The organism is Cupriavidus sp. H39, from assembly GCF_050271075.1.
Taxonomy (GTDB): domain Bacteria; phylum Pseudomonadota; class Gammaproteobacteria; order Burkholderiales; family Burkholderiaceae; genus Cupriavidus; species Cupriavidus necator_B.
On the sequence record NZ_CP189846.1, the window covers coordinates 2,421,611 to 2,478,850 of the forward strand.

The following is a 57,240-nucleotide window of genomic DNA, read 5'->3' on the forward strand; positions in this document are numbered from 1 at the left end:
TACGCGCAGAATGGAGGCGATGCGGCAATGCCCGCCCACCTCTCCCTGCGGAAAACCAACGTGACCACAGCCATCCTGCTCGAGAACATCCACCAGAGCGCCAACGCCCGGCTGGCCGAAGCCGGCCTGCAGGTCGAGCGCCGCACCGGCGCGCTGGCCGGTGCCGAACTGCGCCAGGTGCTGGCCAGCCATGACGTGATCGGCATCCGCTCCGCCACCCACCTGCGTGCCGACGATATCCGCAGCGCACCGGCCCTGCTTTCGATCGGCTGCTTCTGCATCGGCACCTCGCAGGTCGACCTGGATGCCGCCACCGCCGCCGGCATCCCGGTCTTCAACGCGCCCTTTTCCAACACCCGTTCGGTGGCCGAGCTGGTGGTCGCCGAAGCGGTGATGCTGCTGCGCCGGATTCCCGAGAAGAACACGCTGGCGCATGCCGGCAAATGGGCCAAGGGCGCCAGCGGCGCGTTCGAGGCGCGCGGCAAGACCATTGCCATCGTCGGCTACGGCAACATCGGCTCGCAGGTCGGCGTGCTGGCCGAATCCATGGGCATGCGTGTGGTCTACTACGATGTGCTGGCGCGGCTCTCGCACGGTTCGGCGCGCGCCGCCGGCTCGCTCGAAGAAGCGGTGTCGCAGGCCGAGGTGGTGACCCTGCACGTGCCAGCCACGCCGCGCACGCGCAACATGATCGATGCCAGTATCCTGGCCGCGTGCAAGCCGGGCGCGATCCTGATCAATGCCTCGCGCGGCAGCGTGGTCGACATCGCCGCGCTGGCCGCGGCGCTGCGCGAGAAGCGGCTGGGCGGCGCCGCCATCGACGTGTTCCCGGAAGAGCCGAAGACCAACCAGGACCCCTTCACCAGCGCACTGCAGAACCTGCCCAACGTGCTGCTGACCCCGCACGTCGGTGGCAGCACCGAAGAAGCGCAGGAAAACATCGGCACCGAGGTGGCGGCCAAGCTGGCGCATTTCCTGGCCACCGGCGGCACCATCGGCGCGGTCAACTTCCCCGAGGTCGATCCCGGTCCGCTGCATGCGCCGGCGCGCCTGCTCAACGTGCACGGCAACGCGCCGGGCGCGCTCGCCGCGCTGAACACGCTGCTGGCGCAGGAGGGGGTGAACATCACCGGCCAGCACCTGCAGACGCGCGGCCACACCGGCTACGTGGTCACCGACCTGGACCGCGTGCCGTCCGCGCAACTGATGCAGGCGTTGCAGACCCATGCCGGCTTTTCCCGCTCGCGGCTGATCCTGCGCGGCGCGGCGTAGGCACGGGCAAGCGCCGGGCGGATCCCCGCAACTTCCACCGAACTGTCTTAAGCGCTGAAAGCCGTCTGAACGCGAGGCTATGCTGAAGTCAGCCCACACGCGAATTTGGTGGGCCTGCACGGTACGCGATGAGCATGGCGGCCCGGTCGGCGCCGCACTAACTATCGTGAGGTCAGACATGTCGCTTGAACGGAGCAGGACGGCCGCCGCCTTGGCTGGCCGGCTGGCCGCAGCCACGCTGCTGTCGATCGCGGGAATCGGCGGCGCTGCCGCGCAAACCGGCACCATCACATTCCTGGGGGCAATCACGTACCCCTCATGCGACTTCCGGCAGTCTGCCGGCCAGCTGCAGGCCAGTTGCCAGCAGCCAACGGGGCAGGTCGTGTCGGCGCCCCTTGCCGTGACACCCGGCCTGCTGCCGGGACTGACCCGAATCGGCGTGGCCAGCCTGGAAGTCCAGCCTGCGCGCGCCACCACGCGCAGCGCGGCACCTGCCTACGTGGTCTTGGTGACGTATCACTAGCAGACCTATCACCAGGTGATATATCCGCCCGCGGGTGGCCTGGCGCCCGCTACCGCAATCGGGGGATTGCGTTGCCGGCATTGCGGCCCCTGCCGCATCTTTCGCCGTCACGGCTTGACCGCCGAGAGTGCAGTCTTGACACCTTGGCTTGCGCTTCCTTTAATGGTGTAACGCATCGCGTGCTGCGCCCGATCCCTTCTTGCCGACAACGTCAACCCACAATGGAAACCGGAGAAGCCCACGACCCGCAGCGCAAGCAAGAAGAACTGCGCAGTTTCCTTTTCCTGACCGCTGTCATGGTGCCGGTACTGTCCGTCATCATCGTTGCGGGCTATGGGTTCATCGTCTGGATGACCCAGCTGATCAGCGGTCCGCCGTCACACTAGGCGACCGGCAGGCCGGTGCGGCTGGCTCGCCGCCATCGGGGCATTTGACAGATAAAAACAAGCTGCAGCCCAGACTGAAACGGCATCGAACCGGAGCTTGCGCATGCCCGCAGCAAGACGCGCCATCCCCATCCAGCCGCTGCCCGCCGGCGCAGAGTGGCATATCGCCGGTATCGTCGTCCATGCGCTGCCGGGCCAGTTGGCCCGGGTCCGGGCCGCGATCGACGGCATCACCGGCGCCGAAATCCACGCCGCCAGCGACGCCGGCAAACTCGTCGTCACCATCGAAGCGCCCACCTCGCGCGCCATTGCCGCGCACCTGACCTACCTGCACCAGCTCGACGGCGTGCTGTCCGCGGCCCTCGTTTACCAGCACAACGAAGACGCCGAGGCAATGAACGAGGAGATCGCCCGATGAATATCTCTCGTCGTGACTTCATCAAGCAGACCGCGGTGGCCGCCACGGCGTCCGTTGCCGGCGTGACGCTGCCCGCGGGGGCCGCCAACATGGTGACCGACAGCGAAGTGACCAAGCTGAAGTGGTCCAAGGCGCCATGCCGCTTCTGCGGCACCGGCTGCGGCGTCACGGTGGCGGTGCGAGACAACAAGGTGGTGGCGACCAACGGCGATCCGCAAGCCGAGGTCAACAAGGGCCTGAACTGCGTCAAGGGCTACTTCCTGTCGAAGATCATGTACGGGCAGGACCGGCTGACCAAGCCTCTGCTGCGCATGAAGAACGGCAAATTCGACAAGAACGGCGAATTCGCCCCGGTCACGTGGGAGCGCGCCTTCGACGAGATGGAGCAGCAGTTCAAGCGCGTGCTGAAAGAGAAAGGCCCGACCGCGGTGGGCATGTTCGGCTCGGGCCAGTGGACCGTCTGGGAAGGCTATGCCGCGTCCAAGCTGATGAAGGCGGGCTTCCGCTCCAACAACCTCGATCCCAATGCGCGCCACTGCATGGCGTCGGCCGTACAGGGCTTCATGCGCACCTTCGGCATGGACGAGCCGATGGGCTGCTACGACGACTTTGAAGCCGCCGACGCCTTCGTGCTGTGGGGCTCGAACATGGCCGAGATGCACCCGATCCTGTGGACGCGCATCACCGACCGGCGCCTGAGCCATCCAAAGACACGCGTGGCGGTGCTGTCGACATTTACGCACCGCTCGTTCGACCTGGCCGACATCCCGGTCATCTTCAAGCCGCAGACCGACCTGGCGATGATGAACTACATCGCCCACTACATCATCAAGAACAACAAGGTCAACAAGGACTTCGTCAACAAGCACACCGTGTTCAAGGAAGGCGTGACCGATATCGGCTATGGCCTGCGGCCTGAACATCCGCTGCAGAAAGCCGCCAAGAACGCGGCCGATCCGGGCGCGTCGCGCCCCATTACCTTCGACGACTTCGCGCGCTTCGTCGCCAAATACGACGCCGATACCGTCAGCAAGCTGTCGGGCGTGCCCAAGGCCAAGCTCGACCAGCTGGCCGAGCTCTATGCCGACCCCAACATCAAGGTGATGTCGCTGTGGACCATGGGCTTCAACCAGCATACGCGCGGCAGCTGGGCCAACAACATGGTCTATAACCTGCACCTGCTGACCGGCAAGATCGCCACGCCAGGCAACAGCCCGTTCTCGCTGACCGGGCAGCCGTCGGCGTGCGGCACCGCGCGCGAGGTGGGCACCTTCTCGCACCGGCTGCCCGCCGACATGGTGGTGACCAACCCCAAGCACCGCGAGGAAGCCGAGCGCATCTGGAAGCTGCCCGCCGGCACCATCCCCGACAAGCCGGGCTACCACGCCGTGCTGCAGAACCGCATGCTCAAGGACGGCAAGCTCAACGCCTACTGGGTGCAGGTCAACAACAACATGCAGGCCGCGGCCAACCTGATGGAAGAAGGCCTGCCGGGCTACCGCAACCCGCAGAACTTCGTGGTGGTGTCCGACGCCTATCCCACCGTGACCGCGCTCGCCGCCGACCTGATCCTGCCCAGCGCGATGTGGGTGGAAAAAGAAGGCGCCTACGGCAATGCCGAGCGCCGCACGCAGTTCTGGCACCAGCTGGTCGATGCGCCCGGCGACGCGCGCTCCGACCTGTGGCAGCTGATGGAGTTCTCCAAGCGCTTCAAGGTCGAGGACGTCTGGCCCGCCGACCTGATCGCGAAAAAGCCCGAGTACCGCGGCAAGACCCTGTACGACGTGCTCTTCCGCAACGGCCAGGTCGACAAGTTCCCGCTCAAGGAGATCGACGCCGACTACCAGAACGCGGAGGCCAAGGCCTTTGGCTTCTACGTGCAGAAGGGGTTGTTCGAAGAGTACGCCAGCTTCGGCCGCGGCCACGGCCACGACCTGGCCCCGTTCGATGCCTATCACGAGGCGCGCGGGCTGCGCTGGCCGGTGGTCAACGGCAAGGAAACGCGCTGGCGCTACCGCGAGGGCAGCGACCCGTACGTCAAAGCCGGCACCGGCTACCAGTTCTATGGCAACCCCGACGGCAAGGCGGTGATCTTCGCCCTGCCCTACGAACCACCGCCCGAAGCGCCCGACCAGGAATACCCGTTCTGGCTGGCCACCGGCCGCGTGCTGGAGCACTGGCACTCCGGCTCGATGACGCGGCGCGTGCCCGAGCTGTACCGCGCCTTTCCCAACGCGGTGGTGTTCATGCATCCGGAAGACGCCAAGGCCATGGGATTGCGCCGCGGTGTTGAAGTCGAGGTTGTATCCCGGCGCGGCCGCATGCGTTCGCGCGTGGAGACGCGCGGGCGCGACGCCCCGCCGCGCGGGCTGGTGTTCGTGCCGTGGTTCGATGCCAGCCAGTTGATCAACAAGGTGACGCTGGACGCCACCTGCCCGATCTCGCTGCAGACCGACTTCAAGAAGTGCGCGGTCAAGATCGTCAAGGTCTAGCCCGCAACCGAACAGGGAGACGCCATGAAGCCAAGCCGATCCTGGATGCCGCTGCTGGCCCTGTGCGCACTGCTGCTGGCCGTGCTCGCGCCGCAGGCCGCCGGCCCCGCGCACGCACAGGGGGTCGTCGACGCGATGCGCGGGCCCACGCCCATCGCCAATGAAGCCAAGGCGCCGCTGCTCTACCCCACCGAGAACAAGGACATCCGCCGCACCCGCAACTACACCATGCAGCCGCCCACGATCCCGCACAAGATCGACGGCTACCAGCTCGACAAGGACTTCAACCGCTGCATGTTCTGCCACGCCCGCACCCGCACCGAAGAGACCCAGGCGATCCCGGTCAGCATCACCCACTACATGGATCGCAACAACAACGTGCTGGCCGAGGTCTCGCCGCGCCGCTACTTCTGCACCCAGTGCCACGTGCCGCAGGCCGACGCCAAGCCGCTGGTGGGCAACAGCTTCGTCGACGTTGAGCAGCTGCTCAAGCGCAAGCCCGGTACCAAGGGCTCGTCCAACTAGCGAGTGCGCGCCATGCTCGACCTGATCAAGCGTTACTGGCGGACCATCAACCAGCCCAGCGCGTACTTCAGCCTGGCCTTCCTGACGCTCGGCGGCTTTATCGCCGGGGTGGTGTTCTGGGGCGCGTTCAACACCGCGCTGGAACTGACCAACACCGAGCAGTTCTGCACCGGCTGCCACGAAATGCGCGACAACGTCTACCAGGAGCTGCAGGGCACCATCCATTTCACTAACCGCAGCGGCGTGCGCGCCAAGTGCTCGGACTGCCATGTGCCGCACAACTGGACCAGCAAGATGGCGCGCAAGATGCAGGCGTCCAAGGAGGTCTGGGCCAAGATCTTCGGCACCGTCGACACCCGCGAGAAATTCCAGGCGCACCGGCTCACGCTGGCCCAGCATGAGTGGGCCCGCTTCAAGGCCAACGATTCGCTGGAATGCCGCAACTGCCACGACTACCAGTCGATGGACTTCACGCGGCAGAGCCCGCGCGCGCAGGCCATGCATTCGACCTACCTGGCCAACAAGGAGAAGACCTGCATCGACTGCCACAAGGGCATCGCCCACCATCTTCCCGACATCTCCAAAGCCGAGGAGCAATGACGGATGCCGCCGCGCCCGTGCTGAGCGCCAGCGGCCTGGCCATCTCGCGGGCCGGCCGCCCGGTCTTGCTCGGCATCGACCTGGGCCTGGCGCCGGGCGGCCTGCTGCAGGTGCTGGGCGCCAACGGCAGTGGCAAGACCACGCTGCTGCGCGTGCTGTGCGGGCTGGCCAGCGCGGATGCCGGCACGCTGCACTGGCACGGCCGCCCGCTGCGCGCCGCCGACCCGGATTTTCAGCAGGCGCTGGCCTACCTCGGCCATGCGAACGGCATTGACGTCGACCTGACCCCGGCCGAGAACCTGCGCTTTGCCGCCCGCCTCGCCGGTCGCCATGCCGATGCCGGCCAGCGCGCCGACAGCGTCGCGCGCGCCCTCGCCGCCCAAGGGCTGGAGCGGGTCGCGCAGGTGCCGGTGCGCACGCTGTCGCAAGGCCAGCGCCGGCGCGTCGCGCTGGCGCGGCTGGCGCTGGCGCCGCGCGCCTTGTGGCTGCTGGACGAACCGGTCACCGCGCTGGATGCCGAGGGTTGCGCGCGCTTCCAGCGCCAGCTCGACGCGCACCTGGCCGCGGGCGGCATGGCCGTGATCGCCACGCACCAGTTGCTGCCGGCCGGCGGCGCGGTGCTGCGCCTGGGCCGATCGGCATGACCGGCATGATGTGCACGCTCGCCGCCATCGTCGCGCACGATGTCTCGCTATCGTGGCGACGGCGCGGCAGCCTGCTTGGCGGGGTGGTGTTCTTTGTCATGGCCGCCAGCCTTTTCCCGCTGGCGATCGGCCCCGAACCCCAGCAGCTGCGCGCGCTGGCACCGGGCATCCTGTGGGTGACGGCGCTGCTGGCCTCGATGCTGTCGCTGTCGCGGCTGTTTGCGCAGGAGCATGCCGACGGCAGCCTGGACCAGCTGCTGCTGTCGCCGCATCCGCTGGCCTTGCTGGTGCTGGCCAAGATCGCCGCGCACTGGCTGACCAGCGGACTGCCGCTGCTGTTGCTGACGCCGCTGCTGGCCCAGCAGTACGGGCTGCCGTTCGGCGCCGCGCTGCTGCTGGCGGCATCGCTGCTGGTCGGCACGCCGGCGCTGAGCCTGATCGGCGCGGTCGGCGCGGCCCTGACCCTGGGCGTGCGTGGCGGCGCGGTGCTGCTGTGCATCCTGGTGCTGCCGCTGTGCGTGCCGGTGCTGGTGTTCGGCGCCGGCGCCGCAGCCGCGGCCGATGCCGGGCTGGACGTGACGGCGCAGTTCTCGCTGCTGGGCGCGTGCCTGGCGCTGTCGCTGTTCCTGTGCCCGCTGGCCGCCGCCGCGGGGCTGCGCATTGCCATGGAGACGCCGGCATGAGCCAGCCGCTGCCATCGGTGCCACACCGCATCCCGCCACACGCCCGCGCCCGCCGCGCCTGGCTGGCCTACGCCGCGCCGGTGCGTTTCTATCCGCTGGCCGGGCGCATGGCCCCATGGTGCTTCGCCGCGGCGGCGCTGTTCGCGCTGGCGGGCTTGTGGACCGGCTTTGCCGTGGCGCCCACCGACGCGCAGCAGGGCGAGGTCTACCGCATCATCTTCATCCATGTGCCGGCGGCATGGATGTCGATGTTCATCTACGTGATCATGGCCGGCTATTGCGCGCTGGGGCTGGTGCTGCGCACGCGGTTGTCGTCGATGATGGCGTCGGCGCTGGCGCCTACCGGCGCGCTCTTCACCGTGCTGGCGCTGTGGACCGGCGCGCTGTGGGGCCAGCCCACCTGGGGCACGTGGTGGGTGTGGGACGCGCGGCTCACCTCAGAGCTGCTGCTGCTGTTCCTGTACCTGGGCTTTATCGCGCTGGAAGCCGCCATCGATGAGCCGCGCCGCGCCGAACGCGCCTGCGCGGTGCTGGCGCTGGTGGGGGTGGTCAACATTCCGGTGATCTATTTCTCGGTGCAGTGGTGGAACACGCTGCACCAGGGCGCCTCGGTCAGCCTGACCGCGGCGCCGTCGATGGCAGCCACCATGCTGGCCGGCATGCTGCTGATGACGCTGGCGTGCTGGATGTACACGGTGGCGGTGGCGCTGGTGCGCGTGCGCTGCATCCTGCGCGAGCGCGGCGAGGCGCCGCATGGCCCCGCCATGGTTTCCGGAGAGACGTCATGACGCTGTCCACGCTGCTGCCCTACGGGCACCACGGCATCTTCATCGCCGGCGCCTTCGGCGTGAGCGCGCTGCTGCTGGCACTGGAGCTGGTGCTGCTGGCCCGCCGCTGCCGTGCCGCGCGCCCGGAAGCCGGCCAATGACACCACGCCAGCGCCGCTTCGGGCTGCTGGCCGCGGCACTGGCCTGCTGCGGCATCGCGGCGGCGCTCGTGCTCAATGCCTTCCGCTCCAACCTGGTGTTCTTCTTCAGCCCGAGCCAGGTCGCCGCGCATGAGGCGCCGGTGGCGCGCAGCTTCCGGCTGGGCGGGCTGGTCGCGCCCGGCTCGATCCGGCGCGAGGGTGACGGCATGACGGTGCGCTTCGTCGTGACCGACACCGCGCGCCAGGTGCCGGTGCAATATCGCGGCCTGCTGCCCGACCTGTTCCGCGAAGGCAAGGGCGTGGTCGCGCGCGGCCAGCTGCAGGCGGACGGCACCTTCATCGCCAGCGAGGTGCTGGCCAAGCACGATGAAAACTACATGCCGCCCGAAGCCGCCGACGCGCTCAAGCAGGCCGAACAGGTGAACCGCCGCATGGCCGAAGCCGCGCCGGCACAGGGGGTGCGCCGGTGATCGCGGAACTCGGCCATTTCGCCCTGATCGTGGCCCTGCTCGTCGCGCTGGTGCAGGCCGTGGTGCCACTGGCCGGGGCGGCGCGCGGCCAGCTGGCGTGGATGGCGCTGGCGCGCCCCGCCGCGCGCGTGCAGTGCCTGCTGGTGGCGCTGTCCTTCGCCGCGCTGACCTGGTCCTTCGTCAGTAACGACTTCAGCGTGCGCTATGTCGCCGCCAACGCCAACAGCGCGCTGCCGTTGGCTTACCGCATCGCCGCGGTGTGGGGCGGGCACGAAGGCTCGATGCTGCTGTGGACGCTGATGCTCGGGCTGTGGTCGCTGGCGGTGTCGGTGTACAGCCGGCAGCTGCCGCTGGCCGCCGTGGCCCGCGTGCTGGCCGTGATGGGCGCGATCAGCGCCGGCTTCCTGGCATTCCTGCTGTTTGCCTCCACCCCCTTCGTGCGGCTGCTGCCGCCGGCGATGGAAGGCCGCGACCTCAACCCGCTGCTGCAGGACCCGGGCATGGTGTTCCACCCGCCGCTGCTGTACATGGGCTACGTCGGCTTCTCGGTGACCTTTGCCTTTGCCGTGGCCGCGCTGCTGGCCGGACGCGTCGATGCCGCCTGGGCGCGCTGGTCGCGGCCCTGGACCACCGTGGCGTGGGCCTTCCTGACGCTGGGCATCATGCTGGGCAGCGCCTGGGCCTACTACGAGCTGGGCTGGGGCGGCTGGTGGTTCTGGGACCCGGTCGAGAACGCCTCGTTCATGCCGTGGCTGGCCGGCACCGCGCTGATGCATTCGCTGGCGGTGACCGAGAAGCGCGGCGCTTTCCGCGCCTGGACCGTGCTGCTGGCGATCTTCACGTTCTCGCTGAGCCTGCTGGGCACTTTCCTGGTCCGTTCCGGCGTGCTGACCTCCGTCCACGCCTTTGCCGTGGACCCGAAGCGCGGCATCTTCATCCTGGCGCTGCTGGGGCTGGTGACCGGGCTGGCACTGGCGCTGTATGCGTGGCGCGCGCCGCGGCTGGCACGGCGCGTGGCGTTTGCGGCCGTGTCGCGTGAGTCGATGCTGCTGGCCAACAACGTGCTGCTGGCGGTGGCGGCCGCCACGGTGCTGCTGGGCACGCTGTACCCGCTGCTGGTCGATGTACTGGGGCTGGGCAAGATCTCGGTCGGCCCGGCCTATTTCGAGCAAGTCTTCGTGCCCTTGATGGCCCCCGCGGTGCTGTTGATGGGCGCCGCGCCGCTGGCGCGCTGGCGCCATGGCAGCCTGCCCGACATGGCGCGCCGCCTGCGCTGGGCCGCCATGGCCAGCACGGCCATCGGGCTGGGGCTGCTGCTGGGGCTGCGCAACGCATCGGCGCTGAGCGGGCTGGGGCTGCTGCTGGCGGCGTGGTGCGTGCTGAGCGCCGTGGCCAGCCTGGCGGCGCGTTTGCGCCAACCGCAAGGGCGCCGCCTGGCCGCGTTGCGCCAGTTCACGCCAAGCTACTGGGGCATGCTGCTCGCCCACGCCGGCGTGGGCATCTTCATCGCCGGCGTGACGCTGGTATCCGGCCAGGAAAGCCTGCGCGAGCTGCCCATGCGCGCCGGCGACAGTGTCAGCGTGGGCGGCTATGACTTCCGCTTTGCCGGCGTGAGCCAGGCCGGCGGGCCCAACTACGACGCGCTGCGCGGCACGCTGGTGGCCTCGCGCGACGGCAAGCGGGTAGCACTGCTCCACCCCGAGCGCCGCATCTACCGCAGCCAGGACATGCCCACCACCGAGGCCGCGATCGACAGCGGCCTGACGCGCGACCTCTACGTGGCGCTGGGCGAGAATGTCGATGGCAGCGCCTGGGCCGTGCGCATCCACGTCAAGCCCTTTGTCGACTGGATCTGGGGCGGCTGCGTGCTGATGGCGCTGGGCGGGCTGCTGGCCGTCTGCGACAAGCGTTACCGGCTGCGCCGCCGTGCCGCCAATCCAGCCACCGCGCCAGCCGCGCCGGATGCGCCCGCAGTGCCGGCATTGGCCAGCGTCCATGAGGAGACGCCCGCATGACGCGTTTCCTGCTGCCGCTGGCCGCCTTCCTCGCCCTTGCCGTCGCGCTGGCCGCCGGGCTGCGCCACGACCCGCGCGAACTGCCTTCGCCGCTGGTCGGCAAGGCCGCGCCGGCGTTCCGCCTGCCGCTGCTCGATCCCGAAGGCAGCACGCTGGCCAGTGCCGACCTGCGCGGCAAGGTCTGGCTGCTGAATGTGTGGGCGTCGTGGTGCGCGGCCTGCCGCACCGAGCATCCGCTGCTGGTGGATTTTGCCGCGCACGCGCCGGTGCCGCTGTATGGCCTCAACTACAAGGACGAGACCGGCGCCGCGCGCGACTGGCTGCAGCGGCTGGGCAACCCCTATGCCGCTTCGCTGGTCGATGCCGATGGCCGCGTCGGCATCGATTACGGCGTCTATGGCGTGCCCGAGACCTTTGTCATTGACCAGCATGGCGTGGTGCGCTACCGCCAGGTGGGCCCGGTCACGCGCGAGGTGCTGGAGCGCAAGCTGATCCCGCTGATCGAGCAGCTGGAACAGGGAGGTGGCCATGCGTAGCCGCATCCGCGCCCTGCTTGCCTTGCTCGCCGTGGCGCTGTGCGGCGTGGCGCTGCAGGCCGCGGCGCTGACCGAAGCCGAACTCGATGCCCGCGTGCACGCGCTGTCCAACCAGTTGCGCTGCCTGGTCTGCCAGAACCAGACCCTGGCCGACTCCAACGCCGAGCTGGCGGTCGACCTGCGGCGCCAGATCCGCGCGCAGTTGCGCGGCGGCGCCAGCGACGATGCCGTGAAGGACTACTTGGTACAGCGCTATGGCGACTTCGTGCTGTACCAGCCGCCGCTGCGGCCGCTGACGTGGCTGCTGTGGTTTGGACCGCTGCTGCTGCTGGCCGGCGTGGCCGTCGCGATCATGCGTGCGCGCTCGCGCAATCGCCAGGCCGATGCGACGCTAGACGCCAGCACGCAGCGTCAGCTTGCAGACTTGCTGGACGAATCAGCCACGCCAATGGAGCACCGTCAGCCATGACCACCTTCTGGCTGCTCGCCGCCGTCCTGATCGCCGCCACCACAGCCTGCATGCTGTGGCCCCTGCTGCGCCGCCGGGCAGCGCCAGACCCCGGCACGCCCGAACGCAGCTTGCTGGTTGACCTGTACCACGACCAGCTGCGCGAGCTGGACACGGACCTGCGCGGCGGCACCCTCACCGCGGCGCGCCACGCCGAAGCCCGCGACGAACTCGGCCGCCGGCTGCTCGATGATGCCGCCGGTGCCGCCGCCGGCACGGGACGGGCCGGCACCTCGCCCCTGCTCGCCGCGCTGCTGCTCGCATTGCTTCCCAGCGCCGCCATCCTGCTCTACCTGCACCTTGGCAACCCGGTCGCGCTATGGCGCGCCGACGACCTGCCCGAAAGCACCGGCAGCCAGCACCAGCTGAGCGGTGCGCAGGTCGAGGGCATGGTGAACCAGCTGGCGCAGCGCCTGCGCGAGTCGCCCGGCGACGCACAGGGCTGGGCCATGCTGGCGCGCTCATACGGCGTGATGGAGCGCCATGCCGACGCCGCCGCGGCGTACGCGCGGGCCGTCGAACTGGCGCCGGACGTGGCCGCGCTGCGCTCGGACTACGCCGATGTGCTGGCCAGCCTGAGCGGCGGCTCGCTGGAAGGCCCGCCCATGGCACAGGTGCGCCAGGCGCTGGCGCTGGACCCGGACGACCCCAAAGCGCTGGCGCTTGCGGCCAGCGCCGCGGCCGAACGTGGCGACAAACCGGCGGCGATCGGATATTGGGAGCACCTGTACCGGCTGCTGCCGGCGGATTCGCAGACCGCGGCGCGCATCGCCGCCAACCTCGCGGCCGCGCGCGGCACGGCTGCCGCTGCGCAAACCCCGAAGATCACCGGCATGGTCATGCTCAGCGAGAAGGCCGGGCGCACGCAACCGGGCGACACGCTCTTTGTCTACGCGCTGCCCACCGACGGCTCGCGCATGCCGCTGGCGGTGCTGCGCCGCCAGGCACGCGACCTGCCGCTGGCATTCACGCTGGATGATGCGATGGCGATGCGGCCCGACCAGCGGCTGTCAGGGCAGCAACAGGTCATGCTGGAAGCGCGGATTTCGGCCAGCGGCAGCGCCTTGCCGAAGGCCGGGGACCTGGTGGGGCGCACCGGACCGGTGGCAGTCGGCACCGAGGGCATCCGCATCGCCATCGACGGCGCGATCGCGCCATAGCGTCTCAGGCGGGCAGCGTCGCCTTCAGGTTGACCAACATGTCCGCCACCATCTCCTTCAGGCCGTACTCCGCCTGCCAGCCCCAGTCCGCGCGCGCGACCGAATCGTCGATCGAATCCGGCCAGCCCTGCGCAATCGCCTGGCGATAGTCGGGTTCATAGCGGATCTGGAAGCCCGGCACCTGCTCGCGGATGGCCGCGGCGATCTGCGCGGGCGTGAAGCTCATGCCGGCGATGTTGTAGCTGCCGCGCTCGCTCAGCTTGTCGGCCGGGGCTTCCATCAGTTCGATGGTGGCGCGGATCGCATCGGGCATATACATCATCGGCAGGGCCTCGTCTTCCTTCAGGAAGCAGGTGTAGGGCTCGCCCTTCACCGCCGCATGGAAGATGTCGACGGCATAGTCGGTGGTGCCGCCGCCGGGCGGGGTCTTGTGCGAGATCAGGCCCGGATAGCGCACGCTGCGCACATCCACGCCGTGGTTGGCGTGATACCAGCGGCACCAGCCCTCGCCCGCCTGCTTGGAGATGCCGTAGACGGTAGTGGGTTCCATCACGGTCTTCTGCGGCGTCTGTTCGGCAGGCGTGGTCGGGCCGAAGGCTGCAATCGAGCTGGGCCAGAACACTCGCTCCAGCCCGGTCTGCCGCGCCAGTTCCAGCACATTGAGCAGGCTGGTCATGTTGAGGTTCCAGGCCCACTGCGGCGCCTTCTCGCCGGTGGCGGACAGGGCCGCGGCCAGCAGGTAGACCTGGGTGATGCCATGCCGTTCGACCACCGTGGCCAGCTCGCCGCGGTCGGTGGCATTGAGCATCTCATGCGTCAGCTGCACGTGGCGGCCGGTGGGCACCACGTCGGAGGTAATGACATTGGCGCGGCCATGGCGCTCGGCCAGTGCCAGCGCCAGCTCGGACCCGATCTGGCCATTGGCGCCGACGATCAGGATCTTCGGTTTGTCCGCTTCCATCAGATCAGCCCCAGTTCGCGGCCGGCCTGCCCGAAGGCGTCCAGCGCCGCCTGCAACGCGGCCTCGTCATGCAGCGCGCTCATCTGCACGCGGATGCGCGCCTGGCCCTTGGGCACCACCGGGTAGAAGAAGCCGACCACGTACACGCCCAGCTCCAGCAGGCGCTGCGCGAGCTGCTGCGCCTTGTCGGCGTCATAGACCATGATCGGGATGATGGGGTGCTCGCCCGCCTTGACGTCGAAGCCCAACTGGTCCAGCCCGGCGCGGAAGAACTTCGTACTGCGCTCGAGCCGGTCGCGTAGCTCGGTGCTGGCTTCCAGGATATCGAGCACGGCGATCGACGCGCCCACGATGGCCGGCGCTACGGTATTCGAGAACAGATACGGCCGCGAGCGCTGGCGCAGCAGCGCCACCACTTCCTTGCGCGCACTGGTGAAGCCGCCCGACGCGCCGCCCAGCGCCTTGCCCAGCGTGCCGGTGATGATGTCGATCTTGCCGAACACGCCGCGCGCCTCGTGCGTGCCGCGCCCGCCCGGTCCCATGAAGCCGGTGGCATGGCATTCGTCGATGCCCAGCAGCGCGCCATACTCGTCGCAGATCGCGCGCATCTCGTCCAGCCGCGCCACGGTGCCGTCCATCGAGAACACGCCGTCGGAAAACACCAGCGTGTAGCGCGCGCCGTCGGCCCGCGCCTGCTCCAGCTGCACGCGCAGGTCGTCCATGTCGTTGTGCTGGTAGCGGTAGCGGCGCGCCTTGGACAGGCGGATGCCGTCGATGATCGAGGCGTGGTTGAGCGCATCGCTGATGACCGCGTCTTCCGCCCCCAGCAGCGTTTCGAACAGGCCGCCATTGGCATCGAAGGCCGAGCCATAGAGGATGGTGTCCTCGGTGCCGAGGAAGTTGGACAGCCGCGCCTCGAGCGTCTTGTGCAGGTCCTGCGTGCCACAGATGAAGCGCACCGAGCTGAGTCCGTAGCCATGCGTGCGCAAGGCTTCGTGCGCGGCCTCGATCACCCGCGGGTGCGACGACAGGCCCAGGTAGTTGTTGGCACACAGGTTGATGACCTCGCGGCCATCGCTGGTGCGCACGCGCGCGCCCTGCGGTGTCGCGATCACGCGCTCGTTCTTGTACAGCCCGGCGTCGCGGATGGATTGCAGCTCGTCGCGGATGGACGCATAGAACGCCTGGGCATTCGGCATGGCTTTGGCTCCGTTTGGGGTCGAGGGTGTGCTGGCGGGTGTGCTACGATCCGATCGATAAATCGAACACGTTCTGTATATCGAACGTTTTGCGCAATATAACGAACATCATTCCATGACGCAAGCCCTGGTCCAGACCCCGCCGCCCGACGGCCCGCCCGCCGTCGGCATGGCGCTGCAGGCGCTGCGCCAGCAGCAGCGCCTGTCGCTCGACGAACTGTCGCGCCGCGCGGGGGTTTCCAAGTCGATGCTGTCGCAGATCGAACGCAACCTTGCCAATCCGACCGTGGCGGTGCTGTGGCGCCTGGCCAATGCCCTGGGCGTGAACCTGGCGGATTTCCTGGCCGGCGGCGCCGGCGAGCGCGCCGGCGGCGGCATCACCGTGGTCCAGCCGCACGCGATCCCGTCGCTGAAGAGCCCGGACACCCGCTGCGACCTGCGCATCCTGGGCCCGATCGAACTGGCCGGGCGCTTCGAGTGGTATGAACTGACCATCCAGGCCGGCGGCGTGCTGGCCTCGGAGCCGCACGAGGCCGGCACCCAGGAACACCTGTCGGTGCTGAGCGGATCGATGACGGTGCGCGCGGGGGCCGATGAGAAGAAGCTGCGGCACGGCGAGACCGCGCGCTATGCGGCCGATGTCGCACATGCGATCTCCAATGGTGGCAAGACCACGGCCACCGCACTACTGGTTGTAGTGCATCCGGGCTGACACGACAAAGACTGGCGGCCGCGCGCCTGCGGTGCGGCCCGCTGCCGCTCAGCGTGCCCCGGCCGCAGCGAGGATCTGCTCGATCTGCCCATAGCCGCGCTGGCGCGCATGCTGCAGCGGCGTCACGCCGTCGCCGTCGGCGAGGTTCACGGCGGCCCCCGCCTTGACCAGCAGGCGCACGATCTCGGTATGGGCCGGCCCGCCGTCGCCCAGGATGATGGCCTCGAGCAAGACCGTCCACTTGAGCCGGTTCACATGGTTCACCGCCACGCCGGCCGCGATCAGCGTGCGCACGGTCTCGACGTGGCCGCGTTCCGCGGCCGGGATCAGCGCGGTGCCGCCGTAGCGGTTGGTGCTGCGCAGGTCGGCCCCGTGGGCCAGCGTGAGGCGCAGGATCTCGTTGTAGCCGCGCGCGCCGGCGTACAAGTAGGGGCTGTCGTGGATGGCGTCCTGCGCGTTCACGTCTGCGCCGGCGTCGATCAGCACCCGCGCCGCCTGCACGCGGTTGTGGTGCGTAGCCAGCAACAGCGCCGTGCGCTCCTGCGCGTCGCGGGCGTCGATGGCGGCGCCCTGGGCCAGCAGCGCGCTGACCTGCGCGGCGTCGCCGCGCACCGCGGCCTCGCGCAGTTGCTGTTCAGGCGTCGCGCTCGCCGCGGCGGGGACAGGTGTCAGCATGACAATGACCAAGACCAGAGAAAGGGAACGGAACAGGCGCGCCAACAGCATGTGGATGCCTCCCTGCGGATGCGTCAGGGGAGAGGTATAGGGATACATCGACCCCATTCTGGCACGCTGCCCGCGGCACGCGAAGTTAAGGAATCGAATGCGCGCCAGTGCCTTCGGCCATAGCGTCCGGCGCCCGAATACGCTCTATAACAACCCGCGCCACCCTCCCTGCGCACGCTGGCCTATATTCGCGAGGCCCGCATCACGTTTGCCTGCGCGGGCCAGGCCTGACCGGAGACAACGCGTGTCGACCACCGAAGCCTATCTGCTGGATGCCATCCGCCTCGCCATGGAGAACGTGCGCGAGCGCAATACCTGGCCCTTTGGCGCCGTGGTGGTCAAGGACGGCTCGGTGCTGGCCCGCGCGGTCAACGAAGTCGATGCCACCTGCGATCCCAGCGCGCATGCCGAGATGCAGGCGGTGCGCGCCGCCAGCCGCGCGCTGGGCAAACCCGACCTGAGCGGGTGCACCGTGTACGCCAGCGGCTATCCCTGCCCGATGTGCCTGACGGCGATGTACCTGGCCGGCGTCGAGTCGGTCTACTACGCGTATTCCAACGAGGACGGCGCCCCTTACGACCTGTCCGCGGAGCGCGGCTACGTCGAACTGGCCCGGCCGCTGGACCAGCGCGAGATGAAACTGGCCTACGTTCCGGCGCGCGACGAAGGCGTCGACCTGTATCAGGCCTGGCGCGCGCGGCAGGAACAGTAAAGGCGGCCGGGCATGACGGGGCGCGGTCGGCTGCCGCGCCCTTGTCCACGACGCCGGCATGGCCATCGTATTGTCACCCGGTCGGGCTAGTATGGTCATGACGGCAATGCGACGCCGGGTCACATGTAACGGCCTGCGGTAGCGAGGAACCGTACGCAGCCCATCCCGTCAAACCAGTGGATTGCGCGGGACCCGCGGCGGCGCTGCAGCATTGCAGCGCAACATGCGCAGCGCATGTGCCGCGTTGTCTCCACGATCGTGTTTCGCCTTCCCCGCCGGCGCGATGCCGCCGCGCAGACTCCCAGCAAACGCCCCCCTCTAACCAAGGAGACGAACGTGCTGAGCCCGCATGAACTTGCCACGCTGCTGTTGCTGAGCGACGGCCCCGATTCCCTCGATTCCAGCGATTCCCGCCAGATCGATCCCACCGACCTCAAGGCCCTGGTCGAAAAGCAATTGGTACACCTGGAGGTCCTGCACGGTTGCCGGCAGGCGCCGCGCATCACCAGTCACGGCTATTCCATGCTCAAGGCCATGGGACGCTGAGGCCGCGCCCCAGCGTGCCGTGGCAAGCGCCGTCCGGCCCACTCGCAACACCACGGAGGCCACCATGACCACGGCTCCGGCACTTGGCGCCGGTGTTCCGGCAGACCCCGACGGCGCGCGCCGTCGCTTCCTGCGCGACCTGGGCCTGCTGGCTGCGGCCGGCATCGCGCCGGGCACGGCCGCAGCGGCAACGCCCGCCGCGTGCCTGCTGACGCCGGCCGCCACCGAAGGCCCTTTCTACCTGGACGACGCCCTGATGCGCGCCGATATCCGCGACGGCCGCCCCGGCCAGCCCTTGCGGCTGCGCATCCGGGTTGTCGATGCCGGGCACGGCTGCGCGCCGGTGCCGGGTGCCCTGGTCAGCGTCTGGCACTGCGATGCGCAAGGCCACTACAGTGGCGAAGGCCGCGACAACCGGCAGGCGCGTTTCCTGCGCGGAGTGCAGCCAACCGGCAGCGACGGCGTCGCCACCTTCACCTCGATCTATCCCGGCTGGTACGCGCCGCGTGCCATCCATATCCACTTCAAGGTGCTGCTCGGCGCCGCCGAAGCGCTGACCAGCCAGCTTTACTTCAGCGACGCGCTGAACCGCGAGGTGCTGGGCAGCCACCCGGCCTACCGCGCGCACGGGGTGCCGTCGCGCGCCACCGCGCAGGACCCGATCGCGGGCGCGCGCCCCAACCTGATGGAGGTGCGCCAGGCCGCCGACGCGGAGGGAATGCTGGAGGCGCGCTTCACCGTCGGCATCGCGCGCGCCTGAACTGGCGGCAGGCGCCGCAGCGCCACAAAGTGCGCCGCCACACACGCGCGGGTAATCCCTAGATTGTGGTTGTCTGTGCCTTTCCTACCATGAAGGGAATCACGGGCCACCTGCCCGGCACCCCTGCCCGTCCGCAGGCCTGCCGCGCCTGCGCAGGCCCAGCATGCTCCAGTTTTTCCCGACTTTTCCGGTGTTCGCGTCAGTGGCGAGCGGCCTCGGCCCCCATGGCCGGCACGCTCGCGGGGTAGTCCCACACTCAGCAGAGGGAGACGGTCATGGCATCCAGGGCGAGCAAATCAGATGGGCGGAGCAGCGGGGTGTCCCGGCGCGGCTTCCTGGGTGGCGCCGCCGGCGCGGCCGCCGGTGCGGCGGCGATGGGCTTCCCGGCCATCGTCAAGGCGCAGGGGCCGGTCACGATGCGCTGGCAGAGCACCTGGCCGACCAAGGATATTTTTCACGAATTCGCCGGCGACTTCGTCACCAAGGTCAACGACATGTCGGGCGGCGACCTCAAGATCGAGCTGCTGCCCGCGGGCGCGGTGGTCAAGGCCTTCGACCTGATCGACGCGGTCAGCAAGGGCACGCTGGACGGCGGCCATGGCGTGATCGCGTACTGGTACGGCAAGAACTCGGCGCTGGCACTGTGGGGCTCGGGGCCGGCTTGGGGCATGGATCCGAACATGCTGCTGGCCTGGCACAAGTACGGTGGTGGCAAGGAACTGCAGCAGGAGATCTACCGCAGCCTGAACCTCGACGTGGTGTCGTTCCTGTACGGGCCGATGCCGACCCAGCCGCTGGGCTGGTTCAAGAAGCCCATCACCAAGCCGGAAGACTTCAAGGGCCTGAAGTTCCGCACCGTCGGCCTGTCGATCGATATCTTCACCGGCCTCGGCGCCGCGGTGAACGCGCTGCCGGGCGCCGAGATCGTGCCGGCGCTGGACCGCGGGCTGCTCGATGCGGCGGAGTTCAACAACGCCAGCTCCGACCGCGCGCTGGGCTTCCAGGACGTGTCCAAGGTCTGCATGCTGCGCAGCTTCCACCAGTGCTCGGAGCAATTCGAGATCCTGTTCAACAAGAAGCGCTACGACGCGCTGACGCCCAAGCTCAAGGCGCTGATCGGCAACGCGGTCGAGGCGGCCTCGGCCGACATGTCGATGAAGGCCATCGACCGCTACTCCAAGGACTACCAGGCGCTGCAGCAGCAAGGCGTGAAGTTCTACGCCACCCCCAACTCGGTGCTGCAGGCGCAGCTGAAGGTCTGGGACGAGATCGTCGCGCGCAAGGAAAAAGAGAACCCCATGTTCAAGAAGGTCAATGATTCGATGAAGGCCTTCGCGCAGCGCTCCACGCGCTGGCAGAACGACACCAACGTCGACTACCGGCTGGCCTCCAGCCATTACTTCTCCAAGCGCGGCTGAGCCCGGCGGGACGCGCGCCGTGCAACGCCTGCTGCTGCGCATCGACTGGCTCAGCACCTTCGTCGGCCAGGCCGCCTCGTGGCTGATCATCGGGCTTACGCTGATGATCAGCTACGAGGTGTTCTCGCGCTACGCGCTGGGCGCGCCGCACGCGTGGGTGTTCGACGCCAGCAACATGCTGTACGGCACGCTGTTCATGCTGGCCGGCGCCTATACGCTGGCCAAGCGCGGCCACGTGCGCGGCGATATCCTCTACGGCTTCCTCTCGCCGCGGATACAGGCCGGCATCGACCTGGTGCTGTACCTGGCTTTCTTTTTCCCCGGCGTGATCGCGCTGGCCTGGGCCGGCATCGACTTCTTCGAGGTCTCGCTGGCGCAGAACGAGCACTCTTCCATCGCCGCCGACGGCCCGCCCATTTATCCGTTCAAGGCGGTCATCCCGGTGGCCGGCGCGCTGCTGCTGCTGCAGGGCGTGGCCGAAACCATCCGCTGCATCCTGTGCCTGCGCAGCGGCCACTGGCCCCTGCGCGAAGGCGATGTCGAAGAGGTCGACGTCGACAAGCTCAAGGAGATGGTGCAAGGCACGCCCACGGTTGAACTGGCCGAATCCGCGCCGCCGCATGACCAACCGCCGGGAGCCGGCCGATGAGGAAGGAACTGTGGTTCGGCGTATCGCTGATGGTGGTGATCGTTGGCGCCGTCGCCTGGTTCATGCCCGCCCCGGCCGACTGGACCAACGGGCACCTCGGCCTGCTGATGCTGGCGCTGATCGTGGTGGCGATCATGCTGGGCTTTCCCACCGCGTTCACGCTGATGGGCATGGGCGTGCTGTTTTCCTGGCTGGCGTACCGCCACGCCAACCCCGAGATCGCGGTGCAGCAGACGCTGGACCTGATGGTGCAGCGCGCCTATGCCGTGATGACCAACGATGTGCTGATCTCGATCCCGCTGTTCGTGTTCATGGGCTATCTGGTCGAGCGCTCGAACCTGATCGAGAAGCTGTTCCGCAGCCTGCACCTGGCGCTGGCATGGATCCCGGGTTCGCTCGCGGTGGCCACGCTGGTGACCTGCGCGATCTTCGCCACCGCTACCGGCATCGTCGGCGCGGTGGTCACGCTGATGGGGCTGCTGGCCTTCCCGGCGATGCTGCGCGCGGGCTACAGCACGCAGCTGTCGGCCGGCGCGGTGACCGCGGGCGGCTGCCTCGGCATCCTGATCCCGCCATCGGTGCTGTTGATCGTCTACGGCGCCACCGCCGGCGTATCGGTGGTGCAGCTCTATGCGGGCGCGTTCTTCCCCGGCCTGATGCTGACCGGGCTCTATATCGTCTACATCCTGGTGCTGGCCAAGCTCAAGCCCGCGCTGGCCCCGCCGCTGCCGGAAGCAGAGCGGGTGGTGCCGCTGCCGCCGCTGGCGCGCACGCTGGAAGCCGGTGGCGCCTCCCATGCGCTGCCTGCGCTGGGCAGCGGCCTGGTGCGCGCGCTCAAGGGGCCGCGCAACGCCGACCTGCCCACGGCCGTGTTCGCGCGCCAGCTCGGCATTGTCCTGCTGCCGGCGCTCGCCGTGGCGTTGGTGATGGGCACGATATACAGCGCCGTCACCGCCCCGGCCGCCAGCGTCTCGGCGGAATCGCCACTGTCGCTGGGTGGCGCCGAGGAAAGCAGCGCGGCGGTGGACGACCTGGCGGCTCCGCCGGCCGAGGAAGCCACCGCACCCGCGGCAGAACCGTCGCGGGCCGCACCCGCGGCACCGGCAGCGCCGGCCGCTGCCAAGCCTGCCGCGCCGGCCGCCGTGCAAGCCGAGGCGGGGCCAGCGGCGGCGGCCGCGGTCTCGGCACCGCGCTGGTTCTGGATCACGCTGGCGGTGGTGGGGCTGGTGCTGGTGTACTTCTACTGGCGCTTCAGTTTCGCGCGGGTGGAAATCTTCAAGATGCTGCTGTCGTCGTTCTTCCCGCTGGCGCTGCTGATCGTCGCGGTGCTGGGTTCCATCGTGTTCGGGCTGGCCACGCCGACCGAGGCAGCCGCGGTCGGCTCGCTCGGCGGTGCGCTGCTGGCTGCGGCCTACCGGCAGCTCAACTTCCGCGTGGTCAAGGAATCGGTGCTGCTGACGGCCAAGACCAGCGCCATGGTGTGCTGGCTGTTCGTGGGCTCGTCGATCTTCTCGGCCGCCTTCGCGCTGCTCGGCGGGCAGGCGCTGGTCGAGCAATGGGTGCTGTCGATGAACCTGTCGCCGGTGCAGTTCATGATCCTGGCGCAGGTCATCATCTTCCTGCTGGGCTGGCCGCTGGAGTGGACCGAGATCATCATCATCTTCATGCCGATCTTTATCCCGCTGCTCGACAACTTCGGCATCGACCCCCTGTTCTTCGGCCTGCTGGTGGCGCTGAACCTGCAGACCGCGTTCCTGTCGCCGCCGGTGGCAATGGCGGCGTTCTACCTGAAAGGCGTGGCGCCGCCGCATGTCACGCTGAACCAGATCTTCCTCGGCATGCTGCCGTTCATGGGCATCCAGCTGATTGCGCTGGTGCTGCTCTACGTCTTTCCCGGCATCGGCCTGTGGCTGCCGACGGTGCTGTACCGCTAAGCACCGCGGCACGCTGGCGCCCGTTTCCTATACTGGTTGGCAATGCCAACCGATACCGCCCTCGCCAGCCCGCCGCTCGACACCACCTTCCGCACCGACATTCCCGGGCGGCTTGACCGGCTGCCGTGGTCGCGCTGGCACTGGCGCGTGGCGATCGCGCTGGGCATCGCCTGGGTGCTCGATGGCCTCGAGGTCACGCTGGTCGGCTCGGTCGGCGCCGTGCTGGAACGGCCCGATACGCTCGGGCTCACTGCGACCCAGGTCGGCTGGTCGGGCTCGCTCTACATCGCGGGCGCGGTGCTGGGTGCCCTGGTATTTGGGCGCATGGCCGACCGGCTGGGGCGCAAGCGCCTGTTCCTGGCCACGCTCGCGGTCTACATGGTGGCCACGCTGGCGACCGCATTTTCGCCCGGCTTTGCCTTCTTTGCCGCGTGCCGCTTCTTCACCGGCCTGGGTATCGGCGGCGAGTATGCGGCCATCAATTCCGCCATCGACGAACTGATCCCCGCGCGCGTGCGCGGGCGCGTGAACCTCGCCATCAACGGCAGCTTCTGGCTGGGCGCGGCGCTGGGCGCGGGGCTGAGCCTGGTGCTGCTCGATGCGCGCGTATTCGGCCCGGTATGGGGCTGGCGGGCCTGCTTCGCGCTGGGCGCGGCGCTGGCGGTGGCGATCGTGCTGGTGCGCCGGCACGTGCCGGAAAGCCCGCGCTGGCTGGCCACGCATGGCCGGCTCGAAGAAGCCGAACGCGTCATCGCCGCGATCGAGGCCGAAGTGCGCGCCAGCCATGGGCCGCTGCCGCCGGTGTCGCCCGATTGCGCGGCGGTGGCGATGCGCCGGCGCGCCGCGCCGGGCGTGGGCGAAGTGATGCGCCTGCTGCTGAGGCGCTTTCGCCAGCGCAGCCTGATCACGCTGGCGCTGATGGTGGCGCAGGCCTTCTTCTACAACGCGATCTTCTTCACCTATGCGCTGGTGCTGTCGCGCTTCTACGGCGTGCCGGAGGCGCGCGTGGCGCTGTACATCTTTCCGTTCGCGCTCGGCAACGCGCTGGGGCCGCTGCTGCTCGGCCCGCTGTTCGACCATGTCGGGCGCCGGCGCATGATCGCCGCCACCTATGTGCTGTCCGGCATCGGCCTGGCGCTGACCGGCTGGGCCTTCGTGCAAGGCTGGCTCGACGCGCGCACGCAGGCGCTGTGCTGGTCAGCGGTGTTCTTCCTCGCCTCCGCCGCGGCCAGTTCCGCCTACCTGACCGCGAGCGAGGTATTCCCGCTGGAAATGCGCGCGCTGGCGATCTCGGTGTTCTACGCCGTGGGCACCGGCACCGGCGGCTTCATCGCGCCGCTGCTGCTGGGCGCGCTGATCGAGAGCGGCAGCCGCGAAGCCGTGGCAGCAGGCTACGGCTTCGGCGCGGCACTGGTGATCGTGGCCGGACTACTGGCGCTGCGCTTCGGCATCGATGCCGAACGCCGCCCGCTGGAGCACATCGCGCCGCCGCTCGGCAGCGACGACTAGCTTCGCTGCACGGCCATTACCGGCGCCTGCGCACGCCCTCCGGCGCAGCGCGAAACCGCATCTACCTATGCTGTCTGCGCTTCCGTACCGGCGGTGAAGCGCATGCCATGTTAAGGCCGTATTAAGCAGTGCTACAGCCTCCTCTTACACATTTTTACAGCAAGCGAAGGGGCAACTGACTAGCCTTAACTCACCTGCGGCGGCCTGAGTGCGTGAATCTTTGCTTCAGCGGGCTGCCATTTCTTGGCCATGACTGGCCATTGTTCAACTCTGCCTGGATGAAGCCGGGCAAATCCACGGGCCGCGTGGCGCTGCATGCGGTATCTCGGCCCGATTGCAAAGTGCGCCGATACGGCTCAGCCACATCGCGCGCGCTGCAGACAACAAGCTGAATTGGGGACTTGCAAGCCGGGCCACGCGCGACAGCCCTTGCGCGATGCCGCCCGCTTGCCTGAAGAACACGCTCGTCCGACATCCCGCATGGATGCCGGCGGGGATGCTTTTTGACTTTGCTTGCGGGAGAACAACACCATGGCCGACCAGCGCAACAATCCACCACCCAGACCCCATCCGCTGACGCCGGCCCCGCTGCGCCACCCCCATGGCGACGGGCTGGTACAACGCCCCCAACCCGTCGCCGTGCCGCTCTGGCATATCGTGCCGCGCATGGCGGGCTATGGCGTGGTGCTGTTCATCATCTGGGCCGTGCTGACGATCATGTTTCCAAATGTGTTTACACGATCGTCGGAACGCGCGGTGGTGAACAGCCCTGTCAGCCTGGTGACGTCGCCGGTGGAAGGCGTGGTGATGAAGCAGATGGTGGCCGCGGGCCAGCCGTTCACGGCCAACCAGGCGCTGATGGTGGTGCAGAACCCCAATATCGACCGTGCGCTGCTGGTCGACCTGACCGGCAAGAAGCTCGACAACCAGCAGCGCTATGACTCGGCCAAGGCGCGGCTGGAAAGCAACCGCCGGCTGATGGCCGCCACCGAGCAGGACCTGCAACGCTACAACAGCGCCGCCCAACGCGAGCACGCCACGCGCGTGCGCGCGCTGGAGGCGCGCCTGGCCTCGGCACGGGCCCAGGAAGACCAGCAGCAGGAAGTGGTCAACCGCAACCAGAGCATGCAGTGGGCCGGCGCGGTCAGCGAGGCCTACACCAATGCCTCGCGCTACCAGCTGTCGATGCTGTCCAACGCCAAGGCCGCCGCCAAGGCCGAACTCGACAACGCCATCGGCGAAAGCCAGGCCTCGCGCAACAAGGTCTATGCGTCGTCCACCGACGGACCCAGCGCCACACTCGCGCAGCGTCGCCAGGTGCTGGGCGCGGAAGCGGCACAGCTGACCGCGGAGCTGGAGCAACTGGAAGCGTACGGCAAGTCCGTCGACGCCATGATTGCCACTGAGCAGGAACGCATCGACCGGCTGTCTAACCTGGAAATCCGCTCGCCCGAACCCGGCACCATCGAAGACCTGATCGCGCAGCCGGGCATGCGCGTCGCCGCCGGCGCCACGCTGGCGCGCGCCAGCAACTGCGCGCAGACGCGCGTGGTGGCGGTATTCCCGCGCAGCCTCAGCGACAACCTGCTGCCCGGTGCGCGCCTGAACGTGCAGGTCGACGGCTTGCCCACGGCGCTGCCGGCATCGGTGGCCGAGGTGCTGCCGCGCGCGCCGGACGGCGACCAGGCGCGCTACTTCGTGCCGTTCCCGCCGATCGAGAAGAACGAGATCTACGTGATCGCCAAGCTCGACCGCCCGCTGGGCAATCTGCCGGCAAAGGCCGGCACCGCCTCCGGCAGCACCGCCACGCCTGGCACCGCAGGCACGGCCGCGGCGGCGGCTCCGGCAGCGCCGGCGCAGTCCGGACACTGCGGCATGGGTCGCTGGGCGCGCGTCACGCTGAACCAGAGCTGGCTGGGCCAATTGCGGGCATCGCTGTAAGCGCCCGCGCAAAGGAGAGCCGGATGCGACTGCCGATTCCGACTGCACGCCTGCCCCGCATGGTCGCCGGCGCGCTGCTTCCCGCCGTGCTGGCACTGTCGCCAGTCGCTGCCCGCGCCGCGGATCCCGCCGATGCCGCGCAGCAGGCGCTGCTGGCCGAAGGCTGCCAGGCCCTGGCCGGGCAAGTCGGCCGCGCCGGCGGCAATGGCCCACTCTTCCTCGCCAGCTATGAGCCCGCGCCCGGCGGCGAGCCGCTGGCGCCCGCGTTGCGCAATGCCGCCTTCGTCTACGACAACGCGCTGGCCGGCATCGCGCTGATAGCGTGCAAGCGGCCGGCTGAAGCCCGTCGCATTGCCGATGCCGTGCTGCAGGCAAGCCGCCAGGACCGCCACTTCCGCGACGCGCGCCTGCGCAACGCCTACCGCGCGGGGCCATTGCCCGCAGGCCCGTCGCCGCTGCCCGGCTGGTGGGACGAACCCAGCAAGCGCTGGTTCGAAGATGCCTACCAGGCCGGCACCGCCACCGGCAACGTGGCCTGGGCCGCGCTGCTGCTGCTGGCGGTGCATGACGCCACGCGCGACGCGCGCTATCTCGACGGCGCCGCGGCGTTGATGGGCTGGGTGCATGCCACCGTGCCGGACCCCACCGCCCCCGCCGGCTATATCGGCGGCTTCTTCGGCCATGAGCCGAAGCAGACCCGCCAGGGCTGGAAATCGACCGAGCACAACGTCGATACCTATGCCGCCTTCAGCTGGCTGGCCAGCCTGCGCAACGATCCGCGCTGGCGCGACGGCGCGGCGCGCTCGCGCGGCTTTGTCAGCGCCATGTGGCAGCCGCGCGAGGGCCGCTTCATCATCGGCACGCACGACGACGGCCGCGCGCCCAATGCCGGGCCGTCGGCGCTGGACGCCGTGCTGTGGCCGCTGATCGCCTTCCCCGACCCGCCGCAGGACTGGCGCCGCAACCTGGCGTGGGTTGAAGCGAAGCACCGCGCCGGCGCCGGCTACGGCTTCAAGGGCAGTCCCGACGGCATCTGGACCGAAGGCACCGGACAAGCCGCGCTGGTGCTGCAGGCCGCGGGACAGGCGCAGCAGGCCGCACCGCTGTGGTCGCTGCTGCGCGCGCAGCGGGCGCCGTCGGGCATGCTCTACGCCACGCCGCAGGCGCGCGTCAGCACCGGGCTGTCGATTGGTCCCACCTCCACCACGGAGGACTTCCACTACTTCCACCTGCCGCACCTTGGCGCCACCGCATGGGCGGTGCTGGCCGCCGCGCGCTGGAACCCGTTCCGCCCGGGCGGCTGCCTGGACCCCTCCTGCCCGCCGCCGGCCATTGCCGCCTCCGGCCCCGCCAGCACTGCCACCAACAAGGACTGACGATGTTCGCCCTCTTCCTGGAAAACCAGACGCTGCTGGTCATCAACGGCGGCGTGCTGATGGCAGTCGTGCTGCTGTCGCTGCTGTGCCGGCACGACCGTGCGGCGGACCGCATCCTGTTCGGCGGCGTCACCGCGCTGCTGCTCGGCGTGTACCTGACCTGGCGCTTGCGCGAAACCCTGCCCGACTGGCAGATGACCTTCGCCAGCGTCTGGGCCCATCTGTTCTTTGCGTTCGAATGCATCACGCTGGCCTATACGCTGCTGTCGATCGTGGTGCTGGCCCGCACCAGCAATCACACCCCCGCTGCTGACGCGGGCGAAGCCGCGCTGCGCCGCGCGCAGCAGGTGCCGCCGGTGGACATATTCATCGCCACCTACAACGAGGGGCTCGAGATCCTGGAAAAGACCATCGTCTCCGCGCTGGCGATCGACTATCCGGATTTCCGCGTCTGGGTGCTGGACGACACCCGCCGCGACTGGCTGCGCGAGTTCTGCGAGCGCGTCGGCGCGCATTACGTGACGCGCCCGGACAACGCCCACGCCAAGGCGGGCAACCTGAACAACGGCCTGCGCCACAGCGCCGCCGCCGGCGGCGCGCCCTACATCCTGGTGCTGGACGCGGATTTCGCGCCCCACCGCAACATCCTGCTGCGCACCGTGGGCCTGTTCAGCGACCCGCGCGTGGGCGTGGTGCAGACGCCCCAGTTCTACTACAACGCCGATCCGATCCAGTACAACCTGCGCGCCACCGAATGCTGGGTCGACGAGCAGCGCGCGTTCTTCGACGTGATGCAGCCAGCCAAGGATGCCTGGGGCGCGGCGTTCTGCATCGGCACCTCGTTCGTGGTGCGGCGCGACCTGATCGAGTTGATCGGCGGCTTCCCCACCGGCACCGTGACCGAGGACATCCACCTGACCTACCGGCTGCTGCCGCACGGCTATATCACGCGCTGGCTCAACGAGCGCCTGAGCGTGGGCCTGTCCGCCGAGGGCTTGCCCGAATACATCAGCCAGCGCAGCCGCTGGGGACTGGGCACGATCCAGGTGGCGCTGACCGCCGACGGGCCGCTGCGCGGGCGCGGCTACACCGGCATGCAGCGCCTGCACTATGTGCACGGGCTGCTGCACTGGCTGTCGCGGCCGTTCACGCTGATGCTGCTGGCGGGGCCGCTGCTGTACTGGTACTTCGGCGTCTCCACGCTCTACGGCGAGCCGCTGCAGTTCCTGGCCTACGGCCTGCCCGCGCTGGTGGCGTACTGGGCGTACAGCATCTGGATCACCGGGCAACGCGCGCTGCCAATCTTTACCGAGGTCACGCAGATCGTCGCGGCGCTGGCTGTGACGGCCTCGCTGGTCAGCGCCATGTTCAAGCCGTTCGGACGGCCGTTCAAGGTGACCAACAAGGGGCTGGACCGGTCCAAGCTGGTGATCCACGGCAAGTTTGCGGCGCTATACGCGGGCTTGCTAGGGTTCTCCGCGCTCGGGCTCGGCCGCGCGCTGATGGTGGACCCCGATGCGCAAGGACTCGCCTTCAATACGATCTGGACCGGGGTGGCGCTGATGCTGTATCTGGCCTCATTGCTGGTGTGCGTGGAACTGCCGCGGCCGCGCAAGGAAGAGCGCTTTCCGCACCATGCCGCGGCGCTGCTGCGCGTCGACGGGCGCGAGTACCGCGTCACCACCAAAGACCTGTCCTGCAACGGCGTAGCGGTGACCACGCCGCTGGCGCCGGCCTTGCGCCCCGGCGCCGAGGGCGCGCTGTGGCTGGCACAGACCGGCTGGATCCCGTGCCGCGTAGTGCGCCGCGACGGCCAGCTACTCGGCATCGCGCTGCATACCAGCATGGCCGCGCGCCACGCGCTGATCCGGCTGCTGTTCACCGACCCCGCCCACAACATTGCCCGACAGGGGCAGCCCAGGCTGGCGATCTCGCGCTTCATGCGGCGCGCGCTGATGGGCTGACCCCTGCTGCTCTCCTTCTCTCTCTCCGGAACGATACATGCGAAGCCTGCCCCGCCCCCGCCGCCGTACCCACCTGCCGCCGCCGCGCCTGCTGCTGCCGGGCGCCCTTGTGCTGGCCCTTGCGGCCTGCACGCTGGAGCCGCAATACCAGCGCCCCGAAGCCCCGGTCCCGTCAGCATGGCCCGACGGCGCGGCCTACCGCACCACGCAGGCCAAGGCGGCCAACGGCACGGCGCAGCCGGGACAGCCGGTGCAGCGCCCCGGTCCCTCAGCCGCCGACCTCGGCTGGCGCGATGTCTTCATCGATCCGCAACTGCGCCAGCTGATCGAGCTGGCGCTGGCAAACAACCGCGACCTGCGCATGGCCACGCTGGCCATCGACGAAGCCCGCGCGCTGTACCAGATCCAGCGCGCGGCGCAGTTCCCCACCGTGGAGGGCAGCGCCGGCGTGGTGTCGCAGCGGCTGCCGCAACGGCTGCGGGCGGCGGGACAGTCGCCGCAGATCACCACGTATAACGCGGGCATCGGCCTGACCGCGTTCGAGCTGGACTTCTTCGGCCGCGTGCGCAGCCTCAAGCATGCCGCGCTGGAGGAATACATGGCCACCGAAGAGGCGCGGCGCAGCGCGCAGATCAGCCTGGTGGCGGAGGTGGCCAACGCCTACCTGACGCTGCGCGCCGACCGCGCACTGCTGCGGCTGTCGCAGGACACGCTCAAGACCCAGCAGGACGCGGCCGAGATGATCCGGCGCGGGCACCAGGTCGGCGCAATGGCACAGCTGGACCAGCATCGCGCGCAAACCCAGGTGCAGACCGCCCAGGTGGGCGTGGAGCAATACACCCGCCAAGTGGCGCAGGACGAGAACGCGCTGGCGCTGCTGATCGGCGGCCCGCTGCCCAAGTCGGTGACCGATGCCGGTGCCGCGCCCGCCAATCCGAATGCCCCCGCGCCGGATCCGCTCGACGCGCGCATGCTGGTAAGCGAGTTCCCGGAAGGCTTGCCGTCCAGCGTGCTGGTGCGCCGGCCCGATATCCTCGACGCCGAGCACCGGCTCAAGGCCGCCAACGCCAATATCGGTGCCGCGCGCGCGGCCTTCTTCCCGCGCATCTCGCTGACCGGCGCGCTGGGTGTGGCCAGCAGCAGCCTGGCCGGTTTGTTCTCGGGCGGCATGGCGTGGGTATTCGCGCCGCAGCTGACGGTGCCGATCTTCGACGCCGGCCGCAACCGGGCCGGCCTCGATGCGGCCAACGTGCGCAAGGACATCAACGTCGCCAATTACGAGAAGACCATCCAGACCGCATTCCGCGAAGTGGCCGACAGCATGGCGGCACGCGCCACCTATGAGCGCCAGGTGCAGGCGCAGGAAGCGCTGGTGCGCGAAAGCGGCGAGACCCGGCGGCTGTCGGAGATGCGCTTCAAGAATGGCGTGGACGACTACTTCGGCGTGTTCGATGCGCAGCGCCAGCTCTACACCGCGCAGCAGGCGCTGATCACCTACAAGCTGGCCGGCCTGACCAGCCGCGTGTCGCTGTACAAGGCGCTTGGAGGCGGTTGGCGCGAGGTGACCGAGGCCGCGCCAATCGCCAACGGCGGGACTAACCCGGCGCCCGCCGCGCGGCCGCAGGCGGTGACGCAAACGCAGGCGACGGCCCGGCCGCCGGCGCTCGCGCAGCCTCAGGCGGTGGCGCAACCGCAAGTCGCAGCGCAGCCCCAAGCTGTCGCGCGACCGCAGGCTACCGCGCAGCCTCAGGCAGTCGCGCAGCCCCAGGCCACTGCGCAGCCGCAGGCGGTCGCGCAGCCTCAAGCCGTGGCGCAGACGCAGATGGCCCCCGCACCCGCCCAGCCCCAGGCCGTGGCGCCACAGCAGGCGCCGGCGCCCTCCACGGCACCATCGCCGGCAACGGTGCAGCCGGCTGCGGCCGCACCCGCCCAGCGCTGAGGCCGCGTGCGGCGAATACAGGCGCTGGTCAGAAGTACTTCAGCCAGCGCCAGTCCCGCCGTATCGCCTTCAGCGCCGCGAACCAGCGCACCGCCGGCCACAACGCCAACGCCAGCACCGCAGCCACCAGCCATAGCTGCCAGACCTGGTCGAAGCCGAACACGCGTCCCTGGTTCAGCCCCCAGCGGTGCACGCAAAGCTGGTACAGGCCCTGCAGCACGTACAGGTGCAGCAGGTAGAAGAACATCGGTACCGCGCCGAACACGGCCAGGCGTCGCGCGAGCAGGCCGCCCTGCGCGCGCTCCAGCCACACCAGCAGCAGGCAGCCGGTGCCTAGCGTCAGCAGCAGGAACAGCAGCGACGGCGGGTATTTGGTGACGTTGAGAAAGCTCATCGCGGTATGCAGGGCATCCGCGCCAGGCAGCCATTTCTGTTCCTGGCCGTAGCCGTTGAGCGCGCGCAGCCACGCAAACCCGCCCAGCGCCGCCAGGCCGCACCCGGCCAGCCGCAGTTGCCGCGCCCGGACAGGCATGGCCGTGGCAAACCATGGCCCCGCCGCATAGCCCAGCGCGATCACGCCGATCCACGGCAGCACCGGATACGAGGTGCGTACCCGCAAGCCATCGGCCACCTCGAGCCAGGTGCGGTCGTGCAGGATCGCCCAGGGCACGTGCCAGGCACTGTCAGCCGGAAAGTGCAAAGGGCTCAGCAGGTTGTGCCCCGCCACCAGTGCCATCCCTAGCGCGACCAGCGCCGCGCGCGGCAGCCACACCAGTGCCGCCAGCGCCATCATGCTCAGGCCGATGGCCCAGATCACCTGCAGGTAGATCACCTGCGGCGGCAACCGCCACGTCCAGGCAATGCCCACCAGGGTCAGCTCCAGCAGCACCAGGAACAGGCCACGCCTGAACAGGAAGCCGCTGACCGCCCGCCGCTCATGCCCGGCGTTGCCGTAGAGCCAGGCCGAGACGCCCGCCAGCCAGATAAACACCGGCGCGCACAGGTGGGCCAGCAGCCGCGAAAAAAACAGCGCCGGCGAGGTCGCGGCGACATCCATCGGGTCGGCGACCGGTACGTGCAGGAAGAACATGTCGCGCACATGGTCCAGCAGCATGATCAGCATCACCAGTCCGCGCATGGCGTCGATGGACAGCAGCCTGCCACTGGCAGGCCGCGCCAGCGCAGCAAACGACCGCACGGCCGGGAGGGTGCGGGACGCGGCGGTCCGCGCCAGGGGTCTCGGCATCATCGGTCTCTCGTCAGTAGCTCAGCTGCACGCCCAGCCGCACGCTGCGGCCCGCGCCCGGCGCCACCCACAGGCTGCTGTACGAGCTGGCGTAATAGGTCTTGTCGAACAGGTTGCCGACATTGAGCGACACGCGCACCTGGCGGCTGTATTGCCAGTAGCCATGCAGGTCCACCAGCACGTAGGCCGGCAGCGAGAAGCTGTCCTGCACGTCGCCCGGGCGCCGGCCGACATAGCGCACGCCGGCGCCGGCGCCATAGCGCTGCCCCACCGGCGCCGCGTCTTCGTACATTGCCAGCAGGCTGGCGCTGGTGCGCGGCACATTGGACAACGGCGTGCCGGCGGCCAGGCGGGTGTCCTGCGTGATCTCGGCATCGGTCAGCGCGAAGCTGCCCGACACGCGCCAGTGCGCGCCAAGCTGCCCGGCCAGGTCGAGCTCGACGCCGCGGCTGCGCGCTTCACCGGCGGCGAGATAGAACGACGGATCGGCCGGGTCCGCGGCCAGCACATTGCGCTTGCGGATCTCGAACACGGCCAGCGTGGCGCCGGTGCGGCGGTCATCGCTGTCGAGCTTGAGGCCGGCCTCCAGCGCCCGGCCGTGCTCCGGGTCGAATGGCTGGCCGGCGGCATCCGTGCCGGCATTGGGGCGGAACGACTGGCTGGCATTGGCGAACAGTGACAGGTTGTGGCTGGCCAGATAGCTCACGCCCACGCGCGGCGACACCGCGTTGTGGTGCTGCGTGGTGCGGGTGCCGCGCAGATGGTCATCCAGCGCCTGGCTGAAGCTGTCGAAGCGTACGCCGGCCAGCACGCGCCAGCGCTCGCCCAGGCTGATCTGGTCCTGCGCGTAGGCGCCGACATTGTGCTGGCGCTCGTAGGTGTCCATGTTCCACGCCAGCGACGGCGCCGGCTGGCCATAGACCGGCTGGTAGATGTCGATCGCGTACGGCGCCGCGGCGCTGGGATTCTTGCGCAGGATCGCCATGGTGTTGCCGAAGCGATAGGCGTCCACGCCCAGCAGCAGTTCATGCCCCACGCTGCCAGTGCTGAATTTGCCGGTCACGCTGGCCTGCAGCGAAACATCGTCAGACTGGAAATCGCGGTAGCGGTGCTGGCGCCATAGCGTGCGGCCATCGGCGGCAAGCGACGCGGCCTCGCTCGAATGTCCCGCCAGCGCGCCGCCTCGGTACGACAGGCCGAGCCTGCCCTTCCAGTTCGGCGAAAACTGGTGCTCCACGCTGAGCTGGTGCGACTGGCTGTCCAGGCGCATGCTGCCGTCGTCCGGTTCGCCCAGGAAGCGCGAGCGCGGGATGCGGCCCAACTGGCCGTTGATGGCCACCACGCCACGGTCCATCGGCGTGGTGTAGCGCTGGAATTCCGCCGCGTACTGCAGGATGGTGTCGTTGCCGAGCATCCACGTGAACGATGGCGCGACCAGGTAGCGCTGGCTGTGGATGAAGTCGCGCGTGCTGCCCTGGTGGTCGGCCACCGCGATCAGCCGGCCGGCGACGTTTTCGCCCAGCGGACCGGTGACATCGGCGCTGGCGCGGTAGCCGTCGCGCGTGCCCAGCTCGAAGCCATAGCGCTGCGCGGGCCGGAACTGCGGCTGGCGCGTGACCACGTTGAAGGTGCCGCCGGGTTCGCTGCTGCCATACAGCGACGAGGTCGGGCCCTTGAGCACTTCCACGCGGTCGATGGTGGCCGCGTCCAGCGGCGCGGTATAACCGCGATTGGCGGCAAAACCGTTGACCAGGTAGCCGGCGCCGGTGTTCTCGTTGCCGGTGAAGCCGCGCATGGCAAAGTTGTCCCACAGGCCGCCAAAGTTGTTCTGGTGCGCCACGCCGCTGACATAGTCGAAGGTCTGGTCGAAGCGGGTCGCGGCGATGTCGTCGAGCATGGCGCGCGGCACCACGCGCACCGACTGCGGGATTTCGCGCAGCGGCGTGTCGGTGCGGGTCGCGCCCGAGGCGTCGGGCGGGTTGTATGATGCGGTGGCCGTGCCGGTGACCGACACCGCCGGCAGCGTGATATCGGCGGCTTCGGCCGCCTCGGCCAGGGCAGAGACGGCCAGTATCACGGCGGGCAGGGAAGCAAACGGCACGCGGTGCCGGGCACGGCTGGGCTGCGCAGGCAGCATAAGGAAACACCCCGAAAAAAACGAGTCGCCGCGGCGGCCATCCGACTGGCAAACCGCGGCGACTCTCATTAATGATAATGAATTCTCATTAAGATTCTAGGCATGGAACGCATGACCCGTCAACGCGGCGCCGTGATCGACGCGCTGCGCGAAGCCGGCCGGCCGCTGAGCCCGGCCGAGATCCTGGCCGCGGCCCAGCGCCAGGTGCCATCGCTGGGCCTGGCCACGGTCTATCGCAATCTCCGTGCGCTGCTCGACGATGCGCAGGTGCACGCCGTGGAATTGCCGGGCCAGGCGGACCGGTATGAGCTGGCCGAGGAGTCCGGCGCCGTGACGCATCGCCACTATTTCCAGTGCCTGACGTGCGACCGAGTGTTCCCACTGGATGGGTGCCCGGGACACCTGGAAGAGATCACGCCGCCGGGCTTTGTGGTGGAGCACCATGAACTGACGCTGCTGGGCCGCTGCCCGGATTGCGCCGCCAAGCCCGGCAAGCGGCGCAAGGCCGCCGCACGGGACCACTGAACCGCGCCCCATGGCGCGTATCGCACAACTGTACTGAGCCCCCTGCGCACACCTGTATATGGCGCCGGCGCCGCGCTTGCCGCATGATGCGGCTGCATTCGCGCCGCCACCTCACCCATACAGGACCCGACCTTGCCGCACGCCGCCGCCCACCGCCGCTCGACCCTGATCGCCGTACTGGCCCTGACCGGTTCGATGGCTTCGCTGTGCATCGGCACCTCGTTTGCCAAGAGCCTGTTCTCCGCGCTGGGCGCGCAGGGCACCACGGCGCTGCGTGTGAGTTTTTCCGCGCTGATCCTGCTGTGCGTCTGGCGTCCGTGGCGCATGCCGCTGACGCGGGCCAACGCCCGCGCGATCGCGCTGTATGGCGCGGCGCTGGGCGCCACCAACCTGCTGTTCTACATGTCGCTGCGGACCATTCCGCTGGGGCTGGCGATCGCGATCGAGTTCACCGGGCCGCTGGCGGTGGCGGTGCTGTCGTCGCGGCGCGCGATCGATTTCCTGTGGATTGGCTTTGCGGTCACCGGGCTGCTGCTGTTGCTGCCGGTGGGCGATGCCGCCGGCACGCTGGATCCGGTCGGCATCGGCTTCGCGCTGGCCGCGGGCGTGGGTTGGGCACTGTATATCGTGTTCGGGCAGATGGCCGGCAACGCCCACGGCGGGCAGGCGACCTCGCTGGGGCTGACCATGGCCGCCCTGGTGGTGCTGCCGTTCGGGCTGGCGCATGCCGGCACCGCCATGTTCAGCCCGACGCTGCTGCTGTTCGGGCTGGCGGTCGGCATCCTGTCCAGCGCGATTCCCTATTCGCTGGAAATGGTCGCGCTCAAGCGCCTGCACCGGCGCACCTTCGGCATCCTGCTGAGCATGGAGCCGGCCATGGGCGCGCTCGCCGGGCTGGTGTTCCTGCATGAACAGCTGAGCACGGTGCAGTGGCTGGCGATCGCCAGCATCATCACCGCCTCGGTCGGCTGCACCATGACCTCGCGCGGCAAGCGCGAAACCGGCTGAGGTGCCGGGCGCGCGGCAGTTCAGCGCGCGCTGAACCAGTCCGCCGGCAGGCGCTGCGGGCCGCGCGCCGGCTGAGACAGCGCCATGGTGACTTCATGCAGGTAGCTGTCCTGCGGATTGCGGTGGCTGGCAAAGCCCAGCTCCCGCAGGATGGCCAGCATGCGCCGGTTCTCGCTGAGCACGTCGCCGCGCAGGCCGTGCAGGCCCGCCGCGCGCGCCAGCTCGCACAGCCTGGCGATCAGGCGCCGGCCCAGCCCCTGCCCCTGCCAGGCATCGGCCACCACCACGGCGAACTCGCCAATCTGGCCGGACACCACATATTCGGCGCTGGCAACGATGGCCTGCCTGCCATCTTCATCCGGGGCCACCACGACCAGCGCCGCGCCACCATCCCCCGGTGCGGCGAGGCTGGCGACGATCTCGTCAACCACCCGCCCGCCGGTCAGGAAGCGGAAGTAACGGCTCTCCCGCGACAGCGCATCGACCATCGCGCGCAGCGCCGCCACATCGTGCGCCCGGGTGCGGCGCAGCGTCACCTGCACGCCGCGTCCTACCGTCCAGCGTTCCGACCCGCCTTCGCCTGTGAAGCCCTGGAGATTCATCCCGTCCACCTCTGGATTCATAATTTGTAGCCAGAGTATAGGAGATAACCTGACTTTTTCAAATGAAGTCAGCATGCTATGCTTCCCGACATCATGCCCCCTACTGCGTCCGATCTCCGTCGCTGCTCGATTGCCTCCACGCTGTCGCTCATCGGCGAAAAGTGGACAATCCTGATCCTGCGCGACGTTTTCCACGGCGTGACGCGCTTCGATGACTTCCTGCGCCGGCTGGAATGCTCGCCCGCGGTACTGTCGGCACGGCTAAAGACGCTGACCGATGCCGGCCTGCTGCGCAAGGTCGGTTACCGCGAGCCGGGCGAACGCGAACGCTTCGAGTACCGCCCCACCCGCGCCGCGGTGGAACTGCTGCCGGTGCTGGTCGGCCTGATGCAATGGGGCGACTGCCACCTGGCCCCGGCCGGCGGCCCGGTCGAGATCCGCTCCCGCGCAAACGGCAAGCGGGTGCGCGCGGCGCTGGTCGACGAGGATGGCGCGGAGGTGTCGCCGCGCGACATGCAGATCATCCCCCTGGCCGCTTCCCGCTCGCCCGGTTCCGGCAACTAGCCACTACAGCACGCGATACCCCCGCACCACCGTAGTCCGCTGCATTGCACCATGAGCGTGCCGCGCGCCGCTCACCCGCCCCACCACAGCGCATGGGTGCCCGCCGCGCCAGCGGCCGCGTGCCCTTACCCGCGCTTAGCCGCCCCTTAGCCTCCCTTGCTCGTCACTCGCGGGGTTGGCACACCCCTTGCGTAATAGCGTCCGGGCCCGTCAACGGCGACCGGCCCACCCCCACAGACACAGTCCCTATTCCATGTAGTGGCTGTCAGGACAACGGCGTCCCCTGAATCGGCTTAACCGCCGGTTTGCGGGACGCCATTTGTTTTCTTGGAGCAAGTGACGATGACCGGCAAAGCCACCCGCATCGAGCTGCTGAGCTTGAGCACTCCGCAGATGCGCGCCTTCCACCTGACCTGGATGGCGTTCTTCGTGTGTTTCTTCGCGTGGTTTGCCTGCGCGCCGCTGATGCCGGTGCTCAAGGGCGAGTTCGGCCTGAGCGCCGGCCAGATTGCCAACATCAATATCGCTGCGGTGGCGGTGACGATCCTGGTGCGCCTGGTGATCGGCCCGATGTGCGACCGCTTTGGCCCGCGCAAGACCTACACCGGGCTGCTGGCGCTGGGCGCGCTGCCGGTACTGGGCGTGGCGCTGGCGCAGAACTACGAGACCTTCCTGGTGTTCCGGCTGCTGATCGGCGCGGTCGGCGCGAGCTTCGTGATCACGCAGTACCACACCTCGGTGATGTTCGCGCCCAACGTGGTCGGCACCGCCAACGCAGCCTCGGCCGGCTGGGGCAATGCCGGCGGCGGCGCCGCGCAGGCGCTGATGCCGCTGGTGCTGGCCGCGGTGCTGATGATGGGTGCGGAACAAGCCCTCGGCTGGCGCATCGCACTGCTGCTGCCGGGCGTGCTGATGCTGATCATGGCCGTCGTGTACTACCGCTTCACGCAGGACTGCCCGGAAGGCAACTACTCGGACCTGCGCGCCCGTGGCATCGAAATCAGCGGCAAGGATGGTGGCAAGGGCGGCGGCTGGGCCAGCTTCCGCGCCGCCAGCGCCAACTATCGCGTGTGGCTGCTGTTCATCACCTATGGCGCCTGCTTCGGCGTGGAGATCTTCATCCACAACATCGCCGCGATGTACTACGTCGACCGCTTTGGCCTGAGCCTGAAGGCCGCCGGCCTGGCCGCGGCCAGCTTCGGCCTGCTGGCGCTGTTTGCCCGTGCGCTGGGCGGCTGGCTGTCGGACAAGGCGGCGCGCCGCCGCGGCCTGGATGCGCGCGCCTCGCTGCTGTTCGTGCTGATCTTGGGCGAAGGGCTGGGCCTGCTGTGGTTCGCGCAGGCCGGCAGCGTGGCGCTGGCGGTGGTGGCGATGCTGCTGTTCGGCCTGTTCACCCACATGGCCTGCGGCGCGACCTACGCCCTGGTGCCGTTCATCGACCGCAAGGCGCTCGGCGGCGTGGCCGGGATCATCGGCGCGGGCGGCAATGTCGGCGCCGTCGCCGCGGGCTTCCTGCTCAAGGGCCTGGGCAACGTGCAGCAGACGCTGATGGTGCTGGGCGTGCTGGCCACCATCGCCGCGCTGTGCGCCATCGCCATCCGCTTCAGCGCCGAGCACAAGGCACGCGAGCAGGCACTGTACGACAGCGCCCTGGCCAGCTGATTTCGCAGCATCGCCCCACAGCACAACAAGCAGCACAGACTGACTACCGGACAAGGAAAGCATCATGAAACTGATCATCGTCGGCCACGGCATGGTGGGTCACAAGTTCCTCGAATGCCTGGCGCAAGCCGGCGCGCAGAACGTCGAAGTGACCGTGCTGTGCGAAGAACCGCGTCCCGCCTACGATCGCGTGCACCTGTCCGAGTTCTTCGCCGGCAAGTCGGCCGAAGACCTGTCGCTGGTGCCCGCGGGTTTCTTCGAGCAGCACAACAACATGCTGCTGCGCCTGAACGCGCGCGCCGTGGAAATCGACCGCGCCGCGCGCACGGTCAAGGTCTCCACCGGCGAGACCCTCGCCTACGACAAGCTGATCCTGGCCACCGGCTCCTATCCCTTCGTGCCGCCGGTGCCGGGCAAGGAGCGCAAGGACTGCTTCGTCTACCGCACCATCGAAGACCTGGAGGCGATGCGCGAGTGCGGCGCGCGCTCGAAGACCGGCGTGGTGGTGGGCGGCGGCCTGCTCGGTCTCGAGTGCGCCAAGGCGCTGCGCGACATGAACCTCGACACCCACGTGGTGGAGTTTGCGCCGCGGCTGATGGCGGTGCAGGTCGACGAAGGCGGCGGCCGCATGCTGCGCCAGAAGATCGCAGGCCTGGGCGTGACCGCGCATACCGGCAAGAACACCGTTGAAATCATCGACGGCGAAACCGGCACCCACCGCATGGTGTTTGCCGACGGCACCCATCTCGACACCGACATGATCGTGTTCTCCGCCGGCATCCGCCCGCGTGACGAACTGGCGCGCGCCAGCGGCCTGGCGGTGGGCGAGCGCGGCGGCATCGCGGTGGACAACCACTGCCGCACCTCGGACCCCGACATCTATGCCATCGGCGAATGCGCGCTGTGGCAAGGCAAGATCTACGGCCTGGTGGCGCCGGGCTACGACATGGCCCGCGTTGCCGCGCGCCATCTGCAGGGCGAAGCGGCCGAGTTCAGCGGCGCCGACATGAGCACCAAGCTCAAGCTGATGGGAGTGGACGTGGCCAGCATCGGCGACCCGCACGGCACCGTGCCGGGCGCGCGCTTCTACCAGTTCTGCGACGACCGCAAGGAGGTCTACAAGAAGCTGGTGGTGTCCGACTGCGGCAAGTACCTGCTGGGCGGCGTGCTGATCGGTGATGCCAGCGAATACGGCACGCTGCTGCAGATGATGCTGAACAAGATCGAGCTGCCCGAGTCGCCCGAGTTCCTGATCCTGCCCGACAGCAGCGGCAAGGGCCGCCCGGCGCTGGGCGCCGACGCCCTGCCCGACACCGCGCAGATCTGCTCGTGCAACAACGTGTCCAAGGGCGAGATCTGCGCGGCCGTCTGCGACGGCTCGACCAGCATCGGCGCGCTCAAGAGCTGCACCAAGGCCGGCACCGCCTGCGGCGGCTGCGTGCCGCTGGTGACGCAGATCATGAAGGCCGAGATGAAGAAGCAGGGCATGGCGGTCAACAACCATCTCTGCGAGCATTTCCCGTACTCGCGCCAGGAGCTGTATCACCTGGTGCGCGTTGGCCAGCACAAGACCTTCGACGCACTGCTGCATGCGCACGGCAAGGGCCTGGGCTGCGACATCTGCAAGCCCACCGTGGGCAGCATCCTGGCCTCGTGCTGGAACGAGTTCGTGCTCAAGGAAGAGCACGCCAGCCTGCAGGATTCCAACGACTACTACCTGGCCAACATCCAGAAGGACGGTACTTATTCGGTGGTGCCGCGCATGCCGGGTGGCGAAGTCACGCCCGAAGGGCTGATCGCCGTGGGCCAGGTCGCCAAGAAGTACGGCCTCTACACCAAGATCACCGGGGGCCAGCGCGTGGACCTGTTTGGTGCGCGCGCCGAAGAACTGCCCTATATCTGGGAAGAGCTGATTGCCGCCGGCTTTGAGTCGGGGCATGCCTACGGCAAGGCGCTGCGCACGGTGAAGTCGTGCGTGGGCTCGACCTGGTGCCGTTATGGCGTGGGCGATTCGGTCGGCCTCGCGATCGAACTGGAAAACCGCTACAAGGGCCTGCGCGCGCCGCACAAGATCAAGTTCGGCGTGTCCGGCTGCACCCGCGAATGCGCCGAGGCGCAGGGCAAGGACGTGGGCGTGATCGCTACCGACAAGGGCTGGAACCTGTACGTATGCGGCAACGGCGGCATGAAGCCGCGCCATGCCGAACTGCTGGCGAGCGACCTCGACCACGACACGCTGGTGCGCTACATCGACCGCTTCCTGATGTTCTACGTGCGCACCGCCGACCGCCTGCAGCGTACCAGCGTGTGGCGCGACAACCTCGAAGGCGGCCTGGACTACCTGAAGGCGGTGGTGCTGGAGGACAAGCTGGGCCTCGCCGCCGAACTCGAGGCCGAGATGCAGCACGTGGTCGATACCTATGAAGACGAGTGGAAGAAGGCCGTGACCGACCCCGAGACGCGCAAGCGCTTCCGCCACTTCGTCAACAGCGAACGCCGCGACGACAACCTGGTCTTTATCGAAGAGCGCGGCCAGATCCGCCCGGCCACGCCGGAGGAACGGAACTTGCAACGCTCCCGGCTGAGCCACATTCCCGTGGTGTCCATGCCCGCGAAAGCAGCCTGACCGTGCCCGCAAACAAGGAGAACGTGATGAGCCATCCCCACCATCCCGAAACCTGGACCGCCATCTGCACCGTCCGCGATATCGTGCCCAATACTGGTGTGTGCGCCCTGGTCGATGACAAGCAGGTCGCCGTATTCCGCATCGGCCGCGGCGACGAAGTCTACGCCATCGACAATTTCGATCCCAACGCCCAGGCCGCGGTGCTGTCGCGCGGCCTGGTCGGCAACCTGGGCGAGCGCCTGGTGGTGGCTTCGCCGATCTACAAGCACCACTTCGACCTGCGCACCGGCGAATGCCTGGAGGCGCCCGAGCAATCAGTCAACGCCTACGCCGCGCGCGTCTATGACGGCAAGGTGTGGATCGCTGCTTGCGCGGCCGTGCGCGAGGCCGAGGAAGAACTCGCCGCCTGACGCCCAGCGCCCCCGATGCTCCCCTGTTCCAATCGCCCCGCCAACGGAGATGCCGGCATGATGCCTTCCGCCAACCCCCAAGCCCGCCCGCGCCTGGTCGTCGTCGGCAACGGCATGGCCGGCATGCGCACTGTCGAGGAACTGCTGCGGCTGGCGCCGGACCTGTACGACATCACCGTGTTTGGCGCCGAGCCGCACGGCAACTACAACCGCATCCTGCTGTCGCCGGTGCTGGCCGGCGAAAAGACGGTGGCGGACATCATGCTGAACACGCGCGAGTGGTACGCCGAGCATGGCATCGAACTGCTCGCCGGCGACCCGGTGGTGGCCATCGACCGGCCGCGTCGCATCGTGCGTTCGGCCTCGGGGCGCGAGGTACGCTACGACCGCCTGCTGCTGGCCACCGGTTCCAAGCCGTTCATCATCCCGGTGCCCGGCCACCAGCTCGACGGCGTGATCGCCTTCCGCGACATCCAGGATGTGCAGACCATGCTCGACGCCGCCCGCAACCACCGCCACGCGGTGGTGATCGGCGGCGGCCTGCTCGGGCTGGAGGCGGCCAATGGCCTGCTGCGCCAGGGCATGGACGTGACCGTGGTGCACCTGGCCGACTGCCTGATGGAGCGCCAGCTCGACAAGCCCGCCGCCACGCTGCTCAAGAGCGCGCTGGAGCGCAAGGGTCTGCGCTTCCTGCTGAGCGCGCAAACCGCCGGGATCCTCGGCACCGACCGCGTCACCGGCGTGCGCTTCCAGGACGGCAGCGAGATCCCCGCCGACCTGGTGGTGATGACCGTCGGCGTGCGCCCCAATATCGAACTGGCCGCCGGGGCCGGCCTGCACTGCGAGCGCGCCATCGTCGTCGACGACACCTTGCAGACCTATGACCCGCGCATCTACGCCGTGGGCGAGTGCGTGCAGCATCGCCAGGCCACCTTCGGCCTGGTGGCGCCGATCTGGGACCAGGCACGCGTATGCGCCGCGCACCTGGCCGGCGCCGGGCACCGCCGCTATGTGCAGCAGGCCACCGCCACCAAGCTGAAAGTCACCGGCGTCGACCTGTACTCCGCCGGCGACTTCATCGGCGGCGAAGACAGTGAGGACCTGGTGCTGCGCGACGCGCGCCGCGGCGTCTACAAGCGCCTGGTGCTGCAGGACGGGCGCCTGGTCGGCGCCGTGCTGTACGGCGACGTGCAGGACGGCGCCTGGTATTTCGACCTGATCCAGCAACGCACGCCGGTGGCGGCGCTGCGCCAGCGCCTGCTGTTCGGCAAGGCGCAGTGCGAAGCGCTGGCCGCGTAGGTATTCCCGCAAAGCTTTAGAACGCCCCCCGTACGGAGAACGCGTGAACCTGTCTGATATCCCGGTCGCAGTGATTTCGGCAACCCCGGCAGCCCTGGCCACGACCACCGCCACCACCTGCCCGTACTGCGGCGTCGGCTGCGGCGTGCGCGCTAGCGTGCGCGCCGACGGCCAGGTCGAGATCGCGGGCGACGCGCAGCATCCGTCCAATCAGGGTCGGCTGTGCGTCAAGGGTTCTGCGCTGGGCGAAACCGTGGACCTGGAAGGCCGCCTGCTCCATCCGAAACTGCGCGGCAGCGACGGCGCGCTGCAGCAGGTGTCGTGGGACCGCGCGCTCGACACCGTGGCCCAGGGCTTCGCCGATATCGTGCGTCGCCACGGCCCGGATTCGGTCGCGCTCTATGTCTCGGGCCAGTTGCTGACCGAGGATTACTACGTCGCCAACAAGCTGATGAAGGGCTTCATCGGCAGCGCCAATATCGACACCAACTCGCGGCTGTGCATGTCGTCGGCCGTGGCCGGGCACAAGCGCGCCTTCGGCGAAGACCTGGTGCCGGGCAACTATGAAGACCTGGAACTCGCCGACCTGGTGGTGCTGGTGGGTTCGAACACCGCGTGGTGTCACCCGATCCTGTTCCAGCGCCTGTCCAAAGCCAAGGAAGCGCGGCCCGAGATGAAGATCGTCGCGATCGATCCGCGCCGCACTGCCACCTGCGAGCTGGCCGACCTCCACCTGGCCCTGCGCCCGGGCACCGACGTGTGGCTGTTCAACGGACTGCTGAGCTATCTCGCGCGCGAGGGACACGCCAACCCCGCCTTCGTCGCGGCAAGCACTGCCGGGCTGGATGAAGCCCTTCAGGCCGCCGACGCCAGCTGCGCCGATCCCGCCGCCGTAGCCCGCGCCTGCAAGCTCGATGTGCAGGACGTGCTGGCCTTCTACCAGCTGTTCGCGCAAACCGGGAAGACCGTGACGGCCTTTTCGCAGGGCGTCAACCAGTCGTCGGCAGGCACCGACAAGGTCAACAGCATCATCAACTGCCACCTGCTGACCGGCCGTATCGGTCAGGCCGGCATGGGCCCGTTCTCGCTGACCGGCCAGCCCAACGCGATGGGCGGGCGCGAGGTCGGCGGCCTGGCCAATATGCTGGCCGCGCACATGGAACTGGCCAACCCGCTGCATCGCGAGGTCGTGCAGGACTTCTGGCAATCGCCGGTGATGGCAGACCGTCCGGGCCTGAAGGCGGTGGAATTGTTCGAGGCCATCGAAGCCGGCCGCGTCAAGGCAGTCTGGGTGATCGCCACCAACCCGGTGGTGAGCCTGCCCGACGCCGACCAGGTGCGCCGCGCGCTGGCCCGGTGCGAACTGGTGGTCGCGAGCGACATCATCGAGCACACCGACACCAACGCCGCCGCGCACGTGCTGCTGCCCGCGCTCGGCTGGGGCGAGAAGGATGGCACCGTCACCAACTCGGAGCGGCGCATTTCGCGCCAGCGCGCCTTCCTGCCCGCGCCGGGCGAAGCGCGCGCCGACTGGGCCATCCTGTGCGAGGTGGCGCGCCGCATGGGCTTCAGCGGCTTCGACTATGCCGGGCCGCACCAGATCTTCGACGAACACGCGCGCCTGAGCGCATGGCGCAACGATGCCGCGCCGCGCGCGTTCGATATCGGCGGGCTGGCCGGCCTCGACCAGGCGCGCTACGACGGCATGGAACCGGTGCAGTGGCCCGTGCCCGCGCACGGTCGCCGGGATTCCCGACGATTGTTCGGCGATGGCCGCTACGCCCACGCCGACGGCCGCGCCCGCTTTGTCGCCACGCCACCGCGCGCGCCCGCCCACGCGCCCGATGATGACTTCCCGCTGATCCTGAACACCGGCCGCGTACGCGACCAGTGGCACACCATGACGCGCACCGGCAAGTCGGCCAAGCTGGCCGACCACCTGCCCGAGCCCTTTGTCGACATGCACCCGCAGGACGCGCTGCTGTGCGGCGTCGGCGAAGGCAAGCTCGCGCGCGTCAGCACGCGCTGGGGCGCGATGGTGGCACGGGTGCGCCACGGCGGCGGCATTCCCCGCGGCAGCGTGTTCGTGCCGATCCACTGGAACGGCCAGTTCAGCTCGGACGCGCGCGTCGGCGCGCTGGTCAATCCGGTGGTCGATCCCGTTTCCGGCGAGCCCGAATTCAAGCACACGCCCGTGCGGGTGGAGCCGTTCGGCGTGCACTGGCATGGCTTCATGCTGAGCCGCCGTGCGCTGCCTGCCGAGGCGCTGACCTACTGGACGCGGGTGCAGGGCCGCCAGTTCCAGCGCTATGAATTCGCTGGCCGCGACAGCGTCGCCGACCGCACCGCCTGGGCCCGCGCGCTGCTCGGCGTGTCCGATCCGGACGCGGACTGGCTTGAATACGAGGACCGCGCGGCGGGCGTCTACCACGCTGGCCATGTCGTCGACGACCGGCTCGAGGCCTGCGTCTATGTATCGACGCGGCCGGAGCTGCCGTCGCGCGCCTGGCTCGCCGGCCTGTTCGGACGCGAGCGGCTGGAAGACGCCGTCCGTATCGGCCTGCTGCTCGGACAGCCGATGGAGAAAGGCGCCGACACCGGCCCGACGGTGTGCTCGTGCTTCGGCGTGGGCCGCAACACCATCTGCGATGCGGTGCGCCAGCACGACCTGAAGACGCCGGCGGAGATCACGGCCTGCGTCAAGGCCGGCGGCAATTGCGGCTCGTGCGTGCCCGAGCTGAAGAAATTGCTGGTGGAGGTGCGCTTGGCCGAAGCGGCCTGAACTTTCACCACGCATTAGGCATCCTTCACGAGAACCAGATTGCGGTCGCCGCGGCTTGCCCCCATGCTAGCCGCGCAATACCGACAAGCCGCCCCGGACCCACGGCGCGGCACCAATCTGGAGACAGCAATGAAGGATGCGAAGTATCGGCTCGCCAGTCCGCGATGGCTGGCAGGTGTGGTGGTGGCGGCCGCGGCCGTGACGGGCGCTTCCGGCGCGGCAGCGGCCGATGCCTATCCGGCCAAGCCGATCACCCTGGTGGTCCCCTACTCCGCCGGCGGCCCGACCGATGTCGTTGCACGCACGCTGGCGCAAGCCATGTCGCAAGACCTTGGCCAAAGCGTGGTGGTGGAAAACCGCACCGGCGCCGGCGGCACCGTGGCCGCCGCCTTTGTCGCCCGCGCCCAGGCAGATGGCTATACGCTGCTGATCCACCACAACGGCATGGCGACCGCGCCGGCGCTGTACAAGAAGCTGTCGTATGCGCCGCTGAAGGACTTCGAGTACGTCGGCCAGGTGGCGGACGTGCCGATGACGCTGATGGGGCGCAAGGACCTGCCGGCGAAGACGGTGCCGGAACTGATCCGGTACGTGACCCAAAACAAGGACAAGGTGTCACTGGCCAACGCCGGATTGGGCGCGGTCTCCCAGCTTTGCGGGCTGTTGTTCGAACAGTCGGTGAACGTAAAGCTGAACGCGATTCCCTACCAGGGCGCGGGCCCGGCGCTGACCGCGCTGCTGGGCGGCCAGGTTGACCTGCTGTGCGACCAGACCACGGCCACGCTGCCGCATATCCAAGCCGATCGCGTACGCCTGTTCGGTGTTACCACGCCGGCACGGATCCAAGCGCTGCCGAATGCCCCGACGCTGCAGGAAGGCGGACTCAAAGGCTTTGATGTCAAGGTCTGGCACGGCATCTACGCGCCCAAGGGCACGCCGGCCACCGCGGTTGAGCGGCTGACCAGGTCGCTGCAGAAGGGCCTGAAGGATCCGGCCGTGATCAAGAAACTGGACGGCCTGGGCGCGGAGATCGTACCTGTCGACAAGCAAACGCCCGAAGGATTGCGTACGCTGCTGAAGGCGGAAAGCGACAAGTGGCAGCCGCTGTTGAAATCGATGAAGGTAGAGGCCGACTGAGCCAGCGATCCGTTGCCGCCGCCAACGCGCCGGGCGGCAACGGGCTTCCGCAATGCGTTAGAATCCTCACGTTCTCCGGGCGAGCTTCCTGATTCGTCCAATTCCGCCTTGCCGGTGCCCCGCGCACCCTCGCCCATGCGCCCGACTCCGCGGCGCCATCCATCCCCCAGATTTAGCCGGTCTTAGCCGATGATGCCGTCGCGTTGCGTCCACTCGCGCGCGCTTCGGCAGCCTTTGTCTCCGATATCAAGCCCATGGAGCCTCCCGATGCCATCGCCATTCCTCCTGCCTGTCCTGGCCCTTGCCGTCTGCATGGTCGGGGCCGCCGAATTCATGCTCGCGCCGCTGCTGGCCCCGCTGGCTGTGGCCTTCGCCACGACCCCGGCACGCGCCTCCGGACTGGTCTCCGCCTATGCCTTTTCCTACGCGCTTGCCGCGCCGCTGATGGGCTGGATCTCGGATCGCACCGGACGCCGCCGGGTGCTGATTGCGGCCATGCTTCTGTTCGCGCTGGATGGCATCGCGCTGACCTTGGTGCCGACGCTGCAGGCCGCCATGGCGCTGCGTGTCCTGGGCGGCCTCGCCGCAGCCGCGACGATCCCCACGATCTTCGCAGTGATCGCCGACGAGTTCCCGCCGGGAAAACAAACGGGTGCCATGGGTGTCGTCATGCTGGGCATGACCGTCGGGATTGCCGCTGGCCCGGCGGTGGCCGGATTGCTGGCCGGGGCATGGGGCTGGCGCGCGCCGTTCCTGGTTACCGCCGGAGGTTGCCTTGCCGCCTTCACAGCGGGCTGGCGACTGCTTCCTCGCGATCGCCCGCGGGCGCCCGATATCGTCCGACAAAATCGCGACCTGGACTCCAAAGCGGGCATCTTGCGGCTATTGGCCGCGAAAGGCGCCTGGAATGGCAGCGCAGTCGCCGGCTATGTCTTCGCGGGAGAAATGCTGCGCTTGCGCTACGGCTTCAATGTGGCAAGCGTCGGCGCGGCCGTTTCGGTATTCGGTCTGGGGCTGGGTATCGGCAACGTATGCGCAGGGCGTGCCAACCGCTATGGTGAACGGCTGGAAACCGTGGTGGTTTTGGCAACCGTACTGGTCGCTGCTGCCATGATCGCTTTCATGGCGGCCCCCATCGGCCTCGCGGCCGCACTGGGTTGCCTGCTGGCCTGGGGCACGGCGCTGGGCGTCGCGGCGCCTGCAAGCACGGCAATCCTCGCGCAGCGGGCGGGAGTCCATAAGGGAAAGGTCCTGGCGGCATCGGAAAGCGTCAATAACCTTGCCGTACTGATGTTGATGCCCGTTGCTGCAAGCGCGGCGGCGAATTATGGCGGCACGTCGGCCGCCATGTTGCTTGGCGGAGTCTGCCTGTCTGGCGCCGCCCTGAGCGCCACGGCCCGCCGCAAGACAGCATAGCGGGGCATAGCGCGGTGTGTTTCTCCCGCGCCAAAGCAAAAACCCCTCGCAGCGAATGCTGTCGAGGGGTTTTGCACAATAAGAGCCTGGCGATGACCTACTTTCACACGGGAATCCGCACTATCATCGGCGCGGAGCTGTTTCACGGACCTGTTCGGGATGGGAAGGGGTGGTTCCAGCTCGCTATGGTCACCAGGCATGAGGGGTTGTGGCGCTGTCCTGGGACAGCGTCACGAATCGGGATGTAGTCTTTGGTTGTGTATTGACTGTGTCAACTGGCACAAGGCGAATCACTCACCAGGCAAAACACACTGGTTATAGGATCAAGCCTTACGGGCAATTAGTACTGGTTAGCTTAACGCATTACTGCGCTTCCACACCCAGCCTATCAACGTCCTGGTCTCGAACGACCCTTCAAGGAGGTCAAGCCTCCAGGGAATCCTCATCTTCAGGCGAGTTTCCCGCTTAGATGCTTTCAGCGGTTATCTCTTCCGTACATAGCTACCCTGCGATGCCTCTGGCGAGACAACAGGTACACCAGCGGTACGTCCACTCCGGTCCTCTCGTACTAGGAGCAGCCCCCGTCAAGATTCCAACGCCCACGGCAGATAGGGACCAAACTGTCTCACGACGTTTTAAACCCAGCTCACGTACCTCTTTAAATGGCGAACAGCCATACCCTTGGGACCGGCTACAGCCCCAGGATGAGATGAGCCGACATCGAGGTGCCAAACACCGCCGTCGATATGAACTCTTGGGCGGTATCAGCCTGTTATCCCCAGAGTACCTTTTATCCGTTGAGCGATGGCCCTTCCATTCAGAACCACCGGATCACTATGTCCTGCTTTCGCACCTGCTCGACTTGTCGGTCTCGCAGTTAAGCACGCTTTTGCCATTGCACTTTAGGTACGATGTCCGACCGTACCAAGCGTACCTTCGAACTCCTCCGTTACACTTTGGGAGGAGACCGCCCCAGTCAAACTGCCTACCATGCACTGTCCCCGACCCGGATTCACGGGCCAAGGTTAGAACCTCAAACAAACCAGGGTGGTATTTCAAGGACGGCTCCACGTGAACTGGCGTCCACGCTTCAAAGCCTCCCACCTATCCTACACAGATCGGTTCAAAGTCCAATGCAAAGCTACAGTAAAGGTTCATGGGGTCTTTCCGTCTAGCCGCGGGGAGATTGCATCATCACAAACACTTCAACTTCGCTGAGTCTCGGGAGGAGACAGTGTGGCCATCGTTACGCCATTCGTGCAGGTCGGAACTTACCCGACAAGGAATTTCGCTACCTTAGGACCGTTATAGTTACGGCCGCCGTTTACCGGGACTTCAATCAAGAGCTTGCACCCCATCATTTAATCTTCCGGCACCGGGCAGGCGTCACACCCTATACGTCCACTTTCGTGTTTGCAGAGTGCTGTGTTTTTATTAAACAGTCGCAGCCACCATTTTATTGCAACCCCTTCACCCTTCTGGCGCAGGCCAGTCAAGCTACCAGGGCGTACCTTATCCCGAAGTTACGGTACCAATTTGCCGAGTTCCTTCTCCCGAGTTCTCTCAAGCGCCTTAGAATACTCATCTCGCCCACCTGTGTCGGTTTGCGGTACGGTCTCGTATGACTGAAGCTTAGAGGCTTTTCTTGGAACCACTTCCAATTGCTTCGCAGCACTAGGCCGCTCGCCCCACACTCTTGAATTCCGCGCCCGGATTTGCCTAAGCGCCTTCTCCAATGCAGGGACCGGGACTTCCAACACCCGGACAACCTTCCGCGATCCGTCCCCCCATCGCATCATACGACGGTGCAGGAATATTAACCTGCTTCCCATCAGCTACGCATCTCTGCCTCGCCTTAGGGGCCGACTCACCCTACGCCGATGAACGTTGCGTAGGAAACCTTGGGCTTACGGCGAGGGGGCCTTTCACCCCCTTTATCGCTACTCATGTCAGCATTCGCACTTCTGATACCTCCAGCATCCTTTACAAGACACCTTCACAGGCTTACAGAACGCTCTCCTACCACGCACTTGCGTGCGTCCGCAGCTTCGGTATATGGCTTAGCCCCGTTACATCTTCCGCGCAGGACGACTCGATCAGTGAGCTATTACGCTTTCTTTAAAGGGTGGCTGCTTCTAAGCCAACCTCCTGACTGTTTTAGCCTTCCCACTTCGTTTCCCACTTAGCCATATTTGGGGACCTTAGCTGGCGGTCTGGGTTGTTTCCCTCTTGACACCGGACGTTAGCACCCGATGTCTGTCTCCCGTGATTGCACTCTTCGGTATTCGGAGTTTGCTATGGCGGGGTAATCAGCAATAGACCCCCCAACCATGACAGTGCTCTACCCCCGAAGGTGAGACACGAGGCACTACCTAAATAGTTTTCGGAGAGAACCAGCTATTTCCAGATTTGTTTAGCCTTTCACCCCTATCCACAGCTCATCCCCTAACTTTTCAACGTTAGTGGGTTCGGTCCTCCAGTACGTGTTACCGCACCTTCAACCTGGCCATGGATAGATCATCTGGTTTCGGGTCTACACCCAGCGACTCAACGCCCTGTTCGGACTCGCTTTCGCTACGCCTTCCCTAATCGGTTAAGCTTGCCACTGAATGTAAGTCGCTGACCCATTATACAAAAGGTACGCCGTCACCCGTTTCCAGGCTCCGACTGTTTGTATGCATGCGGTTTCAGGATCTATTTCACTCCCCTCCCGGGGTTCTTTTCGCCTTTCCCTCACGGTACTGGTTCACTATCGGTCGATCACGAGTATTTAGCCTTGGAGGATGGTCCCCCCATCTTCAGACAGGATTTCACGTGTCCCGCCCTACTTGTCGTACACCTAGTTCCACAATCGTGTTTTCGCATACAGGGCTATCACCTGCTAGGGCCGGGCTTTCCATCCCATTCTGCTAACACCACTGCTAAAGAGTACAAGGCTCTTCCCATTTCGTTCGCCACTACTCTGGGAATCTCGGTTGATTTCTGTTCCTGCAGCTACTTAGATGTTTCAGTTCGCCGCGTTCGCTTCCCTGACCTATGAATTCAGTCAGGGATGACCCATACGGGCCGGGTTTCCCCATTCGGACATCTCCGGATCAAAGCTTGTTTGCCAGCTCCCCGAAGCTTTTCGCAGGCTACCGCGTCCTTCATCGCCTGTGATCGCCAAGGCATCCACCACATGCACTTGTTCGCTTGACCCTATAACGAGTGTGTCTCGATGACTCGAAACGTCGCTACAGGATGAGTTCTCGCATTTGTGCCGTATTCCAAGTCATCTTTCGATCACTTAAATACATTTTGGTTGATACAATCACAACCCGGTATCGCGTTATACAACTGTGCGTCTCATCAACGCACCGCGACACCTTTACTACATCCCATATTGTTAAAGAACAGCCGATTCGCAGGTGAGACCCGCGATCGCTTGGCAATGCCAAAGGGAAGCACTCAGTAAGCGCTTTCCTTTGACAACCAAACCAAGGTACCAGGTAGTGGTGGAGGATGACGGGATCGAACCGACGACCCCCTGCTTGCAAAGCAGGTGCTCTCCCAGCTGAGCTAATCCCCCTTCGGATAACTTGGTGGGTCTGGTAGGACTTGAACCTACGACCCCCGCCTTATCAAGACGGTGCTCTAACCACCTGAGCTACAGACCCTTGGCTGTAACAGCAAACAAACCGATAAGTGTGAACGCTAGGCTTGAGACACAAGCCTCTGGAAAGGAGGTGATCCAGCCGCACCTTCCGATACGGCTACCTTGTTACGACTTCACCCCAGTCATGAACCCTGCCGTGGTAATCGCCCTCCTTGCGGTTAGGCTAACTACTTCTGGCAAAACCCACTCCCATGGTGTGACGGGCGGTGTGTACAAGACCCGGGAACGTATTCACCGCGGCATGCTGATCCGCGATTACTAGCGATTCCAGCTTCACGCAGTCGAGTTGCAGACTGCGATCCGGACTACGATGCGTTTTCTGGGATTAGCTCCCCCTCGCGGGTTGGCAACCCTCTGTACGCACCATTGTATGACGTGTGAAGCCCTACCCATAAGGGCCATGAGGACTTGACGTCATCCCCACCTTCCTCCGGTTTGTCACCGGCAGTCTCTCTAGAGTGCCCTTTCGTAGCAACTAGAGACAAGGGTTGCGCTCGTTGCGGGACTTAACCCAACATCTCACGACACGAGCTGACGACAGCCATGCAGCACCTGTGTCCACTTTCCCTTTCGGGCACCTAATGCATCTCTGCTTCGTTAGTGGCATGTCAAGGGTAGGTAAGGTTTTTCGCGTTGCATCGAATTAATCCACATCATCCACCGCTTGTGCGGGTCCCCGTCAATTCCTTTGAGTTTTAATCTTGCGACCGTACTCCCCAGGCGGTCAACTTCACGCGTTAGCTACGTTACTGAAGAAATGAATCCCCAACAACTAGTTGACATCGTTTAGGGCGTGGACTACCAGGGTATCTAATCCTGTTTGCTCCCCACGCTTTCGTGCATGAGCGTCAGTGACGTCCCAGGGGGCTGCCTTCGCCATCGGTATTCCTCCACATCTCTACGCATTTCACTGCTACACGTGGAATTCTACCCCCCTCTGACATACTCTAGCCTGACAGTCACAAGCGCCATTCCCAAGTTGAGCTCGGGGATTTCACGCCTGTCTTATCAAACCGCCTGCGCACGCTTTACGCCCAGTAATTCCGATTAACGCTCGCACCCTACGTATTACCGCGGCTGCTGGCACGTAGTTAGCCGGTGCTTATTCTTCCGGTACCGTCATCGACCCCGGGTATTAACCAGGGCCATTTCTTTCCGGACAAAAGTGCTTTACAACCCGAAGGCCTTCTTCACACACGCGGCATTGCTGGATCAGGGTTGCCCCCATTGTCCAAAATTCCCCACTGCTGCCTCCCGTAGGAGTCTGGGCCGTGTCTCAGTCCCAGTGTGGCTGATCGTCCTCTCAGACCAGCTACTGATCGTCGCCTTGGTAGGCTTTTACCCCACCAACTAGCTAATCAGACATCGGCCGCTCCTGTCGCGCGAGGCCGTTACCGGTCCCCCGCTTTCACCCTCAGGTCGTATGCGGTATTAGCTAATCTTTCGACTAGTTATCCCCCACGACAGGGCACGTTCCGATGTATTACTCACCCGTTCGCCACTCGCCACCAGGGTTGCCCCCGTGCTGCCGTTCGACTTGCATGTGTAAGGCATGCCGCCAGCGTTCAATCTGAGCCAGGATCAAACTCTTCAGTTCAATCTCTGTGTGGAAGCCTCGCGGCTCCCTCGCTCTTTCGAGCGGTCGCTCACTCTCAGAAAACTGACTGACCAGATCCGAAGACCCAGTCACGTTTTGCTGTGCGAGCACTGTATAACTTGAAGCCACACTGTCCGAAGACAGCGGCGTCCGCTACCCAGCGCCCACACTTATCGGTTGTTTGGTTGTTAAAGAACTTCGCCACCCGGCTTTGCCGTTCAGCGCGCTGCGTTGTCTGCAGCAGAGAAACGAGATTATGCAGCGCTTTCTTCGTTTCGTCAACCGTTTGCAGCAATCTTTTTTGCTGCCGTCAGCGCTGCAAACCTCGCTGCGCCAACCTCCCGGCCGACCCCGCATCCCTTGCTGCGCCTGCCTTGCAGGGGCCGCGTGGTGTTGCGAGGGGGCGAATAATAAGCGACCGCAACGGGGTTGGCAAGGGGTGATTGAAAACTTCTTCATGACGCCCTCGGCAGCCCCTTAGAATCTGCGCATGCCAGACTTGCCTACCTACTTGCCGTCGCACCTGCCAGCAGACGGCGCGCGGCTGCTCGATGCCCAGTCCCTCGCCGCGGCGCTGTCGCGTCCTATTGTCTTTGTCGACCTGGAAACCACGGGCGCCGACGCCCAGCGTGACCGCATCACCGAGATCGGCGTGGTCGAAGTCGGCCCTGAGGGCATTGTCGAATGGGAAACCCTGCTCGACCCCGGCATGTCGATTCCGCCGTTTATCCAGCGCATGACCGGCATCAGCGATGACATGGTGCGCGGTCAGCCGACCTTTGATTCCCTGGCCGAGTCGCTCGCAGAGCGTCTGCAGGGCCGCCTGTTCGTGGCCCATAACGCACGCTTCGATTACGGCTTCCTGAAAAACGCGTTCCGGCGCGCCGGCGTAACCTTCCGCGCCGACGTGCTGTGTACCGTAAGGCTCTCGCGCTCGTTGTTCCCGTCGGTCGAACGCCATGGCCTGGACGCGCTGATCGCCCGCTTCGGCCTGACGCCCAAGGGCCGGCACCGCGCGCTGGCCGATGCCGAGCTGCTTTGGCAGTTCTGGCAGAAGATCCACGCCACGTATTCGGTCGACCTGGTGGAAGCGGCCGTGCGCACACTGGTGCGCCGCGCCAGCCTGCCCGCGGGCCTGGAGGAAACCGCGCTCGAAGACGTGCCCGCCGCGCCGGGCGTCTATATCTTCTATGGCGACCAGGACGTGCCGCTCTATATCGGCAAGAGCGTGCACCTGCGCCAGCGCATCGGCGCCCATTTCTCGGGCGACTACCGCTATGGCAAGGATATGCGGCTGGCACGGCTGGTCCGTCGTGTCGAATGGCGGGAAACCGGCGGCGAGACCGGCGCGCTGCTGCTGGAGGCACAACTCGTCAAAGCCATGCAGCCCGTGCACAACCAGTTGCTGCGCCGGAATACCAGGCTCTACGCGTGGGAGATGCCGCAACAGTTGCCGGTGCCGCGCCTGCGCTCGGATCGCGACACCGATTTCTGCCGGCATCAGGACCTGTTCGGCGTTTTCGGCAGCCGCGGCGCGGCCGAAGCGCGCTTGCGCGCGCTGGCCGAGGAGCACGGCCTGTGCATGGCTACGCTTTCGCTGGAGAAGACTACGCGCCGTGGCAGTCCCTGCTTTGCGCGACAAGTCCACCGCTGTGCCGGGGCCTGCATCGGCGCGGAATCGTCGCGCGAACACCGTGCCCGGCTGGCCGCGGCGCTCGCGCCGATCGCGCTGGTGCCGTGGCCGTTCGAGGGCCCGGTGGCCTGGCGCGAGCAACACGGCGCGCGCGCGTGGTGGCATGTCGTGGATGAGTGGTGCTACCTGGGCTGCGCGGCCACGCTGGAGGATGCGAGCACGCTGGCAGCCGCGCCCGCGCATTTCGACCTGGATACGTACCAGATCCTGGCGCCGCGCCAGGATCAATGGATGCCGGACGCGGTGCCCCTGTCCGTGCGGCGGGCTTTCACGCTGACCGCGCCGGAAACGTCCGCCGAAGCCCCGCGCCCCGCACGCGCGGTTTGCGCGCCTCCCGCGCGCAAATCCGCTGCCGCCGCGGGCCAGCAAAGCCTGGGCTTGTTCGCTGACTGAGACTGCCCTGCCGTAGGGCCCGGCAATCTGTACGCCAGCCCCCATAAGGCACTTGCAGACGATGTGACGGCTCCACTAGTCTCCACAGACCGGCCCTTGCCGCCGGCTGCGCCGATGTGGAGTCCCATGCCTGCCGATCCAGCCCGATTTGCGTACGCCGCCCGCACCGGGGCACGCAGGGTTGCGCGCATGGCTGGCCTGTGGGCGGCGGCCATTACGGCCGCCTGCGCCGGAATCGGGACCAGCGCGATGCAGGACATCATCGATTCCTGGAAGAACGTCCCCGTCGACGAAGCGAAGCGCCAGTGGGGCCCGCCGCAGGCCGTGCAGGCCCTTGCCGCCGGCACCGCCTACGTCTGGACCGATTCCGTGCCGGCAGCGCGACCGCCAGGCAGCGGCCCGCGCGATGCGGGCATGGAGCGCACGCCCGCGCCGGGGCAATGCCAGCGCAAGCTGGTGGCGGGCCCCGATGGCATTGTCACCGGCGGCGAGTGGCGCGGCGATGCCTGCTGCATTACCGCGCTGGCCGGGCACTGCGCCGCGCTCAAATACCGCGCGCGGGGCTGAACGCAGCCATCGCGCCCCTGTCCCGCCATGCACGCTCAGCGTTCAGGCCACGCACCGGTATCGGCCAGCACGGGCGAGAACTCCCGAAAGGCGAAGCGCAGCGGCAGCACGCGCTCGCGCCGCACCACGCGCTCGACATGCAGCCGCACCAGCCGCTCGGCACCGGCGTAACCGGCCAGTTCCTCGCCTTCCCAGATCACTTCGGCGCGCCCGCCCACATGCAGCAGCGAACCGTCGGCAAAACCCGGCACGACGAGCCCGGCACGCGGATCGGCGATCAGGTTGCCGATCGTGTTGAAGAAGTTGTTGCCGTTGAAATCCGGGAACGTCACGGTATGGGCGTCGTCCACGCGAATAAAGCCGGGCTTGCCGCCGCGGTGCGAGACGTCGACGCCGCCAGTGTGCTCGCCCTCGT

The 57,240-nt window shown here is 67.4% G+C and carries 47 protein-coding genes, 2 tRNA genes and 3 rRNA genes (1 of these 52 running past the window's edge); 40 read left to right on the forward strand and 12 right to left on the reverse strand.

Annotated elements, in window-relative coordinates:
• Positions 1-27 precede the first annotated feature (27 nt).
• From serA to ccmI, 16 genes are all read left to right on the forward strand, one after another.
• Positions 28-1,272, forward strand: coding sequence for a phosphoglycerate dehydrogenase (gene serA / locus ACOCMH_RS11410; protein ID WP_427307077.1), 1,245 nt, complete (start codon positions 28-30; stop codon positions 1,270-1,272).
• A gap of 178 nt (positions 1,273-1,450) precedes the next feature.
• Complete coding sequence (locus ACOCMH_RS11415) at positions 1,451-1,795, forward strand: hypothetical protein (RefSeq protein WP_427307078.1); 345 nt, start codon at positions 1,451-1,453, stop codon at positions 1,793-1,795.
• Between the two features lie 221 nt (positions 1,796-2,016).
• Positions 2,017-2,181, forward strand: coding sequence for a periplasmic nitrate reductase, NapE protein (gene napE / locus ACOCMH_RS11420; protein ID WP_041228818.1), 165 nt, complete (start codon positions 2,017-2,019; stop codon positions 2,179-2,181).
• 103 nt (positions 2,182-2,284) lie between these two features.
• Positions 2,285-2,599 carry a chaperone NapD gene (locus ACOCMH_RS11425; RefSeq protein ID WP_427307079.1) on the forward strand — a complete coding sequence of 105 codons (315 nt, stop codon included), beginning with the start codon at positions 2,285-2,287 and terminating at the stop codon, positions 2,597-2,599.
• A complete protein-coding gene (napA, locus tag ACOCMH_RS11430; protein ID WP_427307080.1) occupies positions 2,596-5,091 on the forward strand; it encodes a periplasmic nitrate reductase subunit alpha in 2,496 nt (831 codons plus the stop codon). The genes ACOCMH_RS11425 and napA overlap by 4 nt, the downstream gene beginning before the upstream one ends.
• A gap of 24 nt (positions 5,092-5,115) precedes the next feature.
• The gene (locus ACOCMH_RS11435) at positions 5,116-5,616 is read left to right on the forward strand and encodes a nitrate reductase cytochrome c-type subunit (protein ID WP_427307081.1); all 501 of its coding nucleotides are present in this window, start codon (positions 5,116-5,118) and stop codon (positions 5,614-5,616) included.
• A gap of 12 nt (positions 5,617-5,628) precedes the next feature.
• Positions 5,629-6,216, forward strand: coding sequence for a NapC/NirT family cytochrome c (locus ACOCMH_RS11440; RefSeq protein WP_171513030.1), 588 nt, complete (start codon positions 5,629-5,631; stop codon positions 6,214-6,216).
• Entirely contained in the window at positions 6,213-6,860 is a 648-nt protein-coding gene (gene ccmA, locus ACOCMH_RS11445; RefSeq protein WP_427307082.1) for a cytochrome c biogenesis heme-transporting ATPase CcmA, read from the forward strand. The genes ACOCMH_RS11440 and ccmA overlap by 4 nt, the downstream gene beginning before the upstream one ends.
• Positions 6,861-6,865: 5 nt before the next feature.
• Complete coding sequence (gene ccmB, locus ACOCMH_RS11450) at positions 6,866-7,543, forward strand: heme exporter protein CcmB (RefSeq protein WP_427308441.1); 678 nt, start codon at positions 6,866-6,868, stop codon at positions 7,541-7,543.
• Positions 7,540-8,331: a heme ABC transporter permease CcmC gene (gene ccmC, locus ACOCMH_RS11455; RefSeq protein WP_427307083.1), complete on the forward strand. Its 792-nt coding sequence runs from the start codon at positions 7,540-7,542 to the stop codon at positions 8,329-8,331. Before ccmB ends, ccmC begins: the two co-directional genes overlap by 4 nt.
• Entirely contained in the window at positions 8,328-8,471 is a 144-nt protein-coding gene (gene ccmD / locus ACOCMH_RS11460) for a heme exporter protein CcmD (protein ID WP_427307084.1), read from the forward strand. Before ccmC ends, ccmD begins: the two co-directional genes overlap by 4 nt.
• Complete coding sequence (ccmE, locus tag ACOCMH_RS11465; protein ID WP_427307085.1) at positions 8,468-8,941, forward strand: cytochrome c maturation protein CcmE; 474 nt, start codon at positions 8,468-8,470, stop codon at positions 8,939-8,941. Before ccmD ends, ccmE begins: the two co-directional genes overlap by 4 nt.
• Entirely contained in the window at positions 8,938-10,956 is a 2,019-nt protein-coding gene (locus ACOCMH_RS11470; protein ID WP_427307086.1) for a heme lyase CcmF/NrfE family subunit, read from the forward strand. The genes ccmE and ACOCMH_RS11470 overlap by 4 nt, the downstream gene beginning before the upstream one ends.
• Positions 10,953-11,492, forward strand: coding sequence for a DsbE family thiol:disulfide interchange protein (locus ACOCMH_RS11475; RefSeq protein ID WP_427307087.1), 540 nt, complete (start codon positions 10,953-10,955; stop codon positions 11,490-11,492). The genes ACOCMH_RS11470 and ACOCMH_RS11475 overlap by 4 nt, the downstream gene beginning before the upstream one ends.
• Complete coding sequence (locus ACOCMH_RS11480; RefSeq protein WP_427307088.1) at positions 11,485-11,961, forward strand: cytochrome c-type biogenesis protein; 477 nt, start codon at positions 11,485-11,487, stop codon at positions 11,959-11,961. Before ACOCMH_RS11475 ends, ACOCMH_RS11480 begins: the two co-directional genes overlap by 8 nt.
• Positions 11,958-13,160: a c-type cytochrome biogenesis protein CcmI gene (gene ccmI / locus ACOCMH_RS11485; RefSeq protein ID WP_427307089.1), complete on the forward strand. Its 1,203-nt coding sequence runs from the start codon at positions 11,958-11,960 to the stop codon at positions 13,158-13,160. Before ACOCMH_RS11480 ends, ccmI begins: the two co-directional genes overlap by 4 nt.
• Positions 13,161-13,164: 4 nt before the next feature.
• On the opposite strand, the gene ACOCMH_RS11490 is transcribed toward ccmI, so the two are convergent.
• Positions 13,165-14,121: an L-threonine 3-dehydrogenase gene (locus ACOCMH_RS11490; RefSeq protein ID WP_427307090.1), complete on the reverse strand. Its 957-nt coding sequence runs from the start codon at positions 14,119-14,121 to the stop codon at positions 13,165-13,167.
• Positions 14,121-15,320 carry a glycine C-acetyltransferase gene (kbl, locus tag ACOCMH_RS11495; protein WP_427307091.1) on the reverse strand — a complete coding sequence of 400 codons (1,200 nt, stop codon included), beginning with the start codon at positions 15,318-15,320 and terminating at the stop codon, positions 14,121-14,123. The genes ACOCMH_RS11490 and kbl overlap by 1 nt, the downstream gene beginning before the upstream one ends.
• Positions 15,321-15,435: 115 nt before the next feature.
• On the opposite strand from kbl, the gene ACOCMH_RS11500 reads away from it, so the two are divergent.
• On the forward strand, positions 15,436-16,032 hold the full coding sequence (locus tag ACOCMH_RS11500) for a helix-turn-helix domain-containing protein (protein ID WP_427307092.1): 597 nt from the start codon (positions 15,436-15,438) through the stop codon (positions 16,030-16,032).
• 48 nt (positions 16,033-16,080) lie between these two features.
• Here ACOCMH_RS11500 and ACOCMH_RS11505 read toward each other — a convergent pair whose 3' ends face one another.
• Positions 16,081-16,758 carry an ankyrin repeat domain-containing protein gene (locus ACOCMH_RS11505; RefSeq protein ID WP_427308442.1) on the reverse strand — a complete coding sequence of 226 codons (678 nt, stop codon included), beginning with the start codon at positions 16,756-16,758 and terminating at the stop codon, positions 16,081-16,083.
• Positions 16,759-17,002: 244 nt separating this feature from the next.
• Between ACOCMH_RS11505 and ACOCMH_RS11510 the strand changes: the two genes are divergently transcribed.
• The 11 genes from ACOCMH_RS11510 to ACOCMH_RS11560 all read left to right on the forward strand — a co-directional run bounded on the left by ACOCMH_RS11510 (position 17,003) and on the right by ACOCMH_RS11560 (position 31,506).
• Positions 17,003-17,470: a nucleoside deaminase gene (locus tag ACOCMH_RS11510; RefSeq protein WP_427307093.1), complete on the forward strand. Its 468-nt coding sequence runs from the start codon at positions 17,003-17,005 to the stop codon at positions 17,468-17,470.
• Between the two features lie 336 nt (positions 17,471-17,806).
• Complete coding sequence (locus ACOCMH_RS11515; protein WP_171513000.1) at positions 17,807-18,016, forward strand: hypothetical protein; 210 nt, start codon at positions 17,807-17,809, stop codon at positions 18,014-18,016.
• A gap of 64 nt (positions 18,017-18,080) precedes the next feature.
• The gene (locus tag ACOCMH_RS11520; protein WP_427307094.1) at positions 18,081-18,776 is read left to right on the forward strand and encodes an intradiol ring-cleavage dioxygenase; all 696 of its coding nucleotides are present in this window, start codon (positions 18,081-18,083) and stop codon (positions 18,774-18,776) included.
• Positions 18,777-19,051: 275 nt separating this feature from the next.
• Positions 19,052-20,194, forward strand: coding sequence for a TRAP transporter substrate-binding protein (locus tag ACOCMH_RS11525; protein ID WP_427307095.1), 1,143 nt, complete (start codon positions 19,052-19,054; stop codon positions 20,192-20,194).
• A 19-nt stretch (positions 20,195-20,213) separates the two neighbouring features.
• Positions 20,214-20,843 carry a TRAP transporter small permease subunit gene (locus tag ACOCMH_RS11530; RefSeq protein WP_427307096.1) on the forward strand — a complete coding sequence of 210 codons (630 nt, stop codon included), beginning with the start codon at positions 20,214-20,216 and terminating at the stop codon, positions 20,841-20,843.
• The gene (locus tag ACOCMH_RS11535) at positions 20,840-22,777 is read left to right on the forward strand and encodes a TRAP transporter large permease (RefSeq protein WP_427307097.1); all 1,938 of its coding nucleotides are present in this window, start codon (positions 20,840-20,842) and stop codon (positions 22,775-22,777) included. The genes ACOCMH_RS11530 and ACOCMH_RS11535 overlap by 4 nt, the downstream gene beginning before the upstream one ends.
• 42 nt (positions 22,778-22,819) lie before the next feature.
• Positions 22,820-24,286, forward strand: a complete 1,467-nt coding sequence (locus ACOCMH_RS11540; protein WP_427307098.1) for an MFS transporter — start codon at positions 22,820-22,822, stop codon at positions 24,284-24,286.
• 531 nt (positions 24,287-24,817) lie between these two features.
• Positions 24,818-26,227 carry an HlyD family secretion protein gene (locus ACOCMH_RS11545; RefSeq protein WP_427307099.1) on the forward strand — a complete coding sequence of 470 codons (1,410 nt, stop codon included), beginning with the start codon at positions 24,818-24,820 and terminating at the stop codon, positions 26,225-26,227.
• A gap of 23 nt (positions 26,228-26,250) precedes the next feature.
• Positions 26,251-27,603, forward strand: coding sequence for a hypothetical protein (locus ACOCMH_RS11550; RefSeq protein ID WP_427307100.1), 1,353 nt, complete (start codon positions 26,251-26,253; stop codon positions 27,601-27,603).
• Positions 27,604-27,605: 2 nt separating this feature from the next.
• On the forward strand, positions 27,606-29,567 hold the full coding sequence (locus ACOCMH_RS11555) for a glycosyltransferase (protein WP_427307101.1): 1,962 nt from the start codon (positions 27,606-27,608) through the stop codon (positions 29,565-29,567).
• 37 nt (positions 29,568-29,604) lie between these two features.
• Positions 29,605-31,506 carry an efflux transporter outer membrane subunit gene (locus ACOCMH_RS11560; RefSeq protein WP_427307102.1) on the forward strand — a complete coding sequence of 634 codons (1,902 nt, stop codon included), beginning with the start codon at positions 29,605-29,607 and terminating at the stop codon, positions 31,504-31,506.
• Between the two features lie 28 nt (positions 31,507-31,534).
• On the opposite strand, the gene ACOCMH_RS11565 is transcribed toward ACOCMH_RS11560, so the two are convergent.
• Positions 31,535-32,755 (reverse strand): DUF1624 domain-containing protein, encoded by a 1,221-nt coding sequence (locus ACOCMH_RS11565; RefSeq protein WP_427307103.1) that lies wholly within the window; start codon positions 32,753-32,755, stop codon positions 31,535-31,537.
• 10 nt (positions 32,756-32,765) lie between these two features.
• The gene (locus ACOCMH_RS11570) at positions 32,766-34,889 is read right to left on the reverse strand and encodes a TonB-dependent siderophore receptor (protein ID WP_427307104.1); all 2,124 of its coding nucleotides are present in this window, start codon (positions 34,887-34,889) and stop codon (positions 32,766-32,768) included.
• 102 nt (positions 34,890-34,991) lie between these two features.
• Here ACOCMH_RS11570 and ACOCMH_RS11575 point away from each other — a divergent pair, with 102 nt between their 5' ends.
• Both ACOCMH_RS11575 and ACOCMH_RS11580 read left to right on the forward strand, forming a co-directional pair.
• Positions 34,992-35,414 (forward strand): Fur family transcriptional regulator, encoded by a 423-nt coding sequence (locus ACOCMH_RS11575; RefSeq protein ID WP_427307105.1) that lies wholly within the window; start codon positions 34,992-34,994, stop codon positions 35,412-35,414.
• Positions 35,415-35,546: 132 nt separating this feature from the next.
• Entirely contained in the window at positions 35,547-36,422 is an 876-nt protein-coding gene (locus ACOCMH_RS11580) for an EamA family transporter (RefSeq protein WP_427307106.1), read from the forward strand.
• A 20-nt stretch (positions 36,423-36,442) separates the two neighbouring features.
• Here ACOCMH_RS11580 and ACOCMH_RS11585 read toward each other — a convergent pair whose 3' ends face one another.
• Complete coding sequence (locus tag ACOCMH_RS11585; protein WP_427307107.1) at positions 36,443-37,024, reverse strand: N-acetyltransferase family protein; 582 nt, start codon at positions 37,022-37,024, stop codon at positions 36,443-36,445.
• 78 nt (positions 37,025-37,102) lie between these two features.
• On the opposite strand from ACOCMH_RS11585, the gene ACOCMH_RS11590 reads away from it, so the two are divergent.
• The 8 genes from ACOCMH_RS11590 (at position 37,103) to ACOCMH_RS11625 (ending at position 48,920) form a co-directional block, all read left to right on the forward strand.
• The gene (locus ACOCMH_RS11590) at positions 37,103-37,588 is read left to right on the forward strand and encodes a winged helix-turn-helix transcriptional regulator (protein ID WP_427307108.1); all 486 of its coding nucleotides are present in this window, start codon (positions 37,103-37,105) and stop codon (positions 37,586-37,588) included.
• A 342-nt stretch (positions 37,589-37,930) separates the two neighbouring features.
• Positions 37,931-39,250 carry an MFS transporter gene (locus ACOCMH_RS11595; protein WP_427307109.1) on the forward strand — a complete coding sequence of 440 codons (1,320 nt, stop codon included), beginning with the start codon at positions 37,931-37,933 and terminating at the stop codon, positions 39,248-39,250.
• A gap of 64 nt (positions 39,251-39,314) precedes the next feature.
• A complete protein-coding gene (nirB, locus tag ACOCMH_RS11600; RefSeq protein WP_427307110.1) occupies positions 39,315-41,876 on the forward strand; it encodes a nitrite reductase large subunit NirB in 2,562 nt (853 codons plus the stop codon).
• Positions 41,877-41,902: 26 nt separating this feature from the next.
• Positions 41,903-42,286 carry a nitrite reductase small subunit NirD gene (gene nirD / locus ACOCMH_RS11605; RefSeq protein ID WP_427307111.1) on the forward strand — a complete coding sequence of 128 codons (384 nt, stop codon included), beginning with the start codon at positions 41,903-41,905 and terminating at the stop codon, positions 42,284-42,286.
• Positions 42,287-42,343: 57 nt separating this feature from the next.
• Positions 42,344-43,585 carry an NAD(P)/FAD-dependent oxidoreductase gene (locus ACOCMH_RS11610; protein WP_427307112.1) on the forward strand — a complete coding sequence of 414 codons (1,242 nt, stop codon included), beginning with the start codon at positions 42,344-42,346 and terminating at the stop codon, positions 43,583-43,585.
• Positions 43,586-43,628: 43 nt separating this feature from the next.
• Positions 43,629-46,367 (forward strand): molybdopterin-dependent oxidoreductase, encoded by a 2,739-nt coding sequence (locus ACOCMH_RS11615; protein ID WP_427307113.1) that lies wholly within the window; start codon positions 43,629-43,631, stop codon positions 46,365-46,367.
• Positions 46,368-46,496: 129 nt separating this feature from the next.
• Positions 46,497-47,504 carry a tripartite tricarboxylate transporter substrate-binding protein gene (locus ACOCMH_RS11620; protein WP_427307114.1) on the forward strand — a complete coding sequence of 336 codons (1,008 nt, stop codon included), beginning with the start codon at positions 46,497-46,499 and terminating at the stop codon, positions 47,502-47,504.
• A gap of 267 nt (positions 47,505-47,771) precedes the next feature.
• Entirely contained in the window at positions 47,772-48,920 is a 1,149-nt protein-coding gene (locus ACOCMH_RS11625; RefSeq protein ID WP_427307115.1) for an MFS transporter, read from the forward strand.
• An 84-nt stretch (positions 48,921-49,004) separates the two neighbouring features.
• Here ACOCMH_RS11625 and rrf read toward each other — a convergent pair.
• The 5 genes from rrf to ACOCMH_RS11650 all read right to left on the reverse strand — a co-directional run bounded on the left by rrf (position 49,005) and on the right by ACOCMH_RS11650 (position 54,172).
• Positions 49,005-49,117, reverse strand: a 5S ribosomal RNA gene (gene rrf / locus ACOCMH_RS11630).
• 122 nt (positions 49,118-49,239) lie between these two features.
• Positions 49,240-52,118, reverse strand: a 23S ribosomal RNA gene (locus tag ACOCMH_RS11635).
• A gap of 294 nt (positions 52,119-52,412) precedes the next feature.
• Positions 52,413-52,488: transfer RNA gene (locus ACOCMH_RS11640), tRNA-Ala, on the reverse strand.
• 11 nt (positions 52,489-52,499) lie between these two features.
• Positions 52,500-52,576 (reverse strand) — tRNA-Ile (locus ACOCMH_RS11645).
• A gap of 62 nt (positions 52,577-52,638) precedes the next feature.
• A 16S ribosomal RNA gene (locus ACOCMH_RS11650) occupies positions 52,639-54,172 on the reverse strand.
• The 16S, 23S and 5S rRNA genes sit together here with 2 tRNA genes alongside, the layout of an rRNA operon.
• Positions 54,173-54,662: 490 nt before the next feature.
• On the opposite strand from ACOCMH_RS11650, the gene ACOCMH_RS11655 reads away from it, so the two are divergent.
• Entirely contained in the window at positions 54,663-56,258 is a 1,596-nt protein-coding gene (locus tag ACOCMH_RS11655) for an exonuclease domain-containing protein (RefSeq protein ID WP_427307116.1), read from the forward strand.
• A gap of 126 nt (positions 56,259-56,384) precedes the next feature.
• The gene (locus ACOCMH_RS11660; protein ID WP_427307117.1) at positions 56,385-56,825 is read left to right on the forward strand and encodes a hypothetical protein; all 441 of its coding nucleotides are present in this window, start codon (positions 56,385-56,387) and stop codon (positions 56,823-56,825) included.
• A 35-nt stretch (positions 56,826-56,860) separates the two neighbouring features.
• Here ACOCMH_RS11660 and ACOCMH_RS11665 read toward each other — a convergent pair whose 3' ends face one another.
• Positions 56,861-57,240: the 3' portion of a pyridoxamine 5'-phosphate oxidase family protein gene (locus ACOCMH_RS11665; protein WP_427307118.1), read on the reverse strand. Its footprint extends 595 nt past the window's final position; 380 of the gene's 975 nt are visible here — the last part of the coding sequence; its start codon lies off the right edge, out of view — the gene reads right to left on this strand; its stop codon occupies positions 56,861-56,863.

What these genes read in the sequence shown, in the direction of transcription:
- serA (WP_427307077.1), top strand. Translation starts at nt 28, where the DNA reads ATGCCCGCCCACCTCTCCCTGCGGAAAACCAACGTGACCACAGCCATC.
- ACOCMH_RS11415 (WP_427307078.1), top strand. Translation starts at nt 1,451, where the DNA reads ATGTCGCTTGAACGGAGCAGGACGGCCGCCGCCTTGGCTGGCCGGCTG.
- napE (WP_041228818.1), top strand. Translation starts at nt 2,017, where the DNA reads ATGGAAACCGGAGAAGCCCACGACCCGCAGCGCAAGCAAGAAGAACTG.
- ACOCMH_RS11425 (WP_427307079.1), top strand. Translation starts at nt 2,285, where the DNA reads ATGCCCGCAGCAAGACGCGCCATCCCCATCCAGCCGCTGCCCGCCGGC.
- napA (WP_427307080.1), top strand. Translation starts at nt 2,596, where the DNA reads ATGAATATCTCTCGTCGTGACTTCATCAAGCAGACCGCGGTGGCCGCC.
- ACOCMH_RS11435 (WP_427307081.1), top strand. Translation starts at nt 5,116, where the DNA reads ATGAAGCCAAGCCGATCCTGGATGCCGCTGCTGGCCCTGTGCGCACTG.
- ACOCMH_RS11440 (WP_171513030.1), top strand. Translation starts at nt 5,629, where the DNA reads ATGCTCGACCTGATCAAGCGTTACTGGCGGACCATCAACCAGCCCAGC.
- ccmA (WP_427307082.1), top strand. Translation starts at nt 6,213, where the DNA reads ATGACGGATGCCGCCGCGCCCGTGCTGAGCGCCAGCGGCCTGGCCATC.
- ccmB (WP_427308441.1), top strand. Translation starts at nt 6,866, where the DNA reads ATGATGTGCACGCTCGCCGCCATCGTCGCGCACGATGTCTCGCTATCG.
- ccmC (WP_427307083.1), top strand. Translation starts at nt 7,540, where the DNA reads ATGAGCCAGCCGCTGCCATCGGTGCCACACCGCATCCCGCCACACGCC.
- ccmD (WP_427307084.1), top strand. Translation starts at nt 8,328, where the DNA reads ATGACGCTGTCCACGCTGCTGCCCTACGGGCACCACGGCATCTTCATC.
- ccmE (WP_427307085.1), top strand. Translation starts at nt 8,468, where the DNA reads ATGACACCACGCCAGCGCCGCTTCGGGCTGCTGGCCGCGGCACTGGCC.
- ACOCMH_RS11475 (WP_427307087.1), top strand. Translation starts at nt 10,953, where the DNA reads ATGACGCGTTTCCTGCTGCCGCTGGCCGCCTTCCTCGCCCTTGCCGTC.
- ACOCMH_RS11480 (WP_427307088.1), top strand. Translation starts at nt 11,485, where the DNA reads ATGCGTAGCCGCATCCGCGCCCTGCTTGCCTTGCTCGCCGTGGCGCTG.
- ccmI (WP_427307089.1), top strand. Translation starts at nt 11,958, where the DNA reads ATGACCACCTTCTGGCTGCTCGCCGCCGTCCTGATCGCCGCCACCACA.
- ACOCMH_RS11490 (WP_427307090.1), bottom strand. Translation starts at nt 14,121, where the DNA reads ATGGAAGCGGACAAACCGAAGATCCTGATCGTCGGCGCCAATGGCCAG.
- kbl (WP_427307091.1), bottom strand. Translation starts at nt 15,320, where the DNA reads ATGCCGAATGCCCAGGCGTTCTATGCGTCCATCCGCGACGAGCTGCAA.
- ACOCMH_RS11500 (WP_427307092.1), top strand. Translation starts at nt 15,436, where the DNA reads ATGACGCAAGCCCTGGTCCAGACCCCGCCGCCCGACGGCCCGCCCGCC.
- ACOCMH_RS11505 (WP_427308442.1), bottom strand. Translation starts at nt 16,758, where the DNA reads ATGCTGTTGGCGCGCCTGTTCCGTTCCCTTTCTCTGGTCTTGGTCATT.
- ACOCMH_RS11520 (WP_427307094.1), top strand. Translation starts at nt 18,081, where the DNA reads ATGACCACGGCTCCGGCACTTGGCGCCGGTGTTCCGGCAGACCCCGAC.
- ACOCMH_RS11525 (WP_427307095.1), top strand. Translation starts at nt 19,052, where the DNA reads ATGGCATCCAGGGCGAGCAAATCAGATGGGCGGAGCAGCGGGGTGTCC.
- ACOCMH_RS11535 (WP_427307097.1), top strand. Translation starts at nt 20,840, where the DNA reads ATGAGGAAGGAACTGTGGTTCGGCGTATCGCTGATGGTGGTGATCGTT.
- ACOCMH_RS11540 (WP_427307098.1), top strand. Translation starts at nt 22,820, where the DNA reads ATGCCAACCGATACCGCCCTCGCCAGCCCGCCGCTCGACACCACCTTC.
- ACOCMH_RS11545 (WP_427307099.1), top strand. Translation starts at nt 24,818, where the DNA reads ATGGCCGACCAGCGCAACAATCCACCACCCAGACCCCATCCGCTGACG.
- ACOCMH_RS11550 (WP_427307100.1), top strand. Translation starts at nt 26,251, where the DNA reads ATGCGACTGCCGATTCCGACTGCACGCCTGCCCCGCATGGTCGCCGGC.
- ACOCMH_RS11555 (WP_427307101.1), top strand. Translation starts at nt 27,606, where the DNA reads ATGTTCGCCCTCTTCCTGGAAAACCAGACGCTGCTGGTCATCAACGGC.
- ACOCMH_RS11560 (WP_427307102.1), top strand. Translation starts at nt 29,605, where the DNA reads ATGCGAAGCCTGCCCCGCCCCCGCCGCCGTACCCACCTGCCGCCGCCG.
- ACOCMH_RS11565 (WP_427307103.1), bottom strand. Translation starts at nt 32,755, where the DNA reads ATGATGCCGAGACCCCTGGCGCGGACCGCCGCGTCCCGCACCCTCCCG.
- ACOCMH_RS11570 (WP_427307104.1), bottom strand. Translation starts at nt 34,889, where the DNA reads ATGCTGCCTGCGCAGCCCAGCCGTGCCCGGCACCGCGTGCCGTTTGCT.
- ACOCMH_RS11575 (WP_427307105.1), top strand. Translation starts at nt 34,992, where the DNA reads ATGGAACGCATGACCCGTCAACGCGGCGCCGTGATCGACGCGCTGCGC.
- ACOCMH_RS11585 (WP_427307107.1), bottom strand. Translation starts at nt 37,024, where the DNA reads ATGAATCTCCAGGGCTTCACAGGCGAAGGCGGGTCGGAACGCTGGACG.
- ACOCMH_RS11590 (WP_427307108.1), top strand. Translation starts at nt 37,103, where the DNA reads ATGCTTCCCGACATCATGCCCCCTACTGCGTCCGATCTCCGTCGCTGC.
- ACOCMH_RS11595 (WP_427307109.1), top strand. Translation starts at nt 37,931, where the DNA reads ATGACCGGCAAAGCCACCCGCATCGAGCTGCTGAGCTTGAGCACTCCG.
- nirB (WP_427307110.1), top strand. Translation starts at nt 39,315, where the DNA reads ATGAAACTGATCATCGTCGGCCACGGCATGGTGGGTCACAAGTTCCTC.
- nirD (WP_427307111.1), top strand. Translation starts at nt 41,903, where the DNA reads ATGAGCCATCCCCACCATCCCGAAACCTGGACCGCCATCTGCACCGTC.
- ACOCMH_RS11610 (WP_427307112.1), top strand. Translation starts at nt 42,344, where the DNA reads ATGATGCCTTCCGCCAACCCCCAAGCCCGCCCGCGCCTGGTCGTCGTC.
- ACOCMH_RS11620 (WP_427307114.1), top strand. Translation starts at nt 46,497, where the DNA reads ATGAAGGATGCGAAGTATCGGCTCGCCAGTCCGCGATGGCTGGCAGGT.
- ACOCMH_RS11625 (WP_427307115.1), top strand. Translation starts at nt 47,772, where the DNA reads ATGCCATCGCCATTCCTCCTGCCTGTCCTGGCCCTTGCCGTCTGCATG.
- ACOCMH_RS11655 (WP_427307116.1), top strand. Translation starts at nt 54,663, where the DNA reads ATGCCAGACTTGCCTACCTACTTGCCGTCGCACCTGCCAGCAGACGGC.
- ACOCMH_RS11660 (WP_427307117.1), top strand. Translation starts at nt 56,385, where the DNA reads ATGCCTGCCGATCCAGCCCGATTTGCGTACGCCGCCCGCACCGGGGCA.